Source organism: Streptomyces hygroscopicus subsp. hygroscopicus (assembly GCF_030269125.1).
GTDB classification, from domain to species: Bacteria; Actinomycetota; Actinomycetes; order Streptomycetales; family Streptomycetaceae; genus Streptomyces; species Streptomyces hygroscopicus_C.
In genome coordinates this window covers 229414-286825 of sequence record NZ_BSSM01000004.1, presented here as the reverse complement: position 1 = coordinate 286825, position 57412 = coordinate 229414, and the positions used below count along the sequence as shown (strand labels likewise).

Genomic DNA, 57412 nt, shown 5'->3' with positions numbered 1-57412 from the left:
GCCGGGGAGGTTCGGCAGGGGTCGCGCGGCCCGGTCGGCGATCCGCCCGCCGCCCCGGGGAGCCGCCCAGTGGCAGCGGTACGCGCGGGGGACGGGCGGCGGCCTCGACGATGAGGTCGTGCAGCCGGGACGCTGCCGGTCGGCGCCGGGGACAGCGACGCAGGGCGACCTCGCGCGCCCTGCGTCCCTGGATCGGACGGAGGTCAGCCGGCGGGGCTGGTCCAGTCGGCGGGGATGTGGGCGATGCGGACCCGCTGGGGGTGGTCTCCGACCGGTACGGAGGCGACCTTCTGGCCCGTGGCGAAGTCGATGGCGGTGACCTTGTCGGCGCCGCTCTCGGAGATCACGCAGTCGCGGCCGTCGCCGCTGACGGTGGCCCAGTAGGGCTTGGAGGCGGGGACGAGCGGGCCTTCCTGGAGGCTGGTGCGGTCGACGATGGTGGCGTAGTCGTCCATGGTGCCCGCGATGCACAGCTTGCTGCCATCGGGGTTCATGGACATGCCGTGGTGACGCGAGTCGTTGACGAAGGTGGTGCGGTCGTCGCTGGTGGCGGGGTTCTCGGGCAGGGTCTTGATCCGGGTGATCTTGTCGGTCGCGACGTCGTACTCCAGGAAGCCGTTGAAGTAGGAGACCTGGAAGTACAGCTTCGAGAAGTCGGGGCTGAACACCGCGGGACGGACGGCGTTGGACAGGTCCTTGCGGCCGAAGGCATCCAGGCGCGAGCGCATGTCGATGGTCTTGACGACCTTGTAGGTGCTCGCGTCGACGACGGTGATGTGCCGGTCGCCCTTGGTCCAGTCCATGGACGGATCGTCGAAGGCGGTCTCGACGTTGCCGATGGACATGTTCCAGATGTACGCGCCGCCGTCGGTCCAGATGTTCTCGTGCGGCTTGTCGCCGGTGCTGAAGGAGCCGAGTTGCCTGCCGGTGTTGATGTCCAGGACGTAAACCGTCTTGCTGAGGGAGGCCGAGACCGCGACCTTGGTGCCGTCCGGGGAGACGGCCATGTGGTCGGAGCGGTAACCCGCCACGGGGAAGCGCCAGTTGACCTTGCCGGTCGTCAGGCTGATGGACACGACGTCACCGAAGCTGGGCCGGGAGGCGACCAGGGCGCTGCCGTCGGGTGTGGAGTACAGGTCGTCGACGAGCTGGTCGTGGCCCTCCCCGGCGGTCGCCCGGATGCCCAGGTACACGGCCAGGTTGATCGGGTTGGTGTAGATGGCGGCGAGGCGCTCGACCTTGTCGGGTACGACGTTGATCCGGCCGATCTCGGCGAAGTCGCCGCTGGGGTTGATGACGTCGGCGGTGCCGTCCCAGTTGTTGCCGACGAACATCACCTCGCGCAGGGCGGGGGCAGCGTGGGCGGTGTTCGTCGAGACGGCGGGCGCGATGACGCCGGCGGCCAGAGCGGCGGCCGCGGCGATGTTCCGCAGACGCCGGCGCCCGAGGCTGTCGTGCCCGGTCCGTGCGGGGGCCGTCCGGGCAGGGGTACTCGCAGCGTGCATGCTTGCTTCTCCCAGGGTGAGTGCCCGCGAGGGGGCGGGAACGCGGAGCGGTTCCGTTCCGGGTCGACGCACACGCCCGTCCGCACAACAGGGCGCGTTGCACGCGGATCGCGGCGTCGGTGGTCGGCGATCGGTGGCAAGGAGCGAACGGTGACAAGGAGCCTGAGCATGGCCGGCCCGGGTTCCGCCGGCCTTGTGGGCCGTGCGCGGAACCTCCGGCCAAATCTGAGTATCGCCGTATTCGAACTTTGGTTACTGGATGGTAGGGAGGGGGGACGTCCGCCGCAAGACCGGTGCGGGAGGATTCTGCGTATCACCTGATGGAGGCACAGTGGCGGGCAGGATCACCCCGGCGGAGGGCCGATACGGAGGCAAGGACGCGACCGAGCGACGTGCCGAGCGCCGCAGGCGCTTCCTGGAGGCGGGCCTGGAGATGTTCGGCGCCGTCCACGGCTACCGAGGCACCAAGATCGCTGACCTGTGCCGGGCCGCCGGGCTGTCGACCCGTCAGTTCTACGAAGAGTTCCACACACTGGAAGACGTGCTGTGCGAACTGCACCTGTACGTCAACGACGTCGCCGAACAGGCCGTGCTCGACATCCTGCCCGCCATCCAGGACAGGCCGCCGCGCGACCGGGTCGTCCAGATGCTCCGCGCCTACGTCAAGGGCGCGGCCTCGGACCCGCGCCATGCCCGGATCGCCTATGTCGAGATCGTCGGCGTCAGCCCCCGCCTGGACCGCCAGCGCCTGGATCGCCGATCGGTCTGGATCGACCTGCTGGGCCGACAGGTCGACGACGCCTTCGAACGCGGTGAGCTTCCCCCCGACGACTACCGCATCGCCGCCGCCGCCTTCATCGGAGCCGTCAACGGCCTCATGCACGACTGGGTCGTCGGCTGGGTCGACGCGACGATGGAGGAGATCACCGACGAGTTGATCAAGATCGTCTTGGGCCGTTACCGGATCACGGAGTGACCGGTGACGGCCCGGCCGCATCCGAACCGATGACGCACCGATGACGCACCGAAGGCCCGGCTCCGACACCGGCCTGCGGGCACCCTCGGCCGGGTCCGTCGTCTGCTGGGGCCCGGACTTCCCGACCGAGCGGGTCGACGCGGCCAAGGTGTGCCGTCGCGTGCTTTTAGGTCGGTGCACGGGGCAGGATGCGTCGACGGATCACTCCGTCAGACCCGTCCTCCGCGCATGTCGTTCTTCGCTGTCGGCGCCCGCAGCCCGGTCGAGGATCAGCAGGAGACGCGCGGCGCGGGAGTTCGGGGACCTTGTCGTATCACTCGGCCGGCGTCCAGGGCGGGGCGGGGGTCGTGTTGTCCCCGCCGCAGCTCCAGCACTCGAACTCGTCCGGCAACTCGTACTTGTCGGCCCACCACGACATGACCGGCTCGCCCCACATGACGCACTCGGCACCGCACCACCCGCACACGAACGCGAAGTCCATGCTGCTCCTCCCCCACCCGGTCGTCTCGGTCAGCATGCCCGCGGCGCGCACCGCGGGCCGGACGGGCTCTCGCGAACCGGTCGCCCCGCCCCTCGGCAGACTGCCGTCACGCTTGCCACCGGCCCCCACAGCCCTACCCTGCCGGCAGGCATCGGTCACCCGGGCAGGGCGGTACGGACGACGGAGACCGCCGGCCTCACGCGCGGAAGCTCCGACGGAAGACGGTTCCAGGCAGGTCCGGTGACCGTTGGTCAGCCGCCTCCACCGGCCAGGGCATCGCTTGGACTCAGGGAAATCCGGCCGCTGCGTCCCTTTGACGGCCGACACCCACCCCGTGTCCGTGCCGGCACCCCCGCCCCGGCACCGCCGCCGCTACGCCGCGGCCCCCGGTCCCGCTTGCCTCGGATCTCCCGACGGCCGCGTCAGCCCGTCGTCCCCGGCCGCCCGACGTCCCGGCTCCGTCTCGTCCAGCTCCCAGTAGTGCCGGCACTCCTCGCACCGCGGCCCGTTCTCCCCCGGTTCGAGGATCTCCCCGTTCGGGCAGTCCGTGCCGTCGCCGCGGCCCGCGCACGCTTCCCTGACGTCCCCCATGGTCCGACGGTGCCCCGCTCGCCCGAAGACTCGGGAGAGGGCCAAGGGGGGCGCACAGGCGCTCGCCTCCGGCACCGCGCCTCAGCACCCGCCGGCAGTCCCACCGGGTCCTTCCCGTGGCCGGCCATGCCGTTTGCCAGGGCTTCGACCTCCCGGGTCCGCCGGGCGGTGTCCCCCGCCGTGATCCGTCGCCCCACGGGCGCCGACACCCCGCCTGGCGCGAAGAGGTGGTGAGCGCGTAGACGTTCGACCCTCCGTCAGGCGCTGGAAGCGCAGGAGGATGCCGACCGGACTGGCTGGTTGTGTTCGTGAGAACGGGCGCTGGTCCACTTTGTGTGGTCGCGTGCGCAGGGTGACCGCTGATCCTCTTCCAAGGACGGTTCTCGTGGTCGCAGGCGGTCGGTACGCGCATGACCGGCCGGCCGCGAACGAACCTGGCACCACTCGTCAGGCGCCTTGGAATCGACCATCTAGGCTGGCGCGGTGACTGATGAACGGCAGCGGATACGGCCGTCGGGAGTGTGGGCCACGGCAGTGGGGGTGGCCAGGGTGCGGGCGTTGGAGACCGAGCGGGAGAACGCGCTGTTCCGCGACCCACTGGCACGTGCCTTCGCCACCGCCGGCGGGCTGTGGCCCTCCTCGCCGCCGCCCGATGACGAGGCCGCGCGGCGCCGGCGGCTGGCCGTGTCGTTCTCCGTCGTCATCAGGACGAGGTTCCTCGACGACCTGTTGCAGCAGGCCTGCGCGTCCGGGGTCCGGCAGGTCGTGCTGCTCGGCGCCGGCATGGACAGCCGGGCCTTCCGGATGGACTGGCCCGAGGGCACCCGGCTGTTCGAGGTCGACACCGCCGCCCCACTGGACTTCAAGGCTTCGGTGCTGCGTCAGGAGCGGGCCGTCGCACGCTGCGAGCGGATCACCGTCGCGGTGGATCTGCGCGAGGACTGGCCAGGCGCGCTGGCCGCCGCGGGGCACGACCCGGCCGTGCCGACCGCGTGGATCGCCGAAGGACTACTGATCTATCTGCCCGAGGATGCGGTGGAACTCCTGCTGGCCCGGATCAGCGCACAGTCGGCGGCAGGCAGTCGGATGGGGCTGACGTTGGGCTCGCGCGGCGTGATCAAGCGCTTCAGCGCCGACGCCGCGCCGGGATCGGCGGCGTCCATGTGGGTCTCGGAGATGCCCGACGACCCGGTGGGCTGGCTGGCCGGGCACGGCTGGGAGGCCGACAGCCACACCCTGCGCGAGCGCGCCGCCGCCTACGGCCGCCCCATCAGCACCCCGCCGCAGCGCGAGGAGCGGCCCGGCGGCCTGATCTCGGCGGTCCGCCGGCAGCGCGCCTCCCGGTTCCCCGGATGACTGGCTCCCAGGGGGCCTGATGAGTGGCGGCAGCGGGTTCATGCGCGCACCGACCGCCCACGGCCACGGGAGTCCACCCGAAAGCGGGGCGAACGCACTGCTCCTGCCTGCGCTTTCCGCGCGACCTGCCGACAGCGGGCAAGTCCGTCGTGGTGCCGTTCCTGGTGCGGGGGTTCGTCTGCGAGGAGGAGACCCGCGAGTGACCCTCGCCGAGCAAGTACCCGGTCCCACCCGCGGGTTCGCGTGACGGGCCGAGCGGCTGCGGTCGACGCTGGTGCCGGTCGGTCCCGCGCTCGCGGGCCGGCCCGGCGCCCGGATGACGGACGCCTTCGAGGTTCCGGTCAGCCGGAACGCCCTGCTGCGGCTGATCGCGGCCGCGCCGGCTTTCGGTTGCTCCGCAAGCGCGTGAGGGGACCGGCTCCAGCGAGCAAGGGCGTCTGCCGGATCCTCGGCGTAGCGGTCGGCGTGGACGGCGATCCGGTGCCGGCGGTCGGCCCGTGGTGTGAACACGCGGCCCGTCTCGGAGCGTTCTTCGGACGACGGCAGCAGCGGGCGCTCGTCCTGGGGGTACTCGTCGATCGCCCGAGCGTGCGACCCGATCCGGCGCCTGCCGTCGTCAGCTCGTGCGACTCCGCCGGTGACTCGACCTCGGGGCGGGGTGAGTGGCTGCTGCGGAAGCGGCCGGTCCGGCCCCGAGTCCGCCTTCTCATCGGCGCCGTCGGTGCCGGGCCGGCAGCGGAAGCCTCGATGGCGACGTGCGGTGCGGAACCGGCCCCTGCCTCCCGAATCGTTCATCGGCGCGCCGGGGAACCGGCCCCGACTCGTTCGCGCACACGACGCACCAACTCGTCAGCGGCCTGCGGCCACCTGGGGTACCGGAAGTCGAAGTCGGCCCGGGTCAGTCGGCCCGGGACGACACGACGGCTCTTCAGGAGCAGTTCGGTGTCGGAACGCAGAGCGAACGCACCGATCTCGGCCATCCACTTGGTCGCCGGGAGACCCACCGGAACACCCCAGGCGGAACGCAGAGCGCGCATGAACGCGCGCTGCGGCAGGGGGTGGGGAGCCGCCAGGTTCACCGGCCCGGTGATGTCCTCACGGTCCATCAGGAACTCCACGGCGCGTACGAAGTCGTGTTCGTGGATCCACGACACGTACTGCGCTCCGCCGGCGACCGGGCCGCCGAGCCCCAGGCGGGCCAGTCCCAGCAGTACGGCGAAGACCCCGCCGGGGTCCGGGCTCATCACCATGGCCGAGCGCAGGGCGACCTTGCGCGTGGCCGGTGTTTCGGCCTGCCGCTGAGCCCGCTCCCATGCCTTGGCGATAGCGACGCTGTACGCCCAGTAGTCCGGGACGCCCGCTTCGGCCCCGCCGATCACGCCGGTGGCCTCGTCGTTGGGGGCGTCGAGGCGATGCGCGTACACCGTGGCCGTGCTCATCTGCAACCAGACCCGAGGAGGACGGGCAGCGTCCGCGATCGCGGCGCCCACGACTCGTGCGGAGTCGACCCGGGAATCCATCATGTCCCGCAGATTGGCCGCCGTGTACCGGCAACTCACGCTGCGGCCGGCCAGGTTGACGACGACATCGCTGCCGTCGACCGCCTCCGCCCACGGCCCCAGGGTCTTACCGTCCCACGCGACCTCGCCCTCCCGCCGGGGGCGTCGGGTGAGGACCACGACCTCGTGGCCGGCGGCGCCGAGCGCGCGCTTCAGCACACCACCGACCTGTCCGGTCCCTCCAGGAATCACGATCTTCACGGCTCCCCCTCCTTCGTCTCGGGGCGAGCCTAGACCACGGAGTTGAACGCGTTCAAAATTGGCGGGCGTGATCCACGATTTCGAGTCATCCCCACCGCGCGGCGCACGACGCTGGACGCCATCGGCTCGTCGCACCGCCCGCCGGGACCCAGCCGGCCAGGGGGCGGCTTCGGGTGCCGGGGACCGGCACCGCCCGGCCGTCGCCCGCTCCGCCATGGGCCTGGCCGACGTGCCTGCTCCTCTCGCGCGATCCGCGGCCACCTGCGCCCTCGGCGGACCCGTGCGGTCATCCAGCAGCCATCGGACCAGATCGGCCACCGTCCGCGCCGGGGCCGCCGAGGTGGTCGCCCGCCCGGCTTCGATGCGGGCGCCCGCAAGCGGCGCAACACCGTCGAGCCGGTGCGTCAACGGCCTCGACGTGTGGCGTGACCTGGCCACGGTGCTTCTCCTGCCCGCATGGACCGGGGGCCGAAGTCTTCCAGGGCCGAGTCGATCGCGGCGACGCGCGGGAGACGGCAGACCACCGTGCTGACACGACCTCGGCTCCCATGACGGGCCCTGGTTTCCCCCCTCGCCGCCCTGGTCCGCGACACCCCGCGATCCCCGCGCTCGACGACCGCGTTCGCATCCCGCGGACACCGGCGAGTCACGCGTGAGGCACACGCGTCGGGGCCGGAAGCTGCCGTCGGCCGGTGCGGGGACGCGCCCTGGACGCCTCCGCCGCCACCCCCGGGGTGGCCACGGCCATGACCGTCAGCCGAGGGTCACGGTCACCACGGCGCCGGGCTCGGGGCCTGCCTGCGCTACCGGCGAACCATCGGGTGACCACGCCCCGGAGCCGCCGGAGGTCTCCCGGTACTCGCCGCTCGGCCCCGCCGCGGTCGACAGCACGACCCATACACCGTGCTCCACTGCCCGCTCCCGCATATGCGCGTCCCGGCGGGCCGACTGCTCAAGGCCCGCTCCGTAAAGCGTGCTCGCGACGTACGCGTCGATGCCCAGGGCCGCTGTCTCCGCCGCGTGTCGCGGCACCGCCGCGTCGCGGCACACGGCGAGCCCCAGCCGCCACCCGTCGATCTCCACCACCGCGGGCTTCTCGCCCGGGGTGAAGCGGAGCCCTTCCGCCCCGTGCAGGTGCATCTTCGCGTACGCCGGCGCCGCCCCCTCGCCCGTGACGGCCAGGGTCGCGATGTACTCGCGCCCGTCCTCGCCCCGCCAGGGAGCGCCGACCAGTGCCTTCGCTCCCGTCCTGCGGCACGCGTCGACCAGGGGGGCGAGCCGGGGGTCGTCCGCGGCCACGGCCGGCGCGGCGAGGTCATAGCCTGTGAGCGAGAACTCCGGGAACACGACCAGCCGTGCCTCCGCGCGCAGCACCGCCTCGGAGTGCGCAGCGGCGTTGGCGGCGACGTCCAGGTCGACGCAGCGGGGCTGGGCGACGGCGACGGTCAGCGGTCCAGGCACACGGCACTCCGGGTCAGGCGGGGAGGACGGAACGCCGACAGCCTAATCCTGTGCCCCGGAACTCCGCCTTGAGGGCCCGGACAAGCTTGGGGTGGCGGACGAGAAAACCGGTCGCCCCCCCACGCTCGGGGCCGCTCCCGCGGCGGTCCGAGCGCCAACGTCCACCTGTCGGCGACCTCCACGCCCGGCCGCCTCTGCCCTCACGGTCACTGTCGGAGGGGCCGGTGACGCGCCTCGGTCACCGCCGTGACGGCCGCGCCGGGAGTGCCCGGTCGTCCCGCAGTCGCGGACGACCGTTCGTGATCGCGCGCCCGCCCCGCTCACCGAGACGTCGGGGCTCCGTACGAGAAGTCGCTCTCCGACCCGCGCGGTTCCAGGAAGTCGGGACGCGTTCGCCGTGCGGGCCGGCCCGGCGGCTCCTGGGTGTGCCAGGTGGAGGGCCGGCCTGCGGGAGGGCAGGCTAGAGGTATGCGCCGGCTCTCGCGCTCGTCTCCCGGAACGGGGCCGGGCGGCCATAGCAGGGTGGTGTTCACCCTGGCGCAGTGTGTGCCCTTCGTGATCGCGCTGGGTGTGCTGGGTGTCGAGCTGTCGCCTGGCCACGCCCTGGTCACCGGCCCTCTGCTGACCTCGGTACCGGCGCTGGCCGCGTTGGCGATGGGCCCGGGAGGCACCCTGTCCGCGGTGGCCGTCGCCCTGGCGGTCGACGTCACCACCGCCACCTACAACCATGCGTGGGCCACCCCTCAGGTCTTCGGCAACTTCCTGGGTCTGCTGGTGGTGTCCGTGGCGAGCGTCATCCTGAGCAACGCGGTGCGCACGCGCAGGCAGAGCCAGCTTGATCAGGTCCGCCGGATCGCTGTGGCGGCACAGGAGGTCATCCTGCGGCCTGTTCCCGCGCGGCTGGGCCCGGTGCGGGCGGCCAGCCTGTGCCTCGCGGCCGGGACGGGGGCGCAGGTCGGCGGTGATCTCTATGAGGCGGTGCCGACCCCGCACGGCGTCCGGCTGATCGTCGGGGATGTCCGGGGCAAGGGTCTGAGCGCCATTCGCGCGGTTGCGGTGGTCCTGGGTGCCTTCCGCGAGGCCGTCCACTATGAGGATGAACTGGTGGAGGTCATGAACCACTGCGCGGCCGCGCTGCGGCGGGAGGTCGCCACCCCCGGTGCGTTCGCGCAGGAAGCCGTGCTGGAGGGATTCACCACCGCCCTCCTGGCCCAGGTTCCGGACGAACCCGTGGTGCACCTGGTCAACCGCGGCCATCCGCCTCCGATGCTGCTGCACCGGGACGGCGTCCAGGCCCTGATGCCCGACTGCCCACTGCCGCCTCTCGGTCTGGAAGACCTGCTCGCCGATCCTCCCGCCAAGCCCGACAGCCATCCGTTCGTACCTGGGGACCGGCTGCTGCTGTACACCGACGGCGTCATCGAGGCCCGTAACCGCGACAACGAGTTCTTCCCCCTCTCGGAGGCGTTGGAGAAAATCCACGCCGGAACTCCGCAGGGGTTTCTGGAACAACTGCACCAGCACTTGCTCCACCACACCGAGGGCCGCCTGACGGACGACGTGGCGATGATCCTCATCGAGCGGCTCGGCAGGGTCGTCTGACCGGGTTACTCCCCTGATGCCGAGCCGGAAGCCCCCTGAACCGGGCCCGACCGGCCACCGGCTTCAGACGCTGCCGCGCCTTTCGACGACGAGGACGCGCGCCCGCGGTGCGGGGTGGGCGACGTGCGCGTCCCCTGCCTCGACACAGCACACCCGGCCTGGCGTCAGGCGCTCCACCCGCTCGACGCCGTCCACGCGGTAGTGCATGTCCACCGCCCCGTCCAGGACGACGAACACTTCGGGACCGTCGTTGACGTGCCACTTGTACGGCTGGTCGGTCCAGTGCAGCCGGACCGTCGCGTCGTCCAGGGTGGCGAGGTCGGTGGCGCCCCAGGGGCGTTCCGCGGTGTAGGAGGCGGCATCGAGGAAACGCATCGGTTTTCTCCCTGGTCGAGGCCCTGAGCGGCATCCGGTGGTGAGTCCATCGTGCAGAGGGGGCGCGAGCACCGCGATAGGCAGAAATGACGTCGGCCATAAGATTTCCGCCATGCACCATGTCGTCGCCCTCGCGCTCCCCGGCGTCGTCGCGTTCGACCTCGCCATTCCCGCGCAGGTCTTCGGGGCACCCGGCTCGCCCGGCCTGTACCGGTTCAGCCTGTGCGCCGCCCAAGCCGGGCCCGTGGCCACGTCCACCGGGTTCCACCTCGTCGCTCCCCGAGGGCTGGACGCCCTGGCCGAGGCCGACACGATCATCGTGCCCGGCTACGCGCCGCACGATCCGCCCGTGCCCGCGGTGGCCGAAGCCCTGCGAGCCGCCGCGGCACGTGGCGCCCGCGTCGTCTCGGTGTGCACGGGCGCGTTCGCGCTGGCGGCAGCCGGCCTCCTCGACGGGCGCCGGGCCACCACCCACTGGCTGGACGCTCCCGACCTCGGCGACCGCTACCCAGCGGTCGACGTCGACCCCGCGCCCCTCTACATCGCCGCCGGCTCCGTCATGACCAGCGCCGGATTCACCGCGGGCATCGACCTGTGCCTGCACCTGGTCCGCGAGGACCTGGGCGCGGACACGGCCGCCGAACTCGCCCGCCGACTGGTCGTACCCGCCCACCGGGAGGGCAACCAGGCCCAGTACATCTCCCGGCCCCTGCCCGTCGCAGGCAGCGGCATGGCCGACGTGTGCGCCTGGGCCCTCCAGCACCTCGACCACCCCCTGACCGTGGCCGACCTGGCCCGCCGAGCCTCGCTCTCTCCCCGCGGCTTCGCCCGCCGCTTCACCGCGGAAACCGGCACCACGCCCCTGCGCTGGCTCACCGCGCAGCGCCTCCAAGAGGCCCGACGCCTCCTGGAGACCACCGACCTCACCGTCGAGGAGATCGCCGGCCAGACCGGCCTGGGAACCGCGACGAACCTGCGCCTCCACTTCGCCCGCGAAGTCCAGACCACGCCCACCGCTTACCGGCGCGCCTTCCGGCACGCCCTCACCGTCGAGAACCGACCAGGGACATGAGACCGGCCGGCGACACATCCCCGCGGCTCGGGCCCGACCCACCGGCCGATGATGCGGAGCGTGATCTCAAGTATCTTGCTCCGTGAGCGAATGAGGGGGGCGCCGCATGGACGAGGTCTTCTCCGGGCAACCGGGCACACCGGAAAGCGCGGTCCGTCTCAAAGGACAGCTCCTGCGGATCGCTTCCGCGCTGTACCCGGACCGCCGCCCCGTGGTGGTCCGTGAGTGGACCGACCCGGTTCGGCTGCGTGATCCCGAACCCGTCGGTCACCGCTTCCTCTTCCTGGTCTGTGCCGGCGGAGACGACCGCCCGTCGTCTCCCGGTTTCGACGACGTCCTGCATGCCTTCACCACTGAGGGCTGGACCACGCGCCGGCGGTCTTCGGACCACCCGGGGGAAAGCCGGGCAGAGGCCCGCCGGGAGGACTTCGAGGTCAGGGTCTACGAGGGCAGCGGGCCCGGACTCTTGACGTTCACCGGCTGGACGCCGGTCGTGTACACCGGACGGCAGTCGGGCCGGCCGCGGTTCACGCTCAGCACGGTCCCGGTCCCCGGTGTGCTGTGCGACGACTGCCACGGCTGGGGAGTGTGCCTGCTGTGCGGCGGCAGGGCCTACAGCGGCGGCAGCGGCGGCTACGGACGATGCGTCTGTGCCGGCAACAACGCGGGGCCGGGCAGGTGTGTCGAGTGCGGCGGGTCAGGGGCTCTGACCGCCAAGGCGACGTCGTGGGTACGGAAGCGGTACGGACTGCCCGATCCCGACGGTACGGGCTCCTTCCCACAGGTCCCGGCCGAGGGAGGTCACGACTCCGGCACGAGTGCCCTCGTCGCTGTCAGCGAACGGCCCTGCGCATGCGGGGAGGTGCGGTGTTCCTGGCGGAACCGGCTCACCGACGCCGACGACCGCACCCTCGCCCTGTTCGCCGGCACCTGCCAGGGATGCGCCGCGCAGCGTGCCTACGCCTTCGAACTTCCCCGGCGCCGGCTCGCGGCCGATCAGGTCGAGGACTTGCCGTAGCCGAGCCCCGGGGAGGCACGTCCGCGGTCGTCGCGAGGGGGGCCTCCCCGGCCTTCCCCACCGATCAGCTTCCGCCCGGCGCGGGGACGGGACGGAGCAGGCGGCGCAGCCAGCTGACGCGGGCGCCGCGGGCGTCCCGGCTGACGGCCGCGTGCGGGGCGAAGGTGTCGAATCCGTGGCAGGCGCCGGGCCACACGTGGAGTTCGGCTGCGCCACCGGCCTGCCAGATCATGTTCGCGTAGGCCACGGCCTCGTCGCGGAAGGTCTCGGCCGACCCGACCTCCAGGTAGGCCGGGGGCAGTCCGGCGAGGTCCGTGGCCCGAGCGGGGGCCGCGTAGGGCGGCAGGTCGTCGGAGCCGTACCGGTCGCCCAGCAGCGCCCGCCACGCGGTCGCGTTGGAGGTGCGGTCCCAGGTGTCGTGGCCGGCCATCTGGTGGCTGGAGAAGCTGCTGTCGCGGTCGTCCAGCATCGGGCTGAGCAGCAACTGGCCGATCGGCCGCGGCCCGCCGCGGTCGCGGGCCAGCAGGGCGAGTGCCGCGGCCAGCCCGCCGCCGGCGCTCTTCCCGCCGAGGATCACGCGGTCCGGGTCCAGATCCAGGTCGGCCGCCCGCTCCGTGGCCCACACGAGGCCGGTCCAGCAGTCCTCCAACTGGCCGGGGTACGGCGTGCCCGGGGCCAGCCGGTACTCGACGGACAGCACGGCGAGGCCGAGCGGGAGCGCCACCTCGCGCAACAGCCGCGGCAGCACGGACCAGGCGTTGCCCATGACCAGCCCACCGCCGTGCAGGTAGTACAGCAGCGGCAGCGCTCCGGTCGCCCCGGCGGGGCGGGCGCTGACCAGAACGACCTCACCGGAGTCGCCGGCCGGCGGTGTGCGCAGCTCCGCCACCTCGAACCGGCCGTCGGCACGCAGCTCCTCGATCGTCGGCCGCGGCCGGGAAGTGGCGTCCGACCGTTGCCTGGCCGCGAGGTTGGCCGGGGTCAGCGGAGATCTTGCCGCGCCGTCCAGACCCGCCAGCACGGCCCGCAGCTCCGGGTCCACGGCGGGGGGCCGCCGGGCCATCGCGGCCGGGTCGTGCTCCACCTGGTCCTCCCCCACACTCACCAGCGCATCCCCTCCTCAGGCGAAAGACGCCGACGCCATCTCATCACGACCACGAGCCGGTCCGCCCCGCCGCACCCGGATGGGGCTCGAAGTCGGTGCCGCGGCGGCCCGCGCAACGCGTCATGGAGCCGACGGTGGTGCGGGGCGCGCAGGTCGGCGAACACCGCCTGCGCCGTCTGCCGGTGACGCCATCCCCGAACGCGAGGGCTACGCCGCTGGCGACGCGGCCACCGGAACACCGTGACTACTGACGACCGCTCAGAAGGCGTATCGCGAGCATCGTCGACGCCGCCCCCGCCACGTCCGCCTGGGTGGACGTGGCCGGGCCGCGAACGCCGCCCTCTCCAAGGTCGGCGACGACGGCTGACCGGCCCGGTCACGTGTCCGGTCGCAAGGCCGGTTCGCCGGGCGGCCGGCTTCCGGCCGTGGCGTGACCACGCAGCGGAGGGATTCTGCGGTGAGCCGCGGCCTGGACGGGACGAACGGGGCGCAGCCGCACGACGGCGTCCAGTCCGCGGCCGGGAGCCGCCTCCAGCGTGACCTCGCCGCCGCTCGCATGGGTGAGCCGCTGCACCATGGGCAGGCCGAGACCGGTGCCGTCGTGGTGGGCGTCCGGGGCCCGCCAGAAACGGTCGAAGGCGCGGGTCCGGTCCGCCGCGCTCATGCCCGGCCCCTGATCGATCACGTGCAGCTCGACCGGCGGAGCCGTACGACCACCGGTGGCCGGTTCGGTGGCGGTCGCCAGGGTGATGACGCTGCCGGGCGGGGAGGCGCGCAGCGCGTTGGAGAGAAGGTTGTCGATGATCTGCTCCAGTGCGCCCGCGACCGCCCACACCTCGCCCGCCCTCGGCCCGGTCACGGTGATGCCCACGCGCTGATCGCCGGCGAACGCCGCCCAGATCGCCGCGCGTTCGGCGATGACGGTGTCGAGGTCGACGGGCTCCGGGGTGATCGCCGAGTTCTCCAGCCGGGCGAGGGCGAGCAGTCCCTGGACCATGCGGCTGAGTCGGCCCACCTCGCCGAGCGCCTCGTTCAGGCTCTCCTGTGCGCAGGGCGCGAGGTGCGGCTCGAAGTTCTCCAGCCGCAGGCGCAGCGAGGTCAGCGGGGTCTTCAGCTGGTGCGAAGCCTCGGAGGCGAATGCCTCCTGGGTGCGCAGCAGATGCTGCAGGCGGGTCGCGGTGCGGGTGAAGGAGGCGACGAGCCGGCGCAGTTCCGGTGGCCCGCGGTCGGCGGCGGGCGGGTCGGTGAGGCGGCCGTCGGCCAGTTGCGCGGTGGCCTGTTCCAGATCCCGCAGGGGCCGGGTGATCCACCGGGCGAAGGCGAACCCGATCAGGGCCGCCATGGCCAGCGCGCCCAGGGCGACGAGGGCGAGCACCAGCCAGGTGGCCCGGACCTTCCGCGCGAGCGGCGCCATGGAGTACAGCGACCGTACGACGCAGGGCACGTCGTCGCTGGAGGTGCCGGGGACCGTCACGAACAGGACCTTCCGGCCCGGGGCCAGGTCCTCGCTGATCCCGGTGGTGGGCCCTTCGCGCAGCGCGATGGCGATGTCGGGTTCGGCGGACAGGTTCCGGCCCACCGACGCACCGGCGGTGTCGGTGAGGACGACGCCCTGGGGGTCGGTCACCACCACGCTGCTGCCCGTGCGGCGCGCGTAGCTGCTGGCGAGGTCGGGCAGGTCCGCCGCCAGGCCGTGTTCGAGCTTCTCCTCGCATACGGCGGCGAGCGTCGCGGCGCCCAGTTCCGCCGTGTTGGAGAAGCGGTTCAACTCGCCGCGGGCGTAGACGAATCCGAACGGCACTTCGAGAGCGAGCAGCACGAGCAGCATGAGGCCGAGGTAGCTGAACAGCAGGCGGCGGATCACCTGGTGCCCTGCCACGGCTCGGTCCGTGCCGCGGCGCCGGCGGATGGGCCGGTGGGTGGGGTGAGGCGGAATCCGATGCCGCGGATGTTCTCGATCCAGGAGGGGTCGCCGAGTTTGCGGCGGAGCGCGGCGATGTGCACGTCGAGGGTTTTCGTGGGGCCGTAGTAATGGGGCTCCCACACCGTGTCGAGGATCTGCTGGCGGGAGCAGACGGCTCCGGGGTCCTCGGCGAGGCAGACCAGCAGGTCGAACTCCTTGGGGGCCAGGGCGACCGGGGTCTCGTGCACCCGTACCTGCCGGGTGCGGCGGTCGATGCTCAGGGGGCCGATCCGGTCGGCGCCGCGGACCCCGGTCGGGCGTCCTTTGGAAGCCCCCGGGGCGGAGCCGCCGCCGTCGGGGGGTACGGCCCGGACCCGGCGGGTGACGGCTCGGATCCGGGCCACCAGCTCTCTGACCCCGAACGGCTTCGACACGTAGTCGTCCGCGCCCAGCTCCAGTCCGAGCACCCGGTCGACCTCCGAGTCCCGGGCAGTGATCATGATGATCGGCACCGCGGACCGAGCGCGCAGGGCGCGGCAGACGTCGATGCCGTCCACGTCCGGCAGCCCCAGGTCGAGCAGCACCATGGCGGGCTCGCCCGCTGCCAGGCCCTCGGCGCCGGTGCGCGCGCGTTCCACGGTGAACCCGAAGCGCCGCAGTCCCTCCGTCAGCGGTTCGGCCACCCGGTCGTCGTCCTCGATCAGCAGCACGTGCATACGGTCAGGCTCACAAACGGCGGCCGGGTCGCGCGCAGAAATCGCCGGAGCGTTCCCCCTTCTCAGTGATTCTGCGCCTCGTCGCGTGCATCACAGGAGACACGCAACATATGGACAGGGCACGGTGAAGGGAGAGTTAAGAATCGGGAATTTCCCCTGGTCAGAGCGGTACCGCGGCAGACGGGCGCGCGGATCTGGAGTCTCCCGGGTCTCCCCCGATTCCGGTCGTCCCCCGCACGCCCGTCGCTTTATCCGCGCTGGATTTCCGCTTACCCGACGCCGCCTAGGGTCCGAATCAGTAAATCCCACCGACATCGGGGAACGCGCCATGCCGATCCATGCCCTCGACACGACGATGAACGAGCTGCGCCGGGCGTGCCCCGGCCTCGTGGAGCCTTTCACGGCCGCGCTGCCGGGTGCGCGGGCCGCCGTGCTCGGCCGTCTCTGGGGCGCCCTCGCCCGGGAGACGCTCCCCGGTGTGACCGCTCGGCGACGGGAGGGGGAGACGCTGGTCGTGACGCTCCGCCACGGCACGCGGCTCGCGGCGGCCGGCCTCGCGGCCCTGCCGTTCGCCGAGGTACCCGACGACTTCGTGGTGACCGGTCCCGACGGACCGGTCCGTGAACCGGCCGTGCTGCTCGCGCAGTTGGGGCTCCGCACGCCCGCCGCGCGGCGACTGGCGGCGGAACTCGACAACAGCGTGGTGAACCTCGCCCTGGCACGCGCCGCGAACGCCGGGGGGTCCGCGCCACCGCGGGACTCGGTCGACGCGGAACAGGCGGTGGTCGACGGCCACCCTCAGCACCCATGCTGCCGTACCCGCACCGGCATGTCCGTCGGCGAGGTGCTCGCCTACGCGCCCGAGCACCACCCGGTGGTCCACCTGGCGCTGCTGCGCGTGCCCGCCGACCGATGGCAGGGCACCGGCTCCTGGCCCGAGGAGCTGCGGGACGGCGGCACACGTCTGCTCCCGGTCCACCCCTGGCAACGGGACCATGTCCTCGTGCACCACCCCGACCTGACCACGGTCGAACGTACGGTGCCGGCCCGACCGTTGCTGTCGTTGCGCACGCTGGCGCCGCAGGCCGGCGCCACAGGCTCGGCCGGCTTGGCGGGCTGTCACATCAAGACCGCCCTCGACGTCCAGGTCACCAACTACCGGCGCACCATCTCCTGCGCGGAGGTGGCCGACGGGCCGCCGCTGTCCGAGCTGGTCTCGGCGGTCGTCGACAAGGCCGGGTACGGCGTCGGGCTGCGGATCCTGCGGGAACTCGGCGGCGGCACCGTGCACGTGGGCGGGCGGCCCTCCGCGAGCCTGGCCGCGATGCTCAGGGAGTCGGCCGAGGCCCACCTCGACACCGACGAGATCGCCGTGCCCCTGACAGCCGTACACGCCACCGGCGCGGCCGTGGTGACGGGCGATCCCGTGCGCTGGCTGGCCGAATTCGCCGAACTCGTGCTGCCGCCCGCGCTGACCCTGCTGTCCATGGGGGTGGCGCTGGAGGCCCACGGCCAGAACACGCTCGTCGCGCTGCGGGACGGCCGGCCCGTGCGGGTGCTGTACCGGGACCTGGACGGGGTGCGGGTCAGTCCTCGCAGGCTCGGCGCCTGGGGGTTCACCCTGCCGTCCCTGGCCGGTACCCGCGCCGGTGACGATACCGGCGCCTTGCGCACCAAGCTGTTCGGGGGGCTGCTCAGCGGGGTGTTCAGCGAGTTGGTCGACGTCCTCGCCCGGACCCGGCAGGTCGATCCCGCCGCGCTGTGGGAAGCGGTGGCACGGGTCGGCCGCCGTGTGTACGCGCGGCTGCCGGACACGGGGGACGCCGAGGTCTTCTTCGGCGACACCCTGCCGCTGAAGGCGACCATCGCGATGCGGCTGGCGGACGACCCCGGCAAGGCGCAGTGGACCGCCGTACCCAACCCCCTCGCCCGCCACCGCTGACCCGCACACGCACCGGAGCCCTCGATGACTTCCACCACCGTCCCCGCTCGGGCGACGCGGACCGACCAGCCCGCCGGGACCGCCGATGCCGTCACCGCCCACACCCTGCTCAACTGCCTGATCCGCGAGGTCTCCGCGCCCGAGCACCAGGCGACCGTCGACGGCGACCACCTCCTGATCCGCCTGCCCCGCCGCGACCTGCTCCTGCGGGCCCGGCTGCGCCGGGTCTCGATGATCGGCGCACACCGCTTCCACGGCCCCGTCGAACGGCTCGACGACGGCACCTGGGCGGCGGTGGGCTGGCGGGAACTGGCCGGCTACGTCCGGGACGAACTGGAGCTGCGCACCGGTGTGCTCAACAGCGAGTTCGTGGAGCAGGTCGCCGACAGCCACGAGACGATCCGCACCGCCCTGGAACACCGGGCCGGCGGAATGCCGCGCCAGGACCTGTACCTGGCGTCGGAACAGTCCCTGGTCTACGGGCACCGCTTCCATCCGACGCCCAAGGCCCGTACCGGTGATCCGGCGGACTGGCTGGCGTACGGGCCGGAGACCGGGGCCCGGCTGCGTCTGCGGCACCTGGCCGTGCGCCGCCGGCTCGTGCAGGAGGAAGGCGATGTGAGCGCGCTCGACGCACTGTGCCCGTCGACCGAGCCCGGGTTCGTGGCGCTGCCGGTGCACCCCTGGCAGTTCCGGCTGCTGGGCCGGCACGAGCGGCTGCGCGCGGCGATGGCCGCGGGAGACGTCGTGGACGGCGGGGTGAGCGGGCCCGAGTGGGTGCCCACGGCGTCGGTGCGCACGTTGTACCAGTGCGGCGCGGACACGTTCCTGAAGTTCAGCCTGAACGTCCGGCTGACCAACTGCGTTCGGAAGCACGCCAGTTACGAGCTGTCCGGCGCCGTCGCGTTGAACCGGCTGGTCCAGCCGGTCATGGCCGGGCTCGCCGAACGCTTCCCCGGAAGCGCGCTGCTCGCCGAGCCCGGCTACCGCACGCTCGCGGGCGACACCATGCTGCTGGAGGGCTTCGGCGTCATCGTCCGTTCCGGACTGCGCGACCACCTGCGGCCCGGCGTGACGCCCCTGCTCGCCGCCGCCGTCGCCGACGAGTACCCCACCAGCGCCGCCCACGTCTCCCACCTGCTCGCCCGCGGCGACGGCGACGTACTGCGCTGGTGGGACGCCTACTTGGGGCTGTTGCTGCCGCCGGTGCTCGCCGCGTACTTCGATCACGGCGTCGTACTGGAGCCGCACCTTCAGAACGTCGTCGTCGCGGTGCACCCGGACGGCACACCGGCGCAGATGCTCTTCCGCGACCTGGAGGGCACCAAGCTCCTGGCCCGCCCGCACGAGCGGGCCCTGGCAGCGCTGCCCGAGGACGTCCGCGGCCCGCTCACCTACGACGCCGAACGCGGCTGGAACCGGGTCGCGTACTGCCTGCTGGTCAACCATGTCGCCGAGGTGCTCGGCGCCCTCGCCGACCTCGACCCGGCACGGGAGCCCGCCCTCTGGGGCCTGGTCCGCGATCACCTCGGCGCCTGTGCCCGCGCCGCCGGCCACCCGCCCCGGCTGCGCGCCCTGCTCTCCGGAGTTCCGCTGCCCGCCAAGGCCAACCTCCTGCTGCGGTGGTCCCGCAGGGCCGACCGGCACGCCACCTACGTCCCCCTGACCAGTCCGCTCGGCGCGGACTTCCCCCGCGAGGTGCACCTGTGAAAGCGGCCCTGTTGCAGCACATCCGCCGGCTCGCCGACGACGACCTGCCCGCGTACGTCTACGACGTGCACGGCCTGCGCGCCCACGCCCGTGCCGTGCGTGCCGCCCTGCCTCGACGCGTCCGGTTCCTGTACGCGGCGAAGGCCAACTCCGACCCCCGACTGCTGCGCGCCCTCGCCGCGCACGTCGACGGCTTCGAGGTGGCCTCGGGCGGCGAACTCCGCCACGTGCGGGGCCTGTTCCCCGACGTGCCGATCTCCTTCGGCGGACCCGGCAAGACCGTGGCCGAGCTGTCCCAGGCACTGGACGCCGGGGTGGAGCGCCTGCACGTGGAGAGCGAGCAGGAGCTCCGCGGGCTCACGACCGTACTGGGTGACCGCACCGCCGACGTCCTCCTGCGCGTCAACGTGCCCGTGGCACTCCCCGCGGTCGCGCTGGCCATGGGCGGCGGCCCCAGCCCGTTCGGTCTGGACCCCTCCCGGCTGGACCGCTGCCTGCAGATCATCGCCGCCGACCACCGCGTCCGGCTGCGGGGGCTGCACGTCCACCTGGCCAGCGGTCTCGACGCCCGCGCCCATCTCGCCCTCGTCGACCAGGTCATGGGCTGGGCGGACCGCTGGGCCTGGCAACGCGGAATCGACCTGGCCGAGGTCAACATCGGCGGCGGAATGGGCGTCGACTATGCCGACCCCCGCAACGTCTTCGACTGGCAGGTCTTCGGCATCGGACTGCGCAGGACGCTGGAACGCCACCCGGCCCTGACGCTACGGATCGAACCGGGCCGCGCGGTCACCGCCTACTGCGGCTGGTACGTCACCCGGATCCTGGACGTGAAGTCCAGCCGCGGCACCGCGTTCGCCGTCCTGCGCGGCGGCACCCACCACCTGCGCACCCCGGCCGCGAAACGGCACGACCAGCCCTTCGAGGTCATCCCCGACGACTCCTGGCACCAGAACTGGCCCCGCCCGGAGGTCCGCGGCGAGCCGGTGACCCTGGTCGGGCAACTGTGCACGCCCAAGGACGTCCTGGCGCGCGGCGCCACGGTCGGCCGGCTCCGGGTGGGCGACCGGATCGCCTTCGCGATGGCCGGCGCCTACGCCTGGAACATCTCCCACCACGACTTCCTCATGCACCCTCGTCCGACCTTCCACCATGTCGACGACGCCGACGCCGACGTCGGCCCGCCCGCGGTGCACAACCGCGGCACGACCGCCGGCCCGCCCACTGTGGATGCCTGCGACGCCGTCGCCGACCCTCCCGTAGCGGACACCCACGTCGTCGCCGGCCAGACGGCATGAGCGCACGGGCTGCTCACCAGGCGCGGGGCGCACGGGGCGCACGGGGCGCACGGACGACGCGGAAGGCTCCGGGGCCGGCGTTCGACGCGCTCGCCGTCCGGCCCTTCCGCCGTTATCTGCTGGGCCAGTTGACCTCCAACGTCGGCACGTGGATGCAACGCGCCGCCCAGGATCTCCTGGTCCTGCACCTCACCGGGAACAGCGGGAGCGCCGTCGGTGTGGTCACCGCGCTGCAGTTCCTGCCCCAGACGCTGTTCGGCCTGACCGGGGGCGTCCTGGCCGACCGGTACCCCAAGCGCCGGCTGCTGCTGATCACGCAGACCTCCATGGCGGGGCAGTCCCTGCTGCTGGGGCTGCTGACCATCACCGGCGCGGTGAACCTGTGGGCCGTGTACGCGCTGGCCCTCTCGCTCGGCATCGCCACCGCCGTGGACAGCCCGGCCCGCAACGCCTTCGTCTCCGAACTGGTCGGCCGGGACCGGGTGCCGGCCGCGGTGAGCCTGAACTCCGCGCAGTTCAACGTGGCCCGCGTCCTCGGTCCCGCCGCGGCCGGGCTGACCGTCGCGGCCATGGGCATCGGCCCGGTCTTCCTCGTCAACGGGGTCTCGTACGCGGCGGTCCTGTACGGCCTGCTCACCCCCGCCGCCGCGCACGAGTGCGGCGGGCCCCCTCGTGGCGCGCCCCGCCTGGCCGAGGCGTTCCGCCACATCACCGCCACCGGGGAACTGCTGCTGCCGATCGCGCTCATCGCCGTCGTCGGCACCTTCGGCCTCAACTTCCAGGTCACCGTCTCTCTCATGGCGGTCAAGGTCTTCCACTCCGACGCCGCCGCCTTCGGCTACCTCTCGGCCGCCTACGCCACGGGCAGTCTCGCCGGCGCGCTGCGCACGGCCCACGCCGGCCGAACGCCCACCGCCAGGCGCCTGGTCACCGCGACGGCCGTCTTCGGAGTACTCGAATCCGCGCTCGCCCTGATGCCCGGCTACGGCACCTTCATGGCCTTGCTGCTCCCCACCGGCTACCTGGCGGTCACCGTCACCACCACCGCCAACGCCCTGACCCAGCTCCACGCCGCCCCGCGCCTGCGCGGCCGCGTACTGTCCGTGTACTTCCTCGTCCTCCTCGGCGGCACCCCCCTCGGCGCCCCCCTGGTCGGCTGGACCTCCGACACCCTCGGTCCCCGTTCCACCCTGCTCCTGGGCGGCCTGCTCTCGACCCTCGCCTCGCTCACGATCCCGGCGATGGTCACCGCGCACCGCCGACCGGCCCGCCGGGAACTGCCCGCCGGACCTCTCTCCGACCGGCCTTCGCCCAACGCCTCCGGGACGGCTCCCTCCTGAGCGGTCGGGCGCTCGGCCCGAGCCCGGAGCCGGGCGGGAGCTCAGTCTCCGGACCAGCCCCAGAAGTAGATCTCCTCCGGTCTCCCGTCGGCTCCGTGAAGCACGGCACAGCGTCCGTACCCGCGTTCCCGGGCGAGGTTCTCGAGGGCCGGGACGTGCGCCCGGGTCAGCCGGTCCGTGCCGGTGGCCCTCCGGGCCTTCTCAACGGTCACCGGCTGGACCGCGCAGATCTCGGGCTCCTCGTCCTCACGCTGCACGCGGAACACGTCGAGGATCGAGTGCGTGCCGGAGTGCTGCTGCCACTCGTCGGCCCACATCTCCTCCTCGGTCGACGGCCTCGGTCTCCGCGCCCGCGGCGGCACTCCGTCCCCCTCGCGCGCCCAGAAGTAGTCACCCCCGCGGAACGTCCGCTCCCGCAACTCCTGGAGCGCCCCGTCGAGGTCCTCCTGGTACGGCACGTAGTACTCCCAGCCCGAAGCGCCCACGCCGCATCCCTCCGTGCATCCGACCGTGTTGTTTCCCGAGGTGCCGGATGTTAGCGGTCACCTCCGACAGTCCGGCGGTCGGTCAGGGAGGTCCGCGAGGTCGGCGGCTTGTCGGCGCAGGGCGCGTGCCACCGCCCGCGTGGGTGCCTCGAGGGCGCCCGGCACACGCACCAGGCTGACGCGTCGTACCTCCTCCGCGACACCCTCGACGGGCACGAGGCGTACGCCGGGCGGGACGACGGGCAGCAGCGTCGGCGTGGCCGTGGTGATGCCGGCGCCGGCCGCGACCAGGTGGAGCTTGGTCAGCCAGTCGCGGGCGGTGTGGCGGACCTTGGGCCGTCCGGGCAGACCGGGCCAGACACCGAGCAGCGGCTCGTCCGCGGTGCCGGGACTGGCGATCCACGGTTCACGCGCGATCTCCTCGACGCCGACGCTGCCCCGTTCGGCGAACGGGCCGCTCGTCGGCACCGCCACCGCCAGGCGCACCTCCAGCAGCGGCTCGACACTCAGGGGCGGATCGTCCGTGTCGGGTGAGCGGTGCGGCGGTCTGGAGGAGAGGATCGCGAGATCCAGGGTGCCGGCGCGCAGCGCGCGCACCAGCGACGGAGTGGTCGCCTCACGCGTCGTCACCTCGAGGTGCGGGTGCTCCTGGCGCAGCATCGCCAGGGCACGGGGCACGATCAGCGCTCCGGCGGTGGGGAAGAAACCGAGCCGGACGCGGCCCCTGTCGACCTCCGCCGCTCCGCGCAACTCCCGGTCGGCGGCCTCGAGGGCGTCCAGGGCGACGACGGCGTGCCGCAGCAGGGCACGGCCTGAGCCGGTCAGCCGGACACCGCCGGCGTGGCGGTCGAAGAGCCGGGCGCCGGTCGCCTGTTCCAAGGCGGCCATCTGCCGGGAGACGGCCGACTGCGTGTACCCGAGCGCCTCCGCGGCGGCCGTGAAGGTGCCCCGCTCCGCCACCTCGCGCAGCACCCGCAGCGCGACCAGGGTCGTCTCCATGAACGTCTCCATGAGTAATCCGCATGTCCATTATGCCGAACATTCGTTGGTGGAATATCCCTCGCGCTCCTAGCGTGGAGGGCGTGAACGAGCACCCCGACAACGGAACTTCCGGACTGGGCGGCCGGTTGCCCCTCCTTCCTCCCGACTCCCTCGACGAAGCCCAGCGCGCCCTGCGCGACCGTCTGCGGGCCACGCGGGCGCGTGACGCGGAAGCGGCGGGTTACACGGCCGCCCTGCCCGACGGGCGGTTCATCGGGCCGTTCAACGCACTGCTGCGCACTCCGCACATCGCCCGGCCTCTGCTGGAGTGGGCCCAGGCGCTCTCCCGGACCGGCATCGCGGCGGACGTCCGAGAGGCGGTCGTCCTCACCGTGGCCGCCCACTGGCGGGCCGAGTACGCGCTGTACGCCCACACCGCGGCCGCCGAGAAGGCCGGACTGCCCGGCCCGGCCATCGCGTCCCTGGTCCACGGCGAGGCTCCCCGCGGTCTGCGCCCCGAGGTCGGTCTCGCCCACCGTCTGGCCACCGCGCTGGTCCGCGACCATCGCGTGGCGGACGACCTCTACGACGAGGCGGCGGCGGTGTTCGGCACGAACACACTCATCGCCCTGGTCAGTCTCGTCGGCCAGTACCTCAGCACCTCGGCTCTGCTGACCTGCTTCCAGGTACCGGCTCCCTCCCCGGACCGCACCGGGGCCCCCGCCACCTGAGACGTCGGCCCGCAGGCGCCGCCGGCCGTCACGGCCCCGAAATCGAACCAGCCGGAAGAGAACCAAGAAGAGGAAGGCAGGAGATCATGCCTCTGATCAACGTCTATCTGCGCCGGGGAACCACCTCCGAGTACCGCCGCAATGTGTCGCTGGGCATCCACAAGGCGATGGTCGACGTGCTGGAGGTCCCCCAGGACGACCAGTTCCACGTCTTCCACGAGGTCTCGCCCGACAACTTCCAGATGCAGCCGGTCGTGTTCGGCCTGCGCCGCAGCGAGCGCGCCATGTTCATCCAGCTGTCCTTCAACCACCGCAGCGCCGAGCAGAAGGCCGAACTCTTCCAGGCGATCGTCGACAACCTCAGGCTGTTCGCCGACGTCCCCGAGGAGGACATCCTCATGACGGTCAACGAGACGGCCAGGGAGAACTGGTGGGCCGCCGGCCGCGTCGTCGACCCCGCCACCGGCTACGACGAGCGCATGAACGCCGTCCGTGATGGGCGTGTCAGTGAGCGCGGATAGCGTGCGCGCATGTTCTCGTCACTGCCCGATGGGCTTCCGCCAGGCCGTTGGCTCCCCGAAGGCGCCCGAGGCGACGTCCCGCCACCGCGCATGTGGCTGTCCGTGGAGCCGGTTCCTGATCCCGTGGGGTGGTGGACGCGCTGCCAGGGCGCACGCGAGGAGACCGGGCGGGGGCCGGGCGTCGAACCCTGGGACGAGGATCCCGGGGCGCCGTTCGACCGCTGGCCCGGTCTGGCGGCCGGCATCACCTCCCTGGCCGGAGCCGACCCCGATGCCGCCGCCCGCACCGCGGTCTCCCGGCTCGTGACCGGCCCTTACCCGCCACCCACGCCTCACCTGGCCCTGGTTCCGGCCGCACGCTGCGCCGACGTACCCGCGGTCATGGGCCGGCAGGCGGAAGCCCCCTTGCCCCTGCTGTGCGCCCTGCTCCGCAGCTGAGAGGACCGCTTCGGCGCGCGGGTCGTCGCCTTTGACGACGCGATGATCCACGTCTCCGTCGCCCGCCCGCCCCGGGACGCCGATCACGCCAACCGCCTCGCCCTCGAACACGTGCTGACCGGCGCCGACAACATCAACGACGGCACCGTCCCCTACCGCGACCACGCCGCCTCCCTCCTCGACTCTCCCCTCTGGTCCTTCTGGCGGGACTGACGGTCCTCGGAACAGGATCGCTGCCGCGCGGGGTGGCGCCGCCGGTCAGCCGACGGTCGCGCCCGTCGGACCGAAGGTGGCCGAGGACGGCGATGTCGCGAAGTACCAGCGCGCCCGAACGTCCAGACGGCACAGGTCGCCCGAGGCGGTCGGCCGCGTCGCTGATCCGGAGGGTGATGCGTCGACGAGGAGGCCGGAGAGGGCCATGGCCTCGGGCGGGTCACCACCGGTGGCCCACAGCACCGCGACGGCGGCACGCCGTGCGTGTGCGTCGGTGGCGTGGTCAGTGATCGTGTCCCGTGCGCCGGTCACCGCAGGACCGCATGTCCGCCATGCCTTCGGGGGCGGTCGCGGGACGCGGTCCCGCCCATGGCGCACCGCGGTGCCGGGCCCGTGCGCCACCATGGGAACCGCGGCCCGGTGGCCCGGAGCGGCCGGTGCCGAGAGAGGCCGATCCCGCGCAGGCGGTCGCAGCGCCACGGCATCGGCCAGTCCGGTCGGCACGCCTGGTCACTGGTCCGCTCCCACGCCCGGCGGGTGCGGGGGCAGGTGCATCCGCAGCAACGAGCCGGCCGGCCTCCCGGAATCCACGACAAGGCTTCCGCCGTGCCGCTCGACGACGGCGCGCACGATGGCCAGGCCGAGCCCGGTTCCGGAGCGGTACGACGGGTTCGGCCCGCTGTTCCCGTCGTCGGACCGCGACCGCGCGAAGCCGATCCCGGTGTCCTCCACCTCGATCACGGCACCGTCGCGGATCGCCCGGCAGCGCAGGGTGATGGCGTCCCCGACCCCGGTGAACTTCACGGCGTTCTCCACCAGGGCGTCGAGGGCGGCCTCCAGCCGCGACTCGTCACCCTCGACCAGAACGGAGGGCGCGTCCACGAACCAGTCGCGCTCCGAGGCCGGCCGCCACCGCTGGAGCGTGCGCCGCAGGAGCGAGCCGAGGTCGACGGGGCCCCAGTCGAACTCGGTGGACTCGTACGCGTCCGCCAGGACGAGAAGGCGTCCGGCAAGGCGGCCGAGCTTGTCCAGTTCGTCCAGCACGACATCGAGGTCCTCCTTGCCCCGCGGCCCCGGCAGTTCGTCGCGCACCATCTCCGCGTAGCAGCGGGCCACCGTGATCGGCGTACGCATCTCGTGCGAGCAGGTGCGCACGAACAGCTCCTTGAGGTCCTGCGCGCGACGCTCCCGCTCGACGAGGCCCTGGATCTCGGCGAGGGCGGCGGCCCGCCGGCGCACGTGCCAGGCCATGGCGAGGAACACCAGCGCCATCAGCGGTACCTCGGCGAGCTCGTCCCAGCCGGCCGAGCCCCGCGTGACGAACTCGCCCAGCGCTGTTCCGGTGACCAGGGCGACCGCGATCAGCACGACGGCCGTACGACGGGTCGACCAGCCCTGGATGCCGTAGACGATGGACATGCTGACCCACACCAGGTGGAACACCACGGTCTCGAGACTGGGCAGGACGAACAACAGCAGCTGACTGCACGTCACGAAAAGAACCCAGCCGACGAAGAGAGGACGTCGGCGCTCAGCCTGCATGGAACGCGTACCCGATGTTGCGCACCGTCTCGATGACCGGCCGGGGCACCTTGCCGCGGATCCGGCGGACCGTCACGTCGACCACGTTGCTCCCGAGGTCGTCGGCGTACCCCCAGACGTTCGCGAGGAGCTCATGCCTGCTGCACGCCTGTCCCGCTCGCCGCATGAGATGGCCGAGCAGCATGAACTCCCGGTGGGACAGGGACACGTCCCTGCCGCCGCCGAGGCTCAGCACCTGCCGTTCGAGATCGAGGGTGACGTCCCCGACGTGGAGCCACCGCCGGGACACACCACTGGTGGACGCCGTGCGAAGCCTGGTGCGGACACGTTCCACCAGCTCCGCGGTCGCGAAAGGCTTGCCGAGGAAGTCGACGGCCCCGATCTGCAGGCAGCGGACGCGCGTTCCGACGTCCATGGCGGCGGACAGGACGAGCACCCTTTGGTCGGGGCGCTGTTCGAAGGCCCGGCGCATCACCTCGAAACCGTCGAATCCCGGCAGCATGAGGTCGAGCACGACCAGGTCGAACTCGCCGCCCCGCAGGCAGTCAACAGCCTCCGGACCGGTCGTCGCGGTGTCCACGAGGTGCCCGTCCACTCCGAGCGTGCGTCTGAGGTAGGCGCGCAGTCGCGCCTCGTCCTCGACCACCAACAGCCGAGCCATGACGGCCCACCGCCTTCCCCCCCGCCGCGTGCCCGACAGCGTTCCTCCGAACCGTGCCCTGCAGCTCCCCCGGACCCCTTTTTAAGGGCCACGCCCGGCGCTGCGCAGGCGGTTTCACAAATGTGAGGGAATTGTTCTGATTTGGTGCCAGCAAAAGCTGGTTGTCACGACATCGCAAGAGACGATCCGCAGGAGGAACGACGGCGCCGGGTGCGCGGAACGGGCCGGGCGCTTAGGGCTCTCGCGGCGCCGTCATGACAGCTTGATGAGAGTCGCGTCATCTTCGCCCTCGCGCCCGGCGGCCGACCGCACACTTGTCGCCCGGCCCCGTGGAACACGCCACCAGCCTGCGGCAGGGTCCCGGGGCACTCGTTCCCGCCGCCTCCGCTGGGCCGATCGGGGCCGGACCCGCTCGCGACGGCGGACGGGTGACCGAGGGGAGGAGGAAGGCGTGTTCATGCGACAGGCGACGAGGCCGCGGGGGAAGCGAGGACGGCGTACGGTCGCGCTGATCGGCGTCGGGGCGGTGGCAGCGGCGGTCATGGTGGGCCTGCCGCCGTCATCGGCTCAGCAGGCGCAGGCGGCTCCCGCCGGCGGACCGAGCAGCCCGACCGACGAGACGAAGGTCCCGCACTACTTCGGTCCCTGGCCGAACTGGGCCAACAGCCCGCTCACCCAGTCGAAGGCGAGAGTGGTCATCAAGTCCACCGCCATGTCGGTGGGGAACAAGCTGGTCAACCGGGCGAACGCGACCGACTACGCGACGCCGCCGGGCGAGCTGGGCCCGGTGTTCGTCGTCCTGGACGGCTCGCCACTGCCCAAGGGCACACTCAAGAGCTTCCAGACCTGGAACCAGGTCGACCCGGCGGGGAGCCCCACCGGGTCCGCGGGCGGCCTCTTCCACGCCTACGTCCTGCGGCCGACGGACACGCCGAAGCAGTACACCGTCGTGGCCGACAGCGGGCTGGAGACGGTGCCCGAGCCGGCCTCCAAGAACGGGGAGGTCACGACATACAACGTGCCCGACGTCGCCGTCAAGGCCGGCGACGTCATCGGTTTCTACGGTCAGGGAATCCCGGTCGACACCGGTGTGGCGTCCGGCGTCGACGCCTTCATGTACCCGGCCGGCGTCGACAAGAGCACGTCCCCGCCGACCAATGTGCCTCCGGCCGAGGGCGGCACGGTGACCGTGGGTTCGAGCGAGTACCCGCTCCACCCGACCCAGGACCGCACGTACTCCTTCGCGGCGACGGTGGCCCCCGCCACCACCGGGACCGGCGCCGAGGCGACCGCCACGGTGGACCCGCGGACCGGTGGCATCGCCGGCATCGACGTGACCGCGCCGGGCCGCGGCTACGTCGCCGGTGCGACGTCCGTCACCGTCGACGGAGGCACCACGGCGGCGACGGCCGGCGCCACCGTCCAGTCGACCGGTGGTGTGGTCGATTACACCGTCACGGCGGGGGGCGGCGGCTACGGCCGCTTCGCGGTCGACATCACCGGTGGTGGCGGCAGCGGTGCCGTGGCGACCGCCTCCGGCGGGGTGGACGCCGTGACCGTCAAGGACGGCGGATCGGGCTACACCATGCCGACGGTCGACTTCGACCTCCCCGACGACCCCAACGGCACAGTGGCCAAGGGCCACGTCGACCCGGCGGACCTGGCCGCGGACGGCAGCGTCCGGAAGGTGACCGTGGACGACCCGGGCAGCGGCTACGGCAGCGCGCCCGGCGTCAGCATCCACAACGGGACGCTGGCCGACCCGGTTCCCGGCGCTACGCCGGCGACCGCCTCCACCAGCCTGAAACTGCTGGCGCTCACCGCTGACAAGATCGGCTCCGGCTACACCGGAACGCCCGACGTCACCGTCACGGACCCGACGGGCAAGGGATCCGGCGCCACGGCGGACGCCGGGACGAGCGTCGGCGCGATCAGCTCCATCAAGGTGACCGACCCGGGGGCCGGTTACCTCTCGGTCGGGATGAAGAAGTTCCAGGACCAGTTGCCGACGACCTGCGACCCCAAGGCGGACGGTACGGGTTGTCCCGACGTCGGACAGCTGCGGGAACCGTCGACGAAGCCGTCGGAGAAGTTCATCCCCCTGGGGGTGCCGGAGTCCGTCACCACCAGCGGCAAGCCGGCCGACGAATACGTCATCGGTCTCGTGCAGTACCGCACCCGGTTCTCCTCGGACCTGCCGCCGACCCTGGTGCGGGGCTATGTCCAGTTGTCCACCGACGCCGTCCCCGGACGGAAGGTGCCGCTGTACAACGAGTTGATGGACGGCACCCGGCAGGAGCTGCCGTACACCGGTGTGACCTCACCACAGTGGATGGGCCCGGTCATCACCGCGACCAAGGACCGGCCGGTGCGGATCGTGTTCCGCAACCTGCTCCCCAAGGGTGCCGACGGTGACCTCTTCCTGCCGGTCGACAGCACCGGGATGGGCTCCGGCATGGGTCCGATGGCGATGCCCGCGCCGAAGAACGACGGCACCGTCATGGACGAGGTGCGCAATCCGGCGTGCACGAACGACAAGACGGGCTGCTTCAAGGACAACCGGGCCACGTTGCACCTGCACGGCGGCATCACGCCGTGGATCAGCGACGGCACGCCCCACCAGTGGATCACCCCGGCCGGCGAGAACACGGACTGGCCGCAGGGCGTCAGCGTCCAGAACGTGCCGGACATGACGGACGGCGGCGGGACGGAACTCTGCGCGGCGAAGGACGACGGCTGCTCGACCTTCTACTACACCAACCAGCAGAGCGCCCGGCTGATGTTCTACCACGACCACTCCTACGGCATCACCCGGCTGAACGTCTACGCCGGTGAAGCGGCCGGTTACACCATCACCGACGACACCGAGAAGGCGCTGGTCGGCAACGGCACGATCCCCGACGCCGATTCGACCCTCCCGCTGCTCGTCCAGGACCGCACCTTCGTGCCGGACGACTCGCAGCTCAAGGACCAGAAGGACGCGAACGGCCGGACGGTCTCGTACGGGCAGGACCCCACCTGGAACACGAAACGCTGGGGCACCAAGGGCAGTTTCTGGTACCACCACGTCTACATGCCCGCGCAGAACCCGGGCGACCCGTCAGGCATGAGCTCGTACGGACGCTGGATGTACGGGCCGTGGTTCTGGCCGCCGGCCGGCGACGCCAAGTACGGGCCGATCGCGAACCCGTACTACGAACCCACGTGCAAGCTGGACGATCCGTCGACCTGGCAGTACCAGACCGCGCCTTACTGCGAGCCGGAGCAGATCCCCGGCACGCCGAACGTCTCGATGGGCATGGAGCAGTTCAACGACACGCCCATCGTCAACGGGGTCGCCTATCCCAAGGTGACGCTTCAGCCGAAGACCTACAGGCTGCGGCTGCTCAACGCCGCCAACGACCGGTTCTTCAACTTCCAGTGGTACGGCGCCGATCCCAAGCAGGGCGACGGGACCACCGAGGTGGCGCTGAAACCGAACGAGCTGGAGGCCGCCCAGACCGATCCCAACGTGTCGCCCACTCCGGTCGACTCCAACAACGACGCCGCCGGCCCGGACTGGGTGCAGATCGCCAACGAGGGGGGCTTCCTGCCGGCGCCGGCCGTCATCGACGGCCAGCAGCCGACGACCTGGATCACCGACCCGACCCGCTTCGACGTCGGCAACGTGGACAAGCACTCGCTGACCCTGGCGCCGGCCGAGCGCGCCGACGTGCTGGTGGACTTCTCCAAGTTCGCCGGCAAGACACTCATCCTCTACAACGACGCGCCCGCCGCCTATCCGGCGCGCGTGGCGTCGTACGACTACTACACGGGCGCGCCCGACCTCAGGCCGACCGGTGCCCCGAAGATCCTGCCGGGGTACGGTCCCAATACCCGCACCGTCATGCAGGTGACCGTCGCGGACACCACGCCGGCCCCGGCCCTCGACCTGACCAGGCTGCAGGCCGCCTTCAAGCACCACGCGGACGGCTCCGGCGTCTTCGAGTCCGGGCAGAACCCGGTGATCGTCGGCCAGTCCGCCTACAACTCGGCCTATGGCAAGACCTTCGCCGCCAGCAGCAACTGCAACGTCACCAACACGACGGTGAACACCTGCGACGGCCTGGTCCGCGTGAACGACACCTCGAAGTTCAGCTTCAACACGCTCAAGTCACCGACCGCCAAGACGACGATGCCCTTGCAACCGAAGGCCATCCACGACGAGATGAACGCGACGTCGTTCGACGACTTCGGCCGGATGGAGGCGAACCTCGGCGTCGAGGCGCAGCCACCCACGCCGGGCGGGCAGAACGTCACGTTGTACCCGTACGTCAACCCGCAGACCGAGCTGATCGACGGCACCGATCTTCCCAGGGGAGACGTGAAGGTGACGCCCATCGGATCCGCCGCGGACGGGACACAGATCTGGCGGTTCACCCACAACGGGGTGGACACGCACCCGATCCACTTCCACCTGTACGACGTCCAGCTCCTCAACCGGGTCACCTGGGACAACATCGTCATCCGGCCGGACGGCAACGAACTGGGCTGGAAGGACACGGTGCGGATGAGTCCGCTGGAGGACACGATCGTCGCCCTGCGGCCGGTCGTGCCGACCGTGCCCTTCGAGGTGCCGAACTCCGTGCGGCCGCTGGACCCGGCGATGCCGCTCGGCGACACGTCGATGTTCAACAACGTCGATCCGCAGGGCAACCCTACGGCGGCCATCAGCAACAAGCTGGTGAACTTCGGCTGGGAGTACGTGATCCACTGTCACATCCTCAGCCATGAGGAGATGGACATGATGCGTCCCGAGTCGCTGGCACTGCCGCCCGTGAAGGCGAGCGGGCTCACGTCCACGGTCGTGGGCACCGGCGCCAACGCACGGATCCAGTTGCAGTGGCAGGACAACTCCATCAACGAGACGTCCTTCGTCGTGCAGCGGTCGAGCGACGGCACCACATGGTCCGACGCCGGCACCGTCGCCTCGCCGCTCGACCAGCCGAACGTCCACGAGACCCGCACCTTCGTCGACCCGACGGCATCGGTGAACTCGTCGTACGCCTACCGGGTCGTCGCGCTCAACACGGTCGGTTACGGCGGGGAGTTCCCGAGTATGACGGTGAAGTCCGTCTCGGACCCGCTCCAGGTGGTCGTGGGGGTCCGCGGGCAGCGAAAGGGACGGACGGCTGTGCGGCCCGAGTGACCACGGAGGCCGGGAGGGCGGGCGACGCGCCGCCCTCCCGTGCCGGGGGCCGTGCGACCCTCGTGGGGCGATCACCTCGTGACCCGGCGCATCGCGGGCCGGATCGACGGCGGGCCCGTCCGTGCCGTGACGACGCGGACGGGCCCGGTGTGCCGGAGCGGGCGGATCACACCACGCCGCTCTCCCACCACCACGAGCCGGAGCCGTACGAGGGGTACTGGACTCGGCTGTCGACGTGCTGCCATGAGTGCGTGTACGCCTCGAGGCCGGAGAAGCCGCACGTCTCGGCGATCCTGTAGGTCTGCAGGGTGCTGTAGCCGGAGACGACGATGTCCGCGGCGACGCCGTAGAGGTGCATGCTGTTGGACGCGCCGCCCACCGCGGCGTTGTGCGCGATGCTGCGGAAGCCGGAGTCGACCGTGATCGAGCTGTTTCCGGCCTTCTTGCGCACGGCCTCCAGCTTGTACATCAGTCGGCGCACGTTCTCCTTGACCGTCGCGGCGTCGACCATCCCACCACTGAAACCGGAGCCGTCCTGGGAGTAGAACTCGCTCCAGTCGAAGTGGGCGGTGGATCCGTCGCCGGACTCGAGGCTGTTGAGCACGCCCTGCGTCTGCGGACCGACGACGCCGTCCGCGCTCAGCCCGTAGGCGGACTGGAAGCGTTGGACGGCGGCGTTCGTGGCCGGGCCGAAGTCACCGTCCCAGGCGACATAGGTCTGCTGCGCGCTGGACGCGGCCCAGCCACCGACGCGGATCTGCAGTTCGACCACGTCGGATCCGGAGGAGCCCTGCTGAAGGGTGCGGGACCACCCGTAGGCCGAGGCCCGGCCCGCCGCTTGGAGGCTGACAGTTCCCGCCAAGCCGAGCGTGGCCGTCAGCCCTGCCGCGCCCCGGAGCAGGGAGCGGCGGTCGATGCCGCCGGCGGAGTGTCGTGCCCGTGTCATGGAAGTCCCCTCATCTGTGATGTCGTGCCGAAGCTCAGGAAACGAGGCTCTGCCAGGTGTTCGAACCGACGATGCCGTCCACGCTGAGGCCGTGCGCCGACTGGAACGAACGCACCGCGGAGTCGGTCGCCGGCCCGAACGAACCGTCCACCGCCAGCGCGAAACCGTGGGCGTCGAGCTGGCTCTGCACCGCCTGGACCGCGGGACCCGACGATCCCTGCTGCACGGTGACGATGAGGGCCTGCCAGGTGGCGGGGCCGACGACGCCGTCCACGCTGAGGCCGTGCGCCGACTGGAACGAACGCACCGCGGAGTCGGTCGCCGGCCCGAACGAACCGTCCACCGTCAACGCGAAGCCGTGGGCGTCGAGCAGGTACTGGACGGTCTTGACCCGCTCACCACTGGCTCCCTGCTGCACAGTGGGCCAACTGGCGGTGGGCGGCGGTGTGTAGCTTCCCTCGGCGAAGGTCTGCAGGTCCGTGAGCGTGCCGTTGAAGGTGTCCTGGTCGCCGGGGAAGGTTCCGGAGTCGGCGTACTGCCAGATCGTCTGGGTCGACCATCCGGCGGGCAGGGTGCCGGGGCTGCTGGAGTAACGGGCGATCCACAGCGGGTTGGTGCTTGCGAAGCTGCTGTTGTTGCCGGTGCAGGTGGTCCACCAGTCGGTGGTGGTGTAGATCGTCGGGTAGCGCCCCACCTTGGCCCGCACTTCGTTGCTGAAGTCCCGGATCCAGGAGACCATCGCGCTCTGGCTCAGCCCGTAACAGGTCGCCCCGTAGGGGTTGTACTCGATGTCCAGGGCGGGCGGCAGCGTCCTGCCGTCGGCGGTCCAGCCGCCGCCGTGGCTGACGAACCAGTCGGCCTGGACGGTACCGGTCGAGTTGCCGGGGAGCGCGAAGTGGTAGGCGCCGCGGATCAGTCCGGCGTTGTACGCGCCGTTGTACTGCTGGGAGAAGGACGGGTCCGTGTAGGTGGTGCCCTCGGTGGCCTTGACGTAGGCGAAGGCGGCGCCGTTGTTCTTGACGGATGTCCAGTCGACGTTGGTCTGGTAGTGGCTGACGTCGAGGCCGGCCGGACCCGTGCTGACGGCGGCCGACGCGGTCGTCGCCAGGGACGCCGCGCTCAGGCGCTGGAGCCCGGATCCGGCATGGTCCTGGTCCGGGTGCGTCATGCGCACCCGGATCCCGTGGTCCGCGGCGGCCGCCGAGGCGGTACCGGGCAGGATGGGCACGCTGAGGACCGCGGCCAGCAGCCCGCCCGCCCGGAGGAGGGTCCGGCGAGGGCCGGTACCGCTGGTACCGGATCTGAACCGCGAGAGGGCGGCTGCGAACATGGTGCTCCTAGGAGTGTGGAGGGATACGGAGTGCTCGGGCCGGGGCGGCCGTGGTGGTGCCGTCGACGGTCCGTGGTGGGGCTGTCGGAACATGAACGCCTGGTGAGCGCTGGTCGCGGTGGGATACGGGCTGTGGTCAGGACGTGCCGTCAACGCCTGGGTCACCAGGTTGAGTTGATGCGCGTAGAGGTAAGCACAGGCATTGACATGCACGCAACACCTTCCAGGATGCGCCGTCGTCGACGGACAGGTGAGCCGCGTCGCCCTCGGCTTACGGTCATCGGTCTCGGTGCCGGTCCCGCCTGCCGGCCGCCACCGTGTTCACCGGCCCCGCCGTCGAACGCGCACCGCGCCATGCCGCCCGGCCGGTCGCCGCGGTTTCGACCGTCTGCGCGGCACCCCGGGCCGGGACAAGCCGTCTACTCCGTGACGCGGGCCGGGAAGTGAAGGGGGTTGAGGCGGGCCTGGCGGGCGAGGTGGTCGGCGAAGGCGACGGTCAGCGGGTCGGGGCGGGTGCGCGTGTAGGCCGTGAGGGTCCGGCGGATGGGAGGGTCCGGGCGCAGTGTGGCACCGTCGAAGTGGGACGGGATGATGTTGGCGGGGACGAGGGCGGGGCCGAGACCGGCGGCGGCCAGCAGGGGGACGGCGGAGGTCTGTTCGGCGCGGACGGCCGCCTCGGGCTGGAAGCCGGCCCGGAGGCAGACGCGGTCGAGCAGGTCGGCGAGGCCGTTGCCGGGTGAGTAGTGGACCCAGGCGCGGTCCGCGAGCGAGGCGAGGGCGACGGTGCGGGTCGGGCTGTCGGCCAGCGGGTCGTCGGCGGGCAGGACGACGGCGAACTCCTCCACGCCGAGTTCGCGGGTCGGTCCCTCCCAGTCGTCCGGTGGAGGGCCGACGGCGAGGTCGGCCCCGCCCGCGGCCATGGCCGCCTGGAGCTTGGCGGCGTGCGGGTACTCGTGCAGCCGGATCCGTACCCCCGGGTGCCGCCGGCGCCAGACGCGCAGGACGGGCGGGAGGATGCCGAGGCTGACCGAGTAGACGGTCGCGACCTCCAGCTCTCCTTCGTCCAGTCCGGCACTGCGACGGGCGACGGAGTGCAGGCGCTCGGCCTCGGCGAGCGCGGCGCGGGCATGCGGAAGGACCGCGCGGCCCATGGGAGTCGGGCGGACCGAGCGCGGGAGTCGTTCGAGCAACGGGCCCCCGACAGCCTTCTCCAGTGCACGGATCTGATGCGAGAGGGCGGGTTGGGTGACGTGCAGTCGCTCGGCCGCCCGGGTGAAGGAACCGGTGTCGACGACGGTGACCAGGTATTCGAGCTGTCGCAGCGTTGCCATGAGGAAATTTTATCGCTCCAGGTGAAAACAAGACTTGGACTCATCACACGGGCCCGGGAGAAGGTCGTGGTGTGACCGCCGCGGGCAAAGCGCGGCGGTCGCTCCCCGACACCTCGAAGGAGTACTCCCATGTCCCGTTCCGCGTTCCTCGAGGGGCAGCGCCTGGTCGTGGTGGGCGCAGGTTCCCGCACCGGCTGCCGGCTCGCCCAGGCGGCGTCCGCCGCCGGCGCCGACCTCGTCCTGGCCGGTCCCGATCCGCGCAAGCTCGAGTGGACCGCCGGCGAGCTGTCCGGGCCGTCCGAGGTGATCACGGTCGACCTCGCCGACGAGGCCACGATCGCGGCCCTGTCCCAGCGGGTCGGCCGCTTCGACCACCTGGTCTCCACCGCGGCCATGCCGGCCAACGGTCCGCTGAAGGACCTCGAACTCGCCGACGTCCAGCGGGCGTTCGCCGCCAAGGTGGTCGGCCCCCTGCTGCTGGCCAAGCATCTGGGCGGCCAGGTCGCCGATACCGGTTCGTTCACCTTCTTCTCCGGTGTGGCCGCGTGGCGTCCGGCGCCGTCGCGGACCGTGATGGCCACCACCAACGGCGCGCTGGCCTTCCTGGTCCAGGCACTCGCGGTCGAGATCGCGCCGGTGCGGGTCAACGCCGTCTCGCCGGGCATCGTCGACAGCGGGTCCTGGGACGGGCTGGGCGCGGACAAGGAGTCGTTCCTGCGCCAGGTGGCCGAACGCAACCCCGCCCGCCGCGTCGGTACCCCGGACGACCTGATCAAGGCCGTGTTCTACGCCCTCGACAACCCGTACGTCACCGGCACCGTGCTGCACGTCGACGGCGGCGGCCGCCTCGCCTGAAAGGAGCCCGGCTGATGGATCTTCGACTCGATGACGCGGTCGTGGTGGTGACCGGCGCGTCCGCCGGGATCGGCGAGGCCACGGTGGGCGTCCTGGCGGCGGAGGGCGCCGCTGTCGTCGCCGTGGCCCGCCACCCCGAGGGCGTCGAAGCCCTCGGCCCGCAGGTCAGTGGGCTGGCGGCCGACCTCACCGAACCCGGCGCCGCCCAGCGGGTGGTGGCGGAGGTGCTCGCCCGGTACGGGCGTCTGGACGGCCTCGTCAACAACGTCGGCGGGCTGGACTCCCGCACCGGCTTCCTGGACGTGAGTGACGAGCAGTGGCACGCCACGTTCGAGCTCAACTTCCACAGCGCGGTGCGGATGACCCGAGCCGCGCTGCCCGCCCTGCTCGTGCGCGGCGGCTCCCTGGTCCACGTCACCAGCGAGGCGGCCAGGATGCCGGACGTGCCGCTGGTGGACTACGCGGCCGCCAAAACCGCGCTGCTGTCGTTGTCCAAGACGCTTGCGGCCGAGTTCGGCCCGCGCGGGGTGCGTTCCAACGTCGTCGCGCCGGGACCGACCCGGACCCGGCTGTGGGACGGCCCCGGCGGATTCGCCGAGCAGCTCGCCGCCCAGTTCCGCCTGGAACCGGAGGCGGCGATCGACCACTTCGTCCGCGAGGTGCGACGCCTGCCCACGGCCCGGCTCGGCGGCCCCGACGATGTCGCACGGGTCATCGCCTACCTGCTGTCGCCCCTCGCGCGCCAGATCACCGGCGCCGAGTGGGCCGTCGACGGCGGCGCGCTGCGCCAGATCTGACCCTCGCCGCGAGGGCTCGCGTCTGTGTCCGGCGCGCTCGCGCCGCTCCGGGCTCGCCCCGCCGACCACCTCACCGGCGGGCCCGAACACCCCTGGCTCGTTTCCAGCGGTCGGCCGGTGGGCCCGCTGGTCGCCGGACACACGCGCGGTCCTCACCCCCTTCACCGCTACGACAACCGCTACGACAACCGCATCAAGCACAGCCAAAGGAATCCGCTCATGCACAAGCTGACCCGTACCATCCTCGTCACCGCCGCCGCCCTCGCCGGCGCGACAGCGCTCACGGCCGGCATCGGTATGGCCGTCGGCGCCGTGGACTACCACCGCCAGGCCGGCGAGCCGAGCACGCAGGCGTCGCCGCGCAGCCTCATCGACCGCACGCCCGGCCTGGTCCAGCCCGCGGCGCTGACCGTGGACCGCTCGATCGGCAGGCGGCGCGCCTCCCAGGAGGTACGCCTGGCCCAGCAGCTGTACACCTTCTGGAACACCGGGGAGCAGAAGTACCTCGACGCCGCCGTCAGCCCGCACTTCAAGGACGACACCCTGCCCGCCGGCCGCCCGCAGGGACCGACCGGCCCGGCGTTCGCCTCGAAGAACTTCCGCGCCGCCGTCCCCGACCTGACCTGTGAACTGGCCGACCTCCTGATCACAGGCGACAAGATCACCGCCCGGCTGGTCTTCCGCGGCCACTTCACCGGCACCTTCAACGGAGTCCGAGGCAAGGGTCAGCAGGTCCGCTTCAACGCCATCGACATCCAGCACGCCGGTACCGACAAGATCGTCGAGGACTGGCACATCGAGGACAACGAGACCCTGCTGAGCCAGCTCGGAGTCACCGGCTGACGCCCTTGCCGTGAGCGGGCGGCGCCGTGTCAGACCGCCGACCAGCCGTCGTCGACGGGCAGGATCGCGCCGTTGACGTCGCTCGCGGCGTCCGAGGCGAGGAACAGGATCGCCGCCGCCTGCTCCTCCGGCCGCGCCACCCGGCCCACGTTGACGAAGGGGGGCCGAGCGCCGCCGGTCCGTGCGCCGTCCGGCAGCAGACCCACGACGGGGCGGAACCCGCCTTCGCGCGCGCCCTCGCCCAGAGGGCCGGTCCGCCGGCCGACGACGTACACGGCCGGCCATCTGGGCGGCCATGCTCAACGCCGCCCTGCGCGCGGCCGTCGAACACCACGCCTGGCGTACGGCGGAGCCGGGCACCAGCCCCACGGCCGCCCGTGCCGACCTCGCGGCCACCCTAAGCGCCGCCCTGGCAGTCGCGGCGGCCGGCCTCGCCTGAGCCTCCGAGGCCGCGCCCGCACCAGGGCCCGGCCGGTCCCGAGGCCACGAGCCGATTCTCCGCGGCGCTCAGGCTCTGACGGGTATCCGGGGTTCGCAGACGCGCCCCTCCCACCGCGCCTGCCCGCGCGGGCTCGGGCTCGGGCTCGGGCTCGGGCGCACGATCCCGGAAACCGGCCGGCCGCACCCGCAACCGCCGGCACCGCCGTTCCGCCGGTGACCGCCCGCCGGCCCCCGACCGGCGGGACGACACCGCCCGGCACGAGGTCGCATGCGAGCCCGCGGCTCGGTTCGAAGACGGCGTGTTCCCCGCGGCGATCCACCGGTGCCGCCGATGCGTCGGCGGGCCGGCCGGTTGGGCACTCCGTCGCAGGGCGCGGCCGCCCTCGCCCGGCACGGCGACGCAGGCGCACCGGACAGCCGCGCGGGCTTCACGCGGGAACCGGGATCAGCTCCGGCTCGGTCGCGGCGCGGACCTCGGCCTCGGTGACCCCGGGCGCGCACTCGACGAGACGCAGTCCGCGGTCGGTGACGTCCAGCACGGCCAGGTCGGTGATGATCCGCTGGACCACGCGTTCGCCGGTGAGGGGCAGCGAGCAGTTTTCGACGATCTTGAAGGTGCCGTCCCGGGCCACGTGCTCCATCAGAACGATCACCCTGCGGGCGCCGTGCACCAGGTCCATCGCGCCGCCCATTCCCTTGACCATCTTTCCGGGAATCATCCAGTTGGCGATGTCGCCCCGCGCCGAGACCTGCATCGCGCCCAGGATCGCCACGTCGATCCGACCCGAGCGGATCATCCCGAAGCTGGCACCGGAGTCGAAGAAGCTCGCGCCGGGCCGCACCGTGACGGTTTCCTTCCCGGCGTTGATCAGGTCGGGGTCCTCGTCCCCCTGGTACGGGTACGGACCGGTGCCGAGGATGCCGTTCTCGGACTGGAGCACCAGCTCCACGGCGTCGTCGACGTGGTTGGGCACCAGGGTCGGCAGCCCGATGCCCAGGTTGACGTAGTCGCCGTCCCTCAGCTCCCGTGCGGCGCGGGCGGCCATCTGGTCTCTGGTCAGTGCCATGGTCACGCTCCTCGTCCCGTGCTTCGCCGGGGCCTGGTGGTCAGCCGCTCGATGCCCTTGTGCGCGACTTGCCCGGACGTCAGCGGAAGGACGCGGTCGATGTAGACACCGGGAAGGTGGACCGCGTCCGGGTCGAGCTCGCCGGGTTCGGCGAGGTACTCGACCTCGGCGACGGAGATCCGGCCGGCCATGGCGCACACCGGGTTGAAGTTGCGGGCTGCCTTGCGGAACACCAGGTTGCCGTGCCGGTCCCCCTTCCACGCGCGGACCAGCGCGAAGTCCGCCGGCAGGGCCCGCTCCAGCACGAACGAGGTGCCGTCGAACTCGGCGGTCGGCTTGGGCGGCGAGGCGATCGCGACCCGGCCGTCGGGGTCGTACCGCCACGGCAGGCCGCCCGAGGCGACGGCCGTGCCGGTGCCGGTCCTGGTGTAGAACGCGGGGATGCCGGTGCCGGCCGCGCGCAGCCGCTCGGCGAGGGTGCCCTGCGGGGTGAGTTCGACCTCCAGTTCGCCGCCGAGGTACTGCCGGGCGAACTCCTTGTTCTCCCCCACGTAGGAGGCGACGATCCTGCGGATCCGGCCGCGGTCGAGCAGCTTGCCGAGGCCCACGCCGTCGGTTCCGCAGTTGTTGGAGAAGACCTCCAGGCCCTTCACGCCGGCCGCTACGACGGCGTCGATGAGCACGGCGGGGATGCCGCAGACCCCGAAGCCGCCCGAGGCGATCGACGCCCCGTCCTGGATGCCTGCCACGGCCTCGGCCGCAGTGGCGACCACTTTGTCCACCGTTGCTTCCTTTCCGGTCAGTTGAGCTTGGCGAGCTGGGCGAGGACCGTCTCGGGCGCGGCGTCCGCGGGGATGTCGGCGAGCAGGAAGTCACCGGACGGCAGCGCCACGCCGTCCCCGTGCCAGAACTCCTGCGGGATCCGGGGTCCGGTCAGCCCGGACCCGCCGACCGTCACGCCCTGCCCGGTCCGGCGGCCCAGCGCCCAGCGGTAGTGGTCGGTCACGTTGGCGACCGGCGCGTAGACGCTGTCGTCGGGTTGCGGCAACTCGCCCGCGCTTGGGTCGCGTTCGTCGAGCAGCAGCATCGAGACCGGCGGCGCGGCCAGCCGCCGCAGCCAGTCCGCGACGTACATCGCGGCGGTCTCCGCGTGATCGGTGGTCAGGTCAGTGATCGGGCCGGCGCCGCTGAGTTCGTGGGTCCGCGCCAGCCACAGCATCGGGGAGGGGATCTGCACCACGAGCGGCGTGGCCGAGGCCCGCGCCACGACCTCGGCCAGCTCGACGGCGGCGACGGCGGTGGGCTCGTGGGCCAGCAGCGTGCGCAGGGCGTAGCCGGTCCGCGTCCTGGCCGACAGGCCGGCGCGCAGCGTGTCGTCGCGGGTGAGGACGTCGTCGTAGTAGGCGCCCAGATCCAGCAGAGTGGTGTCGGGGCGGAGCAGGCCCTGGACCTGCCCGGTGTACTGCGCGAAGGCGACCGGGTCGGTCCACGGGACGGGGCGGCCCTGGAGGATGACCGCCGGGGCGTAGCGCTGGTGGTCGACGACCAGCGCGGTCCGTCGGCCGGAGGGCGGGGCGGAGAGGAGGGTGGCGAAGGCCATGGCCATGGGCGTTCCTGGGGTCGAGGAGAGGCTCGGACGAGGGGGTGGGGAGCCGGGCTCCGGCTCCCCACCTGGTGCCGGACGGACTCAGCCGCCCAGGACGATCTTGAGGGCGTTCGTCCTGGCGGCGTCCGCGAACGTGTCGTACGCGTCGAGGATCCGGTCGAGCGGGAAGTGGTGGCTGGCGAACCGGTCCACGGGCAGCCGCCCGTCGCGCACCAGCCGGAGCAGCATCGGCAGGGTGTCGGTGTTCACCAGGCCCATGGAGATCGCGATGTTCTTGATCCACAGGTCCTGGAGCGGCAGCTCGACCGGCTTGCCGTGTACTCCGACGTTGGCCACGTTCCCGCCCGGACGGACCAGGTCGAGCGCCATGGCGAACGTCTGCGGGATCCCGACCGCCTCCACGACGACGTCCGCCCCGTCCCCGTCGGTGAGCGCGAGCACCTCGTCCCGCCAGCCGCTGTTCCCGGAGTTCACGGCGTGGGTGGCGCCGAAGGAGAGTGACTGCCGAGCGCGGTGGTCGTCGACGTCGATCGCGATGACCCGGGCGGCACCCTGGAGCCCCGCCGTGGCCGCCACCGCCAGGCCCACCGGCCCGGCGCCGATGACCGCCACGGTGTCGCCGGGCTTGACGCGCCCGTAGCGGACGCCGATCTCGAACCCGGTGGGCAGGATGTCCGAGAGCATCACTCCCTGCGCGGGGGTGATCCCCTCGGGCAACCTGTGCAGTGAGGTCTCGGCGTACGGCACGCGAACGTACTCGGCCTGGGTGCCGTTGACGAGGTGTCCGAGGATCCACCCGACGCCCGGTGCCCCCTCGTCGCCGGCGCAGTGGGAGTGGAGCCCGCGGCGGCAGTTGTCACACCGCCCGCAGTTCTTGATACAGGCGATGATGACCTGGTCGCCCTCGGCCAGGGTGGTGACGGCGCTCCCGGTCGCCACGACCGTCCCGACCCCCTCGTGCCCGAGGACGCGGCCCTCGGCGACCGCGGGCACGTCGCCCCTGAGGATGTGCAGGTCGCTGCCGCAGATGGTGGTGGCGTCGATCTTGACGATGACGTCCGTGGGCGACTCGATGGCCGGGTCGGTGACGGTGTCCCACGACGTGCGGCCCGAGCCGTGGTAGACGAGAGCCTTCATGGCTGACTCCTTGTGCGTTGCGAGAAGCTGGCTGGGTTCACGGCGGATCAGGACTTGCGGCGCACTTCCTCGCCGTGCTTGTCCTCCAGTTCGCGGACCCGCTCCTCGAGTCGGGCGATCTTGACCTCGCGCCGGTCGGGGACCATGACGATCGGGAGTTCCTTCAGCGGGGCCGTCACCCGCTGCGGGCCGTCGATGGTGAAGACCGTCGCCGTGATGTCGTCGGTGTCCGAACCCCAGGATCCGTAGTAGTGCAGGTCCTTCGGCGGCTCGGGCGTGACGAACTCGGCGCAGAACTCGGCATAGGGCTTGCCCCGGCGGAGCCTGGCCCCGCGGGCGGCGTCGCGCGCCGCCCGGGTGCCTTCGACGTCCAGGCGGAAGGTCTCCGCGTCGTAGCGCACCCCGAAGATCTCCTCGGCGGCCTTCTGGCTGATCCGGCCGAGTTCGGCGTCCTTGACGACCGATTCGGGGAGCCGCTCCAGGGGGTCGCCGTAACCGCCGCCGGCTCCCTGACTGATCATGTACAGCTCGCCGTCCTTGGCGATGTCGAACTGAAGGCCCATGTGCGAGGTCGCGTAGCGGCCGTCCTCGAAGGGGCGCTCGTTCATGACCTTCTCGATCGACAGGTCGAACTTCCCGCTGTCCCGGCGGATGTGCTCGTAGACGTTGGTCCCCTTGACCATGGCGAGCGGGTAGGTGCCGCAGCCGTAGCCGCCGTACATGCCGTAGATGGAGGAGAACTTCGACCCCGACGTCACCGTCATGAAGCCCCACTGCGGCGTGCCCTCGGCGGCGACGATCATCTCGTAACCCATGCCGCCCGTGAACTTCCCGAACCCCATGTTGTCGCGGACGAGTCGCTTGGACACCAGCTGCATGAAGGGGACTTCCTCCTCCATGACCTCCTGTTCGGCGGTGTCGGCCATCGCGCAGAAGAGCGGGGAGACCGCGTCCTCGCCGTCGCGGAAGGGCTTGGCACCGCCCGGCATGCCGTTGAGGTCCGCGCAGAGGTTTCCGACCGTGTCACCGTGCTGGGTGATTCCGCCCCACAGGAACGTGTTGATCTGGTTGAACCAGTTCGCGACGACGTTGCTGTACTTCTCCGGGGTGGAGAAGGACATCCGGCTGTAGAGCGCCTGCGCGGCGGAGAAGCCGCGGAACGATGCCTGGAGCGACTGCCCCATCGGCGCGTCGTAGGAGGCGTCGGCCCAGGTGCCCTCGTCCGAGATGATCTCGATGCAGCTCATGGCCGAGGTGCAGCGCGGCAGGTCGGGCCACCAGAACGCCAGGATGGCCTGCATGATCATCGACTTGACCGAGCAGAGCGGGCTGTTGATGGCCCGGTTGAGGATCTCCGGTCCCGTGCCGCGCAGGTCGATGGTCATCTTCTCGCCCTTGACCGTCACCTTGCAGGCGAACTTGATGAGGATGTTCTCCTTCAGGGTCGAGTCCATGAACTGGTCGAAACGGTAGGTGCCGTCGGGCAGTTCACTGATCCGCCGGCGCACCTCCACGTCGACGTCCTCGACCGTGGTGCGCAGGGCCGCGACGAAGGTGTCGACGCCGACCTCGTCGATGATCTTGTCGACCCGTTCCATGATCTTGCGTACGGCGGTGATCTTCACCTTGAGGTCGGCGAGCTGGAGCTTGGGGTCGCGCACGGAGTGCTGGAGGAAGGTGAGCAGGTCGCGGCGGAGCTGCCCCCGCTCGACGATCTTGAAAGGGCTCATCCGCAGTCCGTCGTCGAAGGGCGTCTCCGACCCGGAGGGCATACCGCCCGGCTCGCAGGCGCCGTTCTCACCCTCGTGGATGGTCGCGGCGACCCAGGCGATGATCTCGCCGTCCCTGATGACCGGCATGATCATCGACTGGTCGGTGTTGTGGATGTTGCCGAACCGCGCGTCGTTGTGGATGAATCCGTCGCCCTCGTGGATCCCGACGGTCGGTTCGTCCTTCCAGTACTTCATGATGTAGCGGATCGGGTGGTGCAGGATCGCGCTGAAGGCGATGACGCCGTGGCAGGAGAGGTAGGAGACGTCGCCGGCGGCGGTGTAGATGGCGGTCGTGAGGTCGCCCCACTTCGCGCCGGGCGCGGCTCCCTGCGCCTCGCACATCTCGTAGCCCTCGTCGAGGGCGCCGGCGATGCGCTTGCGGATGCGCTCGACCTGAAGCCGGTCGACGCCGGCCACGATCGCCCGCTCCTCGCGGGCGGACCTGGGCGCGATGCCGTGGTCTCGCATGATGGCCGGGTCGGGTCCGAGGAAGAGGGTCGTCTCGTCCATGAACTTGTCGACCCACTGCTGCTCCTGGGGAGTCAGGGATGTCGACGGCCTGTCGTCGATGGTGGTCATGTCAGCGGCTCCTTCTGTTTCGCGTGTCGGGGCGGCGGTCGGTGCCGGATCAGTCCTGGAGGAACCAGACCGCGCCCTGGCGCGTCGGTTCGAGCCTCCAGCCGGGCTCGACGAGGTACGTCGTGTTCTCCGTGGTGACGATCGCCGGACCGGGGACGACGTGCTCGTGGGTGAGCGCGCTGTGGTCGTAGACGGGCGTGCTGATCGGGTCGTCGTGGCCGATGAAGACCACGTCGCGGCGGGACGCCTCGGTCGGGACCGTGCGCTCTCCCCCGGATTCCAGGGACTCGAAGCTCACGACGTCCCCGTCGACGTACGAGGCGACCCGGACGGTGTTGCACCGGATGCCGGCCTCCGGCGCGGCACTCGACGCGCCGAAGCGGTGGCTGTAGACGTCACCGAAGATCCTGATCATGGCGAGGACGTCGGCCACGCCGTTCATGCGGTTGATGTCCTCCAGTGCCACCGCCTGGGTGAGCAGCTGGTTGCCGTAGCGCATGTCGAGTTCGAGCCGGTACTTCACGTCCTCGGCGGCGAAGCCCTGGCGGACCAGGTCCTCGCGTCCGCGCGCCTCCAGTTCCTCGACCACGGCGTTGAACTCGGCGTAGTCCGCGTAGAGCTGACGTGACGTCGGGTTGTACAGCGTCACGTGGACGCCGCGCTCGTGGAAGTGGAGCTGCTTCATGTTCCCGGCGCCGCAGGCGGAGAACACCGAGGAGAACGGCGGCGCCAGCACGCGCCTGATCCCCGCGTGGCGGGCGACGCCGCAGGCGTGGAGCGGTCCGTTGCCGCCGTAGGCGAGCATCGTGAAGTCCTCCGGCAGGTAGCCGCGGACCCGCAACTCCTTGCCGATGCCGATCGCCATCTGCTCGTCCACGCCGTCCTTGATCGCCCGCGCGATGTCGAGGACGTCCATGTCGAGCGGGTCGCAGAGGGTCTCCTCGACGGCGAACCGGGAGCGCTTCGGGTTGAGTTTGATGTAGCCGTTGGCGTAGTTGTCCGGCTCGAGGTAGCCGAGGAGGAGGTCGGCGTCGGTCACGGTCGGGCGCAGACCCCCGCGGTCGTAGCAGGCCGGACCCGGGTTCGAGCCGGCCGACTCCGGGCCGATCTTGATCGAGTCGTGGATGCGGTCGTACGTGGCGATGGAACCGCCGCCCGCGCCGAGGGTGTCGAGGTGGACCATCGGCACCGAGACGAGCCACCGGTCGATCGTGGGCAGGAAGTCGTAGTGCTTGACGCCGCCCTCGGGCACGAGGCCGATGTCGAACGACGTACCGCCCATGTCGGTCGAGATGACGTGCCCGAGCCCCGTCTCCTTCGAGAGGTGCTCGGCGGCTCCGACCCCGGCGATCGGGCCGGAATGGATCGTCTGGAGGGCATCGGTCGAGTTCATCTGCGCCATGCCGCCGGAGTTGTGGATCACCAGCATCGGCTTGTCGTAGCCGGAGTCGCGCAGGTTGTTCGACAGCTGGGACAGCGCGTGGAACATGATCTCGTGGAGGAAGCCGTCGATGATCGTCGACGTCGCCCTGACGTACTCGCCCTTGCGGCCGGAGACCTGGTGGCCGAGCAGGACGGGGATGGCCCCCAGTTCGTGGGCGGGGAACTCCTCCAGGACGATCTCCTGGATCGCGAGTTCGTGGACCGGGTTCTCGGTGGCGTTGACGAGGGTGACGACCAGCGCCTCCGCCCCCGCGTCGACGAGTTCGCGCACGACCTCGCGGACGTTCTCGGGGTCGAGCGGGGCGACGACCTTCCCCGCGGAGTTGACGCGTTCCTTGACCGAACGGATCATCCGGCGCGGCACGATCGGCTCCGGCCGCTCGGCCGCGGGCAGGTTCTGCTGCATCGAGTAGTCCAGGCCCTCGCCGTAACCGCGGCCGCGGGAGAGGGGGATGGTGTCCTCGAAGCCGTGGGTGACGATCGCGGCGACCTTGGGACCCTTGCGCTCGATGAGCGCGTTGGTGCCGAGGGTCGTCGCGTAGCGGACCGAGTCGACCTCCTGGAGGACGGTGCCCCGGTCGAGTCCCGCCCGCCGGCACGCCAGATCGAGGGCCTCGTTGAAGCCGAGGGCGAGGTTGTGGTGGGTGGTGAGGGCCTTGGCCTCGACGTACTGGTCGTCCCAGACGAAGAAGCAGTCGGTGAACGTGCCGCCGATGTCGACGGAGATGCGCTTCATGGGTGTCCCTGGGGTGTCGTGTGCGCGCGGCGCGGTCAGCGGATGTGGCCGATGGCCCGGAGGGCGGCGGTGTACTTCTGGGCGTCGGCGCCGGGGCCGTAGGTGTGGACCTCCTCGGGGTCCACACCGCGCGCCTCCCACTGCGCCCGGAGCGCGGCGACGTCGATGAGCATGTCGACCGTCGGGGGGTGGCCCGGCGGGATGTACTCGGTCTCGATCTGGGTGCCGCAGCCGGGGCAGTAGTACTCGAGGATGCGGCAGTAGTCCGGGTCCGGGGAGAAGGTGAACTCGTACCGCTCGGGGTCGATGATCGGCTGGTGGATCTCGCGGGGGTCCCGGTCGTGAACGAGGGTCCCCTCCTTGTAGTTGCCGTGCGCGCTGCCCATGTCGTGGGCGCAGACGCGGCACACCCAGCGTTCGGTGTCCAGGTCGATGACCAGGTACTCGGTCATGGGGACTCGCATGGAGCCCTCCTTCGGGATCGGAAGACCAAAAGGTCGGGGGTCGGGGGTCAGAGGGTGTCGTGGAGCAGGAGGTCGCCGGCCGAGGTGACCCGGAACGTCCAGCCGGGCAGGACCCGGGCGGTGAAGAAGGGGCCCTCGACGATCGCCGGACCCGCGGCGCTGTCCCCGGGGCCGAGTTCGGTCAGGACATGGACCGGCACCTCGTCGACCCGGTCGGCCGCCGAGCGCACCTTGCGCGTCCCCGCGACCGGGGCCGGCCGGACCTCGGTCTCCTGACCCGGGGTCACTTCGGGGTGGGGCAGCGGGGCGGTGACGGTGAGCCGGAGGGACACCTCCCGGCCCGGGTGCTCGACCGGTGCGCCGGGGAGGTAGGGGAAGCGCGCCACCGGCGTCCCGTCCTGCTCCTCGACGCTGAGCTCCCAGGCCGTCTCGCAGTCGGCGAGCGCGTAGCCCTCCTGGAACATGTCCCGCTCGGCCCGGACGAGGAGTTCGTCGTACGTCTGCCTCGCCGACTCGGTCGTCGGCTTGGGGGCGCCGACCTCGTAGGTCTTGCCCACGTCCGAGAAGGAGATCCCGAACGCGGAGAAGACCGCCGCCGTACGCGGTACGAGGACCTGCCGCACTCCCGCGGGGCGGGCGGCGCCGGCCGCGCTCATCGGCCCGGCCCCGCCGAACGCGGCCAGGGTCGTCTCCTCGGTCACCAGGTGCGCGAACGACGAGGACAGCGCCTCGAAGTACGCCTGCTCCATCCGGACCAGGGCCTCTTCGAGGCCGATCCCGAGCGGGGTCGCGATGGTGTCGGTGATGACGGCACGCGAGCGGTCCGGGTCCAGCCTGAACGTGCCGTCGAGATAGGTGTCCGGGTCGAGGACACCGAGGAGCAGATTGACATCGGTGATCGTGGCCTGTTTGCCGCCGAAGCCGAAGCACGCCGGCCCGGGGGCCGCCCCCACGGACGCGGGGCCGACCGTGATCCGCCCGTCCTCGACGGCGATGACGGAGGACCCGCCCACTCCCTTGGAGTGGACGTTGCTCATCGGGTAGGAGACCGGGACGCCCCTGATCGTGCCCCGCTCGTCGGCCTCGACGCGGTCACCGGCGACCACGCCGACGTCGGTCGTCGTCCCCCCGATGTCGATCATGAGGGTGTGCGCGAGCCCGTACGCACGGGCCAGCGCCGCCGTGCCCTCCAGCCCGCCGCGGGGGCCGGAGGAGTAGGTCTTGAGCGCGACCGACTTGGCGACCCGCGAGGAGGCGCCGTCGTTGCGGTAGACGAGCAGCGGGTTCAGGACCTTGTAGGTCTTCAGGCGCCGCTCGGCACTGTAGAGGAACCGTTCCATCGTCGGGTGGAGGAAGGAGTTGATGACGCACGACCAGACCCGGCGGGCGTCGTTGCGGTCGCCGGCCAGGTCCCAGCTGTAGATGACCGGGATGGACCCGAGCAGGTGCCGGGGGAACTTGCGCAGCAGGACCGTCCGCAGCCGGCGCTCCTGCTCCGGGTCGCCGCCCGCGACGACCACGCGGGCGGCGCCGAGTGTGGCCAGCCGGTTCACCTGCTGGACGACCTCGAAGTCGATCGCCTCGTCGTCGGCGTCCATGTCGATGGTGAAGAGGCGGTCGCCGACGAGGCTCTCGAACAGTTCGTCCTCCGCGGGCGTGGACCGCATCGCCGGTCCGAGGCCCGACAGGGGCGTGAGGATGCCGATCATCGGGCCGCGCCGCTCGACGAGCGCGTTCGTACCCTGAGTGGTCGAGTACCGGATGTGCTGGGTCGCGTGCAGCAGCCGCTCGATGTCGGGCGTGCCGTACAGGGCCGCCGAAGCCTTCTCCATGCCGGTGAACAGGCACTCGGAGAGGTCGTGGGGCGTGGTGAGCGTCTTGGTGAAGGTGAAGCCGGTGCCGTCCCAGACGCAGATATCGGTGAGGGTCCCACCGTTGTCGATGTTGATGAGGGTTTCCATGCCACTCCTTGGCTGCAACTCGGGCTGCAACGGATTCGCGGGAGCGACGCGGCCGTTGCCCGAGGTGAGCTCCGGCCCGGCCGTCGCCCTCGACGGTGAGATCCAAGGTGCTGGCGTCCCACGGTTCCTGGCCGTCCCAACTTGGGACACGCACGCCGGTTGGTTCGAGCCACCGGCGCAGGCATCATGAGGGGCCGACGCGTGAGGGCCGCACGTGTCGGGGCCGCGACAAGGAGGCCGCATGCCGGACAGGAACAGCAGGCTGCTGCGTATGGCGGCGGCTCGAGCCGACTTCCTGGAATACGGGCACCAGGGTGCCGCGGGCGTTCCCGACGTCCTCGCCGCGTCATGGGTGCGCAGTCAGCGGGCAGGGGTCGACATCACCCGTCCGCCGACGGACTTCAGGGACGACATCGACACCAGGTCCCGCCTCGTCCGCTGCGCGGAGCCGGTCCTCGACCAGCTCGGCAACGACACCACCGACCTGCCGCTGGTCATCGCGCTCACCGACAGCCAGGCCCGCTTGGTGCAGCGCCGGGACTCCTCCTCGGCGGTCGGACGGCTGCTCGACCGGGTGGACTTCGCCCCGGGGTACAACTACGCCGAGGCCAAGAAGGGCACCAACGGGGTCGGGACCGTCCTGGAGGCGGGGCAGGCCGTGTCCGTGGTCGGCCCCGAGCACTTCACGGAGGAGTTGCAGGCCTTCGCCTGCACCGGCGCGCCGGTCTTCGACCCGTTGACCGGGCGCATCGAGGGCATCCTCGACATCTCCACGCTGGCCGACGCGTGGAGCCCGCTCGTGCACACGCTCGTCAAGTCGGCGGCCAAGGACATCGCACGCAATCTCCTGCTCGACCGCAACCAGGCCCAGCAGGCACTCTTCGAGACCTACCTGAGGGCCGACGCCCGCTCGACCCGGCAGGCGGTGTTCGCCTTCGCGAACTCCGTGTTCATGGCCAATGCCGCGGCCCAGGCCATGTTCGACCCGGTCGAGCAGCTGGCCGTCCGGGAGCACGCGACCTTCCTCATGGCCCGCCGCGACCGCGTCAGCGAGACGATGGCCTTCTCGTCCGGCCGGATCATCCGGATACGCGGGACCCGGATCGTCTCGGGCTCCGACACGGCGGGCATCGTCGTCATCGCCGAGGCCGTGACCGGCGAGGCGTCGCAGCCCCGGCCCCCGGCCCCCGGCCCGGAGTTCGACGACCGGGTCCTGCCGCGGGTGGCGACGGCGGGTGCCGCGACCAGAGGTCTCGTCGGCGATCTGCGCCGACCGCACGTGCCGATCGCGTCCGGCTCGTCCCCGGCGTGGATCCGCGCCTGTTCGGAACTGCGCGACGCCCTCGCCGCGAAGGCCCCGACGATCGTCCTCGGCGAAACGGGGACGGGCAAGTTCACCCTCCTCGCCGAGCTCTTCCACGCCGACCACCCCTGCGGCCGCAGCGTCGCCGTCGACGCGAGCCAGTTGCACTCCGGCGCGGAGACCGACCTCGACGCGCTGCTGGGCAGCACCCGCGAACAGACCCTGTGCATCGTCCGGAACATCGACCAGGCGAGCACGGACGGGGTCGAGCGCATCGACAAGCTGTTCACGACCCTCGGCTCGACGACGGCTCCCGTCACCTTCGCGGCGACGGTCTCGGACTCGAGCCTCGACTCCGACCTGCCATTCCACTCGCTCCTCGGGCACTTCGAGGTCGCCGTGACCATCCCGCCGCTTCGATGCCGTACCGAGGACCTGACGCTCATCGTCAGCCGGGTCCTGGAGGAGATCGCGCCGGGCCGGCGGGTGCGCCTCTCCCCCGCGGCCGCGCGGACCGTCGCCCAGTACACCTGGCCCCGCAATGTCTCACAGCTGCGCGAGGCGCTGACCCATGCGCTGCGGACGCGGCCGGTGGGGGAGATCCAGGACCAGGACCTGCCGAACTACTGCCAGACCCGGTCCCACAAGATCCTCACCCGGATCGAGGCCGCCGAACGGGACGCGATCATCGCGGCGCTGCGGGACAAGGGCGGGAACCGCGTGGCCGCCGCGACGCACCTCGGCATGTCACGGAGCAGCCTGTACCGCAAGTTGCGGTCGTACGGCATCTCGGCTTGAGGACCTGAGCGGCGCCGGAGCGCGTCCTCACTCCGCAGCGGCGTTCAGGGGCGGGCCGTCAGGCCGTCCAGGGTGAGGTCGAGCAGGCGTTCCCCTGCCTCCGTTGTTCGGGTTTCGCCGAGGTGAGGGCGATGCCTTCGAGGGCGGAGAGAAGGTCGGTGGGGCCGATGCCGGTGCGGATCGTCCCGGCGGCCGCGCGACCCACCGCGGCCTACGTCGCGAAGTCACCCCAAGGCGTGTACGCGGCCCCGAAGACGGCGGTCGAAGTCCTTGCCGAAGGGCTGCGCCAGGAGTCCGGTCCGACCTGCGCGTCACCCTCGTCTCACCGGGCTTCACCCACACGGAGGGCGTGGGCAAGGGAGGGAGCCCGGAAGCAGCGGCGGCGCCGGCCCGGCAGCGCGACGAGATCGCCATGCCGCCCTCGGCCGTCGCCCACGCGATCGGTTCCGCGATCGCGCAGCGCGACGGCGTCGACGTCAGCGAGATCGTCGTCCGCCCCACCGTCCAAGCCTGACGGCCGGGGCCCCGCCGGTCCCCGCGGGTGTCCACCGGTCCGGCGCGCGCCGCGGCGGACCGCGTCCCGGGGACCTGCCCTCAGGGCCTTCCGTCCGGCGGTTCCCCGTGCTCGGGCTCGGGCGGCGGCTCGAAGCGCACGCTGACCTTCTGGAATCCCTTGAATGCCTCGGTGGCGGCGTACGACCGGTAGGCACGGCGGTCCGCCGCGCTGAGCCGTACCCGGTCCGTGAACGGCGTCAGCAGACTGCGGGGCCACAGGCGCATGACCCACACGGCCCCCGCCTCGGCCGCCGCGATGAAGATCAGGGCCCCGACGTAGAGCCAGGCCAGCAGGCCCAGGACGATGCCGAACATGCCGTAGGTGGCGGTGGCCCCGCGCAGCACGTGGCTGACGTAGTAGGAGCCCACCCACTGCAGCGCCTGCCACGCGCAGGCACCCCCCAGCGCGAATCCGGCGAGTCGGCGCAGCGGCAGGGCTCGCTGCGTCAGCAACCGGTAACTCAGAAGCAGCAGAAGGGCGTTCAGACCCACCGACCCCGCGGTCGCGGCGAGCCAGGTTCCGCCCCTCAGCCGCACGCCGAACAGCTGACTCTGCGAGGCCGCCACCGACAGCAGGGTGGACGCGCACAGACCGACCGCGAGGAGCAGCAGGAAGACCAGCCCCTTCAGGCGCGAGCGAAAGGGATCCGGGCGGGCGTGCCGGGGGACCGCCCAGATCTTGTTGAGGGCGTACTGCGCGGCCTGGGCGACGCCGAGCGAACCATAGACGCTGCCGACGATGCCCGCGGCGAGTGCGACCCCGCTGCCGTGGAAGGAGTGGATGTTGTGCCCGAGCTGGTCACCGATGACCGGGAACTCGCTCAGCGCCGAATCCATGACCCGTTGCCGCAGAGCGGGATCGCTGCTGAGGAAGGTGCTCAGGACGGCGACGAGGATCAGGAGCAGCGGAAAGAGCGAGAGGAAGCCGTAGTAGGTGAGCAGGGCCGCGAGGTACAGGGCCTGGTCGTCGTAGAACTTGTACACGACGGCGAGCGGCAGACCCACCCAGTGGTGGCGCCTTTGGAAGCCGTCGGCGCGCTCAAGGAGTTTCATGGCCTGGGCCTGGGACTGGGTCGCGTCGGCGCGGGGGGCTGTGACGGCTGCGGGCAACAGCGAGCGCCTGTCCGACCTGCGGACGGGGGTCTCCGCTGGGATCCGGGGACCGGCTGCATGGGAACCACTCCTCAGCTGTCTGCATCGCACTCCGGGGAGTCCGCGCTGGTGGGTGCAGTTCAGGAGTCTCCCCCCGCCCGGCCCCGAAACGGATGCGCGGCTTGTTCACCCGGGTGCGTTCGCAGGACCGGTTCCGGCACGGGCCGCGCACCGCTCCCTCGGACGCGCCCCTCTCCCACCGCACACGCGCGGGGATCTTCGACGCCGGTCACTCCGGGTCCGCGCCCCGCCGAGCGGCGGGCCGCGCCGGTCCTGGACGAAGTGAGGACCTTCGTCCCGCATACGCCGCTCCGTGCGGGATATGCGGAAGTACGTGGGAGCCCCGCCCCGGGGCCCGCAGCGGAACGGAAGGAACATCCTCGTGGGCATCATCGCCTGGATCCTGATCGGCCTCATCGCGGGCGCCATCGCCAAGGCACTGACCCCCGGCAAGGACCCGGGCGGCTGCCTGGTGACGATGCTGATCGGCATCGCGGGCGGGCTGCTCGGCGGCTGGCTGGGCAAGGTGATCCTCGGCGTCCACTCGATCAACGGCTTCTTCAGTCTCTCCACCTGGATCGCCGCGATCGTGGGTTCCGTGATCGTGCTGCTGCTCTATCGCGTGGTGACGGGACGCTCGCGCTGACCGCGCGGGAAGGAGGCGGCTCCTTGCGGGAGCCGCCTCCTTTATGTGAGCGGCAGGAATCCGTCGGCGAGTCGGCCGGTCGGGCGGGCCGGCGACCACTCGCCGGGCCGCGCCCAGGCGAGACCGACGCGTCGCACGGCGACTCCCCGGCCGGCGACCAGGCCGTCAGGGGCGACGCCGTTCGGGCAGGCCGTGCTCCGCCGCCCTGACGATCTCGGCGCGCAGCCGGGCGCAGTCGGCCGTCTCGCGCGCGTGCAGCCCGGGGTCCAGGTCGGCGAGCGGGGCGAGGCTCCTCTCCGCGGCCGCCACCTCGCGCAGTGCCTCGTCGAAGGCGCCGGTCCAGGGGAGGGTGTCCGCGAGGTTGTAGTGACAGGTCGCGACGGCGAGCGCGTACTGGTCGGGCTCGGCGTGCGGCTCCACCTCGCGCGTCAGCTCCAGCGCCTTGTACAGATGGGGCAGGGCGTCGCGCTGACGGCCCATCAGGGAGAGTGCGTGGGCGTACTGGGCGAGGGTGTTGGCCAGGGCGAACCGGTCGGTGGGCAGAGCGCACACCTCCAGGATCACCTGCCGGAGGGCGACCGCCTCGCCGAGCAGGCCCTCCGCCTGGTCGGGCTGCCCGGCCTCCAGGCAGTCCCGGGCGCGGGCTTCGAGCTCGGCCGCCACGCTGACGCCGTGCTGCTCGGGGTCACGGCGGACCAGGAGGCGGCGGACGATCATCACCCGGCGGATCGCGGAACGCGCCGAGCGGCGTCGGCCGAGGGCGTGGTAGAGGTCGACGGCGACGGACAGCAGAGCGGCGTACTCGCCCAAGTGATCGCCCGGCAGGTTCTTGATGTCGCGGTCGTAGTTGCGGACGGCCCCGTCCACGAGCCGCTTCGCCCTGCGTAGATCCTGCCGGTGGCCCGGGTTCCTCCGGGCGAGGTCGATCAGGTTCTCGGCGAGCATGATCTGCGCCTGCGCCTCCACCCTGGGGCGGGACATCTTGCGGCGGACGAGTTCGGAGCCGACTTCCAGGCACTCCTCGGCGGCCTCCCTCGCCTCGTCGAGACGGCGCAGTTCGGTCAGGGCGGACCCGTACTGGAGGAGGGAGCTCCAGAACAGCTCGTTCGGGACGCCGTCGTCCGCCGCGAGGCTCCGTCGGATGGCGAGCCCGCGGCGGATCGGCTCCAGTGCCTCTTCGGCTCTGCCCATGGAGACGAGCGTCGCGCCGAGGTTGTTGAGGACGACGGCCAGGGCACCCGCGGCCACCGGGGTGGCCAGGCTCTCCGCCCTGTCGATCACGGCGAGCGCGTCGCGCAGGACGTCGAGTGCCTCCTCCGACCGGCCCAGTGCCCGCAGCCGGTTGGCACGGCCGACGAGACTGCCCATGGCGTCGTGGCCGAGGGCGTCGGGCCGCTCCTCGGCCATCTGCCTGAGGCCCCGCACGGTGGACTCGGACAGCACCTGGGCGGCGGCGCGGAACTCGCCTTTGCGGTTGAGGGTGTGCGCGAGTTCGGCCTCGGCGTCCGCGAGGCGTTCGAGTACGACGGGATCGCCGCCGTCGGCAAGGGAGTCGAGAATGGTGACGCGTTGCTCCTGGAGGGAGCGCGCGGCGTCGTCGTCACCGCCGCCGACGAGGACACGGGCACGCTCGCCGAGGATCTCGGCCTCGGCGAGGGTCTGCTCGGCCGGGGCGAGCGCGTCGACCAGGCCGGCGGCCAGGCCCAGCGCGGCCAGGGCCGCGTCGAACTCGGCGGTCCAGCGGTGCGAGCGGGCCGTGGTCAGCAGCGCGGCGAACCGTGCGGCCGGGGTGGCCTCGGCCTCCCCGGAGTCGTAGAGCCGCAGCGCCTCTTCACATCGGCGCAGGGCCGTCACGTGGTCCCCGGCGGCCTGCCGCCACCCCGCCTCGTGCACGAGCGCGGCGGCCCGCAGGACCGGCGGAAGCCCCCGCGCGGCCGTGGCGGCGGTGCGCGTGGCCCATCCGGCGAGCACCCGGCTTCGCCCCGCGCCCAGCCGGTCGAGCAACTCCAGCAGCAGCTCGGGGTCGGTGTCGGGTGCGTCGGTGAGCCGGTGCAGGGCGTCGAGGAGGGGCTCGGGCGACTCGGTGAGGGTGGCGGCCTCCATGACGGTGCCGGCGAGCGCCGGTTCCCGGGCGAGGGCTTCGTCCAGGGCGCGGGCGACCGGGTCCCAGTGGCGGGGGATCCCGGTCACGCGGGAGAGGGTGACGAGGGCGGCGAGAAGTGTGCGGGCGGTGGAGGGGGACGGCGGGGCCCCGGCCGTCGGCGGCTGTCCGGTGCGGGTGGGAAACGGCCCGGGGCTGCCTGCCGACGCCGGCTCTCGGGTGCGGACGTCCGCCGGCGCCGGACGGTCGGGGCCGGGCGAGCGCGACCCGGAGTACGACTCGGGCTCCCCGGCGGACGCCGGTCCCCCGGCTCCGGACCGCCACGGCGCCGTCCCCGCCCTCGCCAGCGTCAGCAAGGGCAGCGTCACCAGGTCCGTGTCCGCCCGCGTCCGGTCCCCCACGTGGTACTCCCCCAGGCGATCCGGCTGGAGGGCCCCCCAGCAGCTGTCGCCCGGGGCGGGGTACATCTCGGCGAGCCAGGCCGTGCCCTGGTCCACGGTCGGGGCGTCCGCGGTCCGGAAGCCCGGTGAGGAACGCAACAGCGGTGCTGCCAGGGCGGGTTCGGCGCCCGCGGTGAG

Annotated in this window: 46 protein-coding genes and 4 pseudogenes (1 of these 50 cut by a window edge); 21 read left to right on the top strand and 29 right to left on the bottom strand. The window is 71.8% G+C overall.

The annotated features are described in order from the left end of the window. Nucleotides 1-203 precede the first annotated feature (203 nt). Entirely contained in the window at nt 204-1505 is a 1302-nt protein-coding gene (locus tag QSK45_RS12090; protein ID WP_285555985.1) for a YncE family protein, read from the bottom strand. Between the two features lie 331 nt (nt 1506-1836). On the opposite strand from QSK45_RS12090, the gene QSK45_RS12085 reads away from it, so the two are divergent. Next, nucleotides 1837-2481, top strand: coding sequence for a TetR/AcrR family transcriptional regulator (locus tag QSK45_RS12085; protein WP_285555983.1), 645 nt, complete (start codon nt 1837-1839; stop codon nt 2479-2481). A gap of 313 nt (nt 2482-2794) precedes the next feature. Here QSK45_RS12085 and QSK45_RS12080 read toward each other — a convergent pair whose 3' ends face one another. Next, on the bottom strand, nt 2795-2962 hold the full coding sequence (locus QSK45_RS12080; protein WP_285555980.1) for a hypothetical protein: 168 nt from the start codon (nt 2960-2962) through the stop codon (nt 2795-2797). A 372-nt stretch (nt 2963-3334) separates the two neighbouring features. Next, nucleotides 3335-3553 (bottom strand): hypothetical protein, encoded by a 219-nt coding sequence (locus tag QSK45_RS12075; protein WP_285555978.1) that lies wholly within the window; start codon nt 3551-3553, stop codon nt 3335-3337. A gap of 519 nt (nt 3554-4072) precedes the next feature. On the opposite strand from QSK45_RS12075, the gene QSK45_RS12070 reads away from it, so the two are divergent. After that, nucleotides 4073-4909, top strand: coding sequence for a class I SAM-dependent methyltransferase (locus QSK45_RS12070; RefSeq protein WP_285556329.1), 837 nt, complete (start codon nt 4073-4075; stop codon nt 4907-4909). A 791-nt stretch (nt 4910-5700) separates the two neighbouring features. Here the strand turns inward: QSK45_RS12070 and QSK45_RS12065 are convergent. Together QSK45_RS12065 and QSK45_RS12055 are read right to left on the bottom strand one after the other, a co-directional pair. Continuing rightward, complete coding sequence (locus tag QSK45_RS12065; RefSeq protein WP_285555976.1) at nt 5701-6669, bottom strand: TIGR01777 family oxidoreductase; 969 nt, start codon at nt 6667-6669, stop codon at nt 5701-5703. 753 nt (nt 6670-7422) lie between these two features. Further along, nucleotides 7423-8130: a carbon-nitrogen hydrolase family protein gene (locus QSK45_RS12055; protein WP_285555975.1), complete on the bottom strand. Its 708-nt coding sequence runs from the start codon at nt 8128-8130 to the stop codon at nt 7423-7425. Between the two features lie 522 nt (nt 8131-8652). On the opposite strand from QSK45_RS12055, the gene QSK45_RS12050 reads away from it, so the two are divergent. Further along, nucleotides 8653-9732: a PP2C family protein-serine/threonine phosphatase gene (locus QSK45_RS12050; RefSeq protein ID WP_490993552.1), complete on the top strand. Its 1080-nt coding sequence runs from the start codon at nt 8653-8655 to the stop codon at nt 9730-9732. A gap of 63 nt (nt 9733-9795) precedes the next feature. On the opposite strand, the gene QSK45_RS12045 is transcribed toward QSK45_RS12050, so the two are convergent. Continuing rightward, nucleotides 9796-10107: a cupin domain-containing protein gene (locus tag QSK45_RS12045; protein ID WP_285555971.1), complete on the bottom strand. Its 312-nt coding sequence runs from the start codon at nt 10105-10107 to the stop codon at nt 9796-9798. Between the two features lie 112 nt (nt 10108-10219). On the opposite strand from QSK45_RS12045, the gene QSK45_RS12040 reads away from it, so the two are divergent. Both QSK45_RS12040 and QSK45_RS12035 read left to right on the top strand, forming a co-directional pair. After that, on the top strand, nt 10220-11179 hold the full coding sequence (locus QSK45_RS12040; protein ID WP_285555969.1) for a GlxA family transcriptional regulator: 960 nt from the start codon (nt 10220-10222) through the stop codon (nt 11177-11179). 106 nt (nt 11180-11285) lie between these two features. Beyond that, nucleotides 11286-12197 (top strand): hypothetical protein, encoded by a 912-nt coding sequence (locus QSK45_RS12035; protein ID WP_285555968.1) that lies wholly within the window; start codon nt 11286-11288, stop codon nt 12195-12197. A 64-nt stretch (nt 12198-12261) separates the two neighbouring features. Here QSK45_RS12035 and QSK45_RS12030 read toward each other — a convergent pair whose 3' ends face one another. The 3 genes from QSK45_RS12030 to QSK45_RS12020 form a co-directional block, all read right to left on the bottom strand. Continuing rightward, nucleotides 12262-13260 (bottom strand): alpha/beta hydrolase, encoded by a 999-nt coding sequence (locus QSK45_RS12030; RefSeq protein ID WP_285556328.1) that lies wholly within the window; start codon nt 13258-13260, stop codon nt 12262-12264. A gap of 418 nt (nt 13261-13678) precedes the next feature. Further along, nucleotides 13679-15181: a sensor histidine kinase gene (locus QSK45_RS12025; RefSeq protein ID WP_395481745.1), complete on the bottom strand. Its 1503-nt coding sequence runs from the start codon at nt 15179-15181 to the stop codon at nt 13679-13681. Next, complete coding sequence (locus QSK45_RS12020; protein WP_285555967.1) at nt 15163-15921, bottom strand: response regulator transcription factor; 759 nt, start codon at nt 15919-15921, stop codon at nt 15163-15165. The genes QSK45_RS12025 and QSK45_RS12020 overlap by 19 nt, the downstream gene beginning before the upstream one ends. Before the next feature lie 328 nt (nt 15922-16249). Here QSK45_RS12020 and QSK45_RS12015 point away from each other — a divergent pair, with 328 nt between their 5' ends. Genes QSK45_RS12015 through QSK45_RS12000 form a run of 4 tightly spaced genes read left to right on the top strand, consistent with a single transcriptional unit; the run spans nt 16250 to nt 22211 of the window. Beyond that, nucleotides 16250-17863, top strand: a complete 1614-nt coding sequence (locus tag QSK45_RS12015; protein ID WP_285555966.1) for an IucA/IucC family protein — start codon at nt 16250-16252, stop codon at nt 17861-17863. Between the two features lie 24 nt (nt 17864-17887). Further along, nucleotides 17888-19573: an IucA/IucC family protein gene (locus QSK45_RS12010; RefSeq protein ID WP_285555965.1), complete on the top strand. Its 1686-nt coding sequence runs from the start codon at nt 17888-17890 to the stop codon at nt 19571-19573. After that, the gene (locus QSK45_RS12005) at nt 19570-20871 is read left to right on the top strand and encodes a type III PLP-dependent enzyme (RefSeq protein ID WP_285555963.1); all 1302 of its coding nucleotides are present in this window, start codon (nt 19570-19572) and stop codon (nt 20869-20871) included. The genes QSK45_RS12010 and QSK45_RS12005 overlap by 4 nt, the downstream gene beginning before the upstream one ends. Then, the gene (locus tag QSK45_RS12000; RefSeq protein ID WP_285555961.1) at nt 20868-22211 is read left to right on the top strand and encodes an MFS transporter; all 1344 of its coding nucleotides are present in this window, start codon (nt 20868-20870) and stop codon (nt 22209-22211) included. The genes QSK45_RS12005 and QSK45_RS12000 overlap by 4 nt, the downstream gene beginning before the upstream one ends. A 41-nt stretch (nt 22212-22252) precedes the next feature. On the opposite strand, the gene QSK45_RS11995 is transcribed toward QSK45_RS12000, so the two are convergent. Then, nucleotides 22253-22696 carry a hypothetical protein gene (locus tag QSK45_RS11995; protein WP_285555959.1) on the bottom strand — a complete coding sequence of 148 codons (444 nt, stop codon included), beginning with the start codon at nt 22694-22696 and terminating at the stop codon, nt 22253-22255. 57 nt (nt 22697-22753) lie between these two features. Continuing rightward, nucleotides 22754-23695 carry a LysR family transcriptional regulator gene (locus QSK45_RS11990; protein ID WP_285555958.1) on the bottom strand — a complete coding sequence of 314 codons (942 nt, stop codon included), beginning with the start codon at nt 23693-23695 and terminating at the stop codon, nt 22754-22756. 83 nt (nt 23696-23778) lie between these two features. On the opposite strand from QSK45_RS11990, the gene QSK45_RS11985 reads away from it, so the two are divergent. From QSK45_RS11985 to QSK45_RS11970, 4 genes and pseudogenes are all read left to right on the top strand, one after another. Continuing rightward, on the top strand, nt 23779-24408 hold the full coding sequence (locus QSK45_RS11985; protein ID WP_285555957.1) for a carboxymuconolactone decarboxylase family protein: 630 nt from the start codon (nt 23779-23781) through the stop codon (nt 24406-24408). Between the two features lie 86 nt (nt 24409-24494). Further along, the gene (locus tag QSK45_RS11980; RefSeq protein WP_285555956.1) at nt 24495-24929 is read left to right on the top strand and encodes a tautomerase family protein; all 435 of its coding nucleotides are present in this window, start codon (nt 24495-24497) and stop codon (nt 24927-24929) included. Nucleotides 24930-25052: 123 nt separating this feature from the next. Continuing rightward, a complete protein-coding gene (locus QSK45_RS11975; RefSeq protein WP_285555955.1) occupies nt 25053-25367 on the top strand; it encodes a hypothetical protein in 315 nt (104 codons plus the stop codon). Nucleotides 25368-25379: 12 nt separating this feature from the next. Next, nucleotides 25380-25580, top strand: a pseudogene (locus QSK45_RS11970) (DUF4253 domain-containing protein); the annotation flags it as partial. 45 nt (nt 25581-25625) lie between these two features. Here QSK45_RS11970 and QSK45_RS11965 read toward each other — a convergent pair. The 3 genes from QSK45_RS11965 to QSK45_RS11955 all read right to left on the bottom strand — a co-directional run bounded on the left by QSK45_RS11965 (nt 25626) and on the right by QSK45_RS11955 (nt 27783). Continuing rightward, nucleotides 25626-25892, bottom strand: a complete 267-nt coding sequence (locus QSK45_RS11965) for a hypothetical protein (RefSeq protein ID WP_285555953.1) — start codon at nt 25890-25892, stop codon at nt 25626-25628. Nucleotides 25893-26090: 198 nt separating this feature from the next. Further along, on the bottom strand, nt 26091-27074 hold the full coding sequence (locus QSK45_RS11960; RefSeq protein WP_285555951.1) for a sensor histidine kinase: 984 nt from the start codon (nt 27072-27074) through the stop codon (nt 26091-26093). A gap of 37 nt (nt 27075-27111) precedes the next feature. Then, complete coding sequence (locus tag QSK45_RS11955; protein WP_285555949.1) at nt 27112-27783, bottom strand: response regulator transcription factor; 672 nt, start codon at nt 27781-27783, stop codon at nt 27112-27114. 457 nt (nt 27784-28240) lie between these two features. On the opposite strand from QSK45_RS11955, the gene QSK45_RS11950 reads away from it, so the two are divergent. Beyond that, on the top strand, nt 28241-32971 hold the full coding sequence (locus tag QSK45_RS11950) for a multicopper oxidase domain-containing protein (protein ID WP_285556325.1): 4731 nt from the start codon (nt 28241-28243) through the stop codon (nt 32969-32971). 166 nt (nt 32972-33137) lie between these two features. Here the strand turns inward: QSK45_RS11950 and QSK45_RS11945 are convergent, their stop codons facing one another. The 3 genes from QSK45_RS11945 to QSK45_RS11930 all read right to left on the bottom strand — a co-directional run bounded on the left by QSK45_RS11945 (nt 33138) and on the right by QSK45_RS11930 (nt 36578). Further along, the gene (locus QSK45_RS11945; RefSeq protein WP_285555947.1) at nt 33138-33917 is read right to left on the bottom strand and encodes a D-Ala-D-Ala carboxypeptidase family metallohydrolase; all 780 of its coding nucleotides are present in this window, start codon (nt 33915-33917) and stop codon (nt 33138-33140) included. A 34-nt stretch (nt 33918-33951) separates the two neighbouring features. Beyond that, nucleotides 33952-35247, bottom strand: a complete 1296-nt coding sequence (locus QSK45_RS11935; protein WP_395481763.1) for a GH25 family lysozyme — start codon at nt 35245-35247, stop codon at nt 33952-33954. A gap of 419 nt (nt 35248-35666) precedes the next feature. Beyond that, entirely contained in the window at nt 35667-36578 is a 912-nt protein-coding gene (locus tag QSK45_RS11930) for a LysR family transcriptional regulator (protein WP_285555944.1), read from the bottom strand. A 129-nt stretch (nt 36579-36707) separates the two neighbouring features. Here QSK45_RS11930 and QSK45_RS11925 point away from each other — a divergent pair, with 129 nt between their 5' ends. The 3 genes from QSK45_RS11925 (at nt 36708) to QSK45_RS11915 (ending at nt 39073) form a co-directional block, all read left to right on the top strand. Then, the gene (locus QSK45_RS11925) at nt 36708-37433 is read left to right on the top strand and encodes an SDR family oxidoreductase (protein WP_285555942.1); all 726 of its coding nucleotides are present in this window, start codon (nt 36708-36710) and stop codon (nt 37431-37433) included. 14 nt (nt 37434-37447) lie between these two features. Next, nucleotides 37448-38230 carry an SDR family NAD(P)-dependent oxidoreductase gene (locus tag QSK45_RS11920; protein WP_285555940.1) on the top strand — a complete coding sequence of 261 codons (783 nt, stop codon included), beginning with the start codon at nt 37448-37450 and terminating at the stop codon, nt 38228-38230. Nucleotides 38231-38449: 219 nt separating this feature from the next. Next, nucleotides 38450-39073: an ester cyclase gene (locus QSK45_RS11915; protein ID WP_285555938.1), complete on the top strand. Its 624-nt coding sequence runs from the start codon at nt 38450-38452 to the stop codon at nt 39071-39073. Nucleotides 39074-39102: 29 nt separating this feature from the next. On the opposite strand, the pseudogene QSK45_RS11910 reads toward QSK45_RS11915, so the two are convergent. Further along, nucleotides 39103-39260, bottom strand: a pseudogene (locus tag QSK45_RS11910) (SDR family oxidoreductase); the annotation flags it as partial. Between the two features lie 108 nt (nt 39261-39368). Between QSK45_RS11910 and QSK45_RS11905 the strand changes: the two are divergent. Then, on the top strand, nt 39369-39512 hold the full coding sequence (locus tag QSK45_RS11905) for a hypothetical protein (protein WP_285556345.1): 144 nt from the start codon (nt 39369-39371) through the stop codon (nt 39510-39512). A 430-nt stretch (nt 39513-39942) separates the two neighbouring features. Here QSK45_RS11905 and QSK45_RS11900 read toward each other — a convergent pair whose 3' ends face one another. The 8 genes from QSK45_RS11900 to QSK45_RS11865 all read right to left on the bottom strand — a co-directional run bounded on the left by QSK45_RS11900 (nt 39943) and on the right by QSK45_RS11865 (nt 50279). Further along, a complete protein-coding gene (locus QSK45_RS11900) occupies nt 39943-40581 on the bottom strand; it encodes a CoA transferase subunit B (RefSeq protein WP_285555936.1) in 639 nt (212 codons plus the stop codon). Nucleotides 40582-40583: 2 nt separating this feature from the next. Beyond that, a complete protein-coding gene (locus QSK45_RS11895; RefSeq protein ID WP_285555934.1) occupies nt 40584-41363 on the bottom strand; it encodes a CoA transferase subunit A in 780 nt (259 codons plus the stop codon). A 17-nt stretch (nt 41364-41380) separates the two neighbouring features. Continuing rightward, on the bottom strand, nt 41381-42187 hold the full coding sequence (locus tag QSK45_RS11890) for a hypothetical protein (protein ID WP_285555931.1): 807 nt from the start codon (nt 42185-42187) through the stop codon (nt 41381-41383). 81 nt (nt 42188-42268) lie between these two features. Next, nucleotides 42269-43324: a zinc-dependent alcohol dehydrogenase family protein gene (locus QSK45_RS11885; protein WP_285555929.1), complete on the bottom strand. Its 1056-nt coding sequence runs from the start codon at nt 43322-43324 to the stop codon at nt 42269-42271. Nucleotides 43325-43371: 47 nt separating this feature from the next. After that, nucleotides 43372-45675, bottom strand: coding sequence for a hydantoinase B/oxoprolinase family protein (locus QSK45_RS11880; protein WP_285555927.1), 2304 nt, complete (start codon nt 45673-45675; stop codon nt 43372-43374). Between the two features lie 49 nt (nt 45676-45724). Continuing rightward, on the bottom strand, nt 45725-47854 hold the full coding sequence (locus QSK45_RS11875) for a hydantoinase/oxoprolinase family protein (protein WP_285555925.1): 2130 nt from the start codon (nt 47852-47854) through the stop codon (nt 45725-45727). 35 nt (nt 47855-47889) lie between these two features. Further along, nucleotides 47890-48318, bottom strand: a complete 429-nt coding sequence (locus tag QSK45_RS11870; RefSeq protein ID WP_285555924.1) for an acetone carboxylase subunit gamma — start codon at nt 48316-48318, stop codon at nt 47890-47892. Nucleotides 48319-48365: 47 nt separating this feature from the next. Further along, nucleotides 48366-50279 carry a hydantoinase/oxoprolinase family protein gene (locus QSK45_RS11865; RefSeq protein ID WP_285555922.1) on the bottom strand — a complete coding sequence of 638 codons (1914 nt, stop codon included), beginning with the start codon at nt 50277-50279 and terminating at the stop codon, nt 48366-48368. A 241-nt stretch (nt 50280-50520) separates the two neighbouring features. On the opposite strand from QSK45_RS11865, the gene QSK45_RS11860 reads away from it, so the two are divergent. Beyond that, the gene (locus QSK45_RS11860) at nt 50521-52380 is read left to right on the top strand and encodes a sigma-54-dependent Fis family transcriptional regulator (protein WP_285555920.1); all 1860 of its coding nucleotides are present in this window, start codon (nt 50521-50523) and stop codon (nt 52378-52380) included. Between the two features lie 44 nt (nt 52381-52424). On the opposite strand, the pseudogene QSK45_RS11855 reads toward QSK45_RS11860, so the two are convergent. Further along, nucleotides 52425-52573: pseudogene (locus QSK45_RS11855) on the bottom strand (SbtR family transcriptional regulator); the annotation flags it as partial. 10 nt (nt 52574-52583) lie between these two features. Between QSK45_RS11855 and QSK45_RS38470 the strand changes: the two are divergent. After that, nucleotides 52584-52894, top strand: a pseudogene (locus tag QSK45_RS38470) (SDR family oxidoreductase); the annotation flags it as partial. 80 nt (nt 52895-52974) lie between these two features. Here the strand turns inward: QSK45_RS38470 and QSK45_RS11845 are convergent. Further along, nucleotides 52975-54045 (bottom strand): YihY/virulence factor BrkB family protein, encoded by a 1071-nt coding sequence (locus QSK45_RS11845; protein ID WP_490993551.1) that lies wholly within the window; start codon nt 54043-54045, stop codon nt 52975-52977. A gap of 424 nt (nt 54046-54469) precedes the next feature. Between QSK45_RS11845 and QSK45_RS11840 the strand changes: the two genes are divergently transcribed. Then, on the top strand, nt 54470-54733 hold the full coding sequence (locus tag QSK45_RS11840; RefSeq protein ID WP_285555915.1) for a GlsB/YeaQ/YmgE family stress response membrane protein: 264 nt from the start codon (nt 54470-54472) through the stop codon (nt 54731-54733). 165 nt (nt 54734-54898) lie between these two features. Here QSK45_RS11840 and QSK45_RS11835 read toward each other — a convergent pair whose 3' ends face one another. Beyond that, nucleotides 54899-57412 carry the 3' portion of a P-loop NTPase gene (locus tag QSK45_RS11835; protein ID WP_285555913.1) on the bottom strand. It continues 1539 nt past the right edge of the window, so the window shows 2514 of its 4053 coding nt (coding positions 1540-4053); its start codon lies beyond the right edge, outside the window; it ends in the stop codon at nt 54899-54901.

Coding starts and splice junctions, on each gene's coding strand:
- QSK45_RS12035 (WP_285555968.1), top strand. CDS start 11,286: ATGGACGAGGTCTTCTCCGGGCAACCGGGCACACCGGAAAGCGCGGTC.
- QSK45_RS11945 (WP_285555947.1), bottom strand. CDS start 33,917: ATGACACGGGCACGACACTCCGCCGGCGGCATCGACCGCCGCTCCCTG.
- QSK45_RS11860 (WP_285555920.1), top strand. CDS start 50,521: ATGCCGGACAGGAACAGCAGGCTGCTGCGTATGGCGGCGGCTCGAGCC.
- QSK45_RS12015 (WP_285555966.1), top strand. CDS start 16,250: ATGCCGATCCATGCCCTCGACACGACGATGAACGAGCTGCGCCGGGCG.
- QSK45_RS11900 (WP_285555936.1), bottom strand. CDS start 40,581: ATGGCACTGACCAGAGACCAGATGGCCGCCCGCGCCGCACGGGAGCTG.
- QSK45_RS11920 (WP_285555940.1), top strand. CDS start 37,448: ATGGATCTTCGACTCGATGACGCGGTCGTGGTGGTGACCGGCGCGTCC.
- QSK45_RS11955 (WP_285555949.1), bottom strand. CDS start 27,783: ATGGCTCGGCTGTTGGTGGTCGAGGACGAGGCGCGACTGCGCGCCTAC.
- QSK45_RS11980 (WP_285555956.1), top strand. CDS start 24,495: ATGCCTCTGATCAACGTCTATCTGCGCCGGGGAACCACCTCCGAGTAC.
- QSK45_RS12030 (WP_285556328.1), bottom strand. CDS start 13,260: ATGGCCCGGCGGCCCCCCGCCGTGGACCCGGAGCTGCGGGCCGTGCTG.
- QSK45_RS11905 (WP_285556345.1), top strand. CDS start 39,369: ATGCTCAACGCCGCCCTGCGCGCGGCCGTCGAACACCACGCCTGGCGT.
- QSK45_RS11950 (WP_285556325.1), top strand. CDS start 28,241: ATGCGACAGGCGACGAGGCCGCGGGGGAAGCGAGGACGGCGTACGGTC.
- QSK45_RS12090 (WP_285555985.1), bottom strand. CDS start 1,505: ATGCACGCTGCGAGTACCCCTGCCCGGACGGCCCCCGCACGGACCGGG.
- QSK45_RS11915 (WP_285555938.1), top strand. CDS start 38,450: ATGCACAAGCTGACCCGTACCATCCTCGTCACCGCCGCCGCCCTCGCC.
- QSK45_RS11925 (WP_285555942.1), top strand. CDS start 36,708: ATGTCCCGTTCCGCGTTCCTCGAGGGGCAGCGCCTGGTCGTGGTGGGC.
- QSK45_RS12075 (WP_285555978.1), bottom strand. CDS start 3,553: ATGGGGGACGTCAGGGAAGCGTGCGCGGGCCGCGGCGACGGCACGGAC.
- QSK45_RS11870 (WP_285555924.1), bottom strand. CDS start 48,318: ATGCGAGTCCCCATGACCGAGTACCTGGTCATCGACCTGGACACCGAA.
- QSK45_RS11885 (WP_285555929.1), bottom strand. CDS start 43,324: ATGAAGGCTCTCGTCTACCACGGCTCGGGCCGCACGTCGTGGGACACC.
- QSK45_RS11935 (WP_395481763.1), bottom strand. CDS start 35,247: ATGTTCGCAGCCGCCCTCTCGCGGTTCAGATCCGGTACCAGCGGTACC.
- QSK45_RS12080 (WP_285555980.1), bottom strand. CDS start 2,962: ATGGACTTCGCGTTCGTGTGCGGGTGGTGCGGTGCCGAGTGCGTCATG.
- QSK45_RS11865 (WP_285555922.1), bottom strand. CDS start 50,279: ATGGAAACCCTCATCAACATCGACAACGGTGGGACCCTCACCGATATC.
- QSK45_RS11890 (WP_285555931.1), bottom strand. CDS start 42,187: ATGGCCATGGCCTTCGCCACCCTCCTCTCCGCCCCGCCCTCCGGCCGA.
- QSK45_RS12020 (WP_285555967.1), bottom strand. CDS start 15,921: ATGCACGTGCTGCTGATCGAGGACGACGACCGGGTGGCCGAACCGCTG.
- QSK45_RS12000 (WP_285555961.1), top strand. CDS start 20,868: ATGAGCGCACGGGCTGCTCACCAGGCGCGGGGCGCACGGGGCGCACGG.
- QSK45_RS12010 (WP_285555965.1), top strand. CDS start 17,888: ATGACTTCCACCACCGTCCCCGCTCGGGCGACGCGGACCGACCAGCCC.
- QSK45_RS12045 (WP_285555971.1), bottom strand. CDS start 10,107: ATGCGTTTCCTCGATGCCGCCTCCTACACCGCGGAACGCCCCTGGGGC.
- QSK45_RS11875 (WP_285555925.1), bottom strand. CDS start 47,854: ATGAAGCGCATCTCCGTCGACATCGGCGGCACGTTCACCGACTGCTTC.
- QSK45_RS12040 (WP_285555969.1), top strand. CDS start 10,220: ATGCACCATGTCGTCGCCCTCGCGCTCCCCGGCGTCGTCGCGTTCGAC.
- QSK45_RS11990 (WP_285555958.1), bottom strand. CDS start 23,695: ATGGAGACGACCCTGGTCGCGCTGCGGGTGCTGCGCGAGGTGGCGGAG.
- QSK45_RS11930 (WP_285555944.1), bottom strand. CDS start 36,578: ATGGCAACGCTGCGACAGCTCGAATACCTGGTCACCGTCGTCGACACC.
- QSK45_RS11880 (WP_285555927.1), bottom strand. CDS start 45,675: ATGACCACCATCGACGACAGGCCGTCGACATCCCTGACTCCCCAGGAG.